The 49,423-nt window shown below is 41.8% G+C and carries 50 protein-coding genes and 3 pseudogenes (1 of these 53 running past the window's edge); 17 read left to right on the top strand and 36 right to left on the bottom strand.

The genetic code is table 11. The annotated features are described in order from the left end of the window. Positions 1–117: the 5' end (the start) of a hypothetical protein gene (locus V7K53_RS03395; protein ID WP_335196241.1), read on the bottom strand. The gene continues 1,923 nt to the left of window position 1, outside the view; only the first 117 of its 2,040 coding nucleotides appear in the window; the start codon lies at positions 115–117; the stop codon falls past the left edge of the window. A gap of 172 nt (positions 118–289) precedes the next feature. Between V7K53_RS03395 and V7K53_RS03400 the strand changes: the two genes are divergently transcribed. From V7K53_RS03400 to V7K53_RS03410, 3 genes are all read left to right on the top strand, one after another. Beyond that, complete coding sequence (locus V7K53_RS03400; protein ID WP_335196242.1) at positions 290–553, top strand: type II toxin-antitoxin system ParD family antitoxin; 264 nt, start codon at positions 290–292, stop codon at positions 551–553. A 5-nt stretch (positions 554–558) separates the two neighbouring features. Further along, positions 559–858: a type II toxin-antitoxin system RelE/ParE family toxin gene (locus V7K53_RS03405; protein ID WP_335196284.1), complete on the top strand. Its 300-nt coding sequence runs from the start codon at positions 559–561 to the stop codon at positions 856–858. A gap of 91 nt (positions 859–949) precedes the next feature. Further along, positions 950–1,309: a CopG family transcriptional regulator gene (locus tag V7K53_RS03410; RefSeq protein WP_335196243.1), complete on the top strand. Its 360-nt coding sequence runs from the start codon at positions 950–952 to the stop codon at positions 1,307–1,309. Here V7K53_RS03410 and aroH read toward each other — a convergent pair. From aroH to V7K53_RS03425, 3 genes are all read right to left on the bottom strand, one after another. Next, positions 1,293–1,706, bottom strand: a complete 414-nt coding sequence (gene aroH, locus V7K53_RS03415) for a chorismate mutase (protein WP_335196244.1) — start codon at positions 1,704–1,706, stop codon at positions 1,293–1,295. The two genes, V7K53_RS03410 and aroH, sit on opposite strands and share 17 nt — an antisense overlap. Before the next feature lie 103 nt (positions 1,707–1,809). Beyond that, positions 1,810–2,631, bottom strand: coding sequence for a signal peptide peptidase SppA (gene sppA, locus V7K53_RS03420; protein WP_335196245.1), 822 nt, complete (start codon positions 2,629–2,631; stop codon positions 1,810–1,812). A gap of 541 nt (positions 2,632–3,172) precedes the next feature. Then, positions 3,173–3,469 carry a hypothetical protein gene (locus V7K53_RS03425; protein WP_335196246.1) on the bottom strand — a complete coding sequence of 99 codons (297 nt, stop codon included), beginning with the start codon at positions 3,467–3,469 and terminating at the stop codon, positions 3,173–3,175. A gap of 453 nt (positions 3,470–3,922) precedes the next feature. Here V7K53_RS03425 and V7K53_RS03430 point away from each other — a divergent pair, with 453 nt between their 5' ends. The 4 genes from V7K53_RS03430 (at position 3,923) to plsY (ending at position 7,429) form a co-directional block, all read left to right on the top strand. Next, positions 3,923–4,717 carry an MlaE family lipid ABC transporter permease subunit gene (locus tag V7K53_RS03430; RefSeq protein ID WP_292779885.1) on the top strand — a complete coding sequence of 265 codons (795 nt, stop codon included), beginning with the start codon at positions 3,923–3,925 and terminating at the stop codon, positions 4,715–4,717. 126 nt (positions 4,718–4,843) lie between these two features. Further along, positions 4,844–5,230 carry a DUF3119 family protein gene (locus tag V7K53_RS03435; RefSeq protein WP_104906734.1) on the top strand — a complete coding sequence of 129 codons (387 nt, stop codon included), beginning with the start codon at positions 4,844–4,846 and terminating at the stop codon, positions 5,228–5,230. A gap of 136 nt (positions 5,231–5,366) precedes the next feature. Further along, positions 5,367–6,641 carry a DUF3086 domain-containing protein gene (locus tag V7K53_RS03440; RefSeq protein WP_335196285.1) on the top strand — a complete coding sequence of 425 codons (1,275 nt, stop codon included), beginning with the start codon at positions 5,367–5,369 and terminating at the stop codon, positions 6,639–6,641. 107 nt (positions 6,642–6,748) lie between these two features. Next, positions 6,749–7,429, top strand: a complete 681-nt coding sequence (gene plsY / locus V7K53_RS03445) for a glycerol-3-phosphate 1-O-acyltransferase PlsY (RefSeq protein ID WP_335196247.1) — start codon at positions 6,749–6,751, stop codon at positions 7,427–7,429. A gap of 75 nt (positions 7,430–7,504) precedes the next feature. Here the strand turns inward: plsY and V7K53_RS03450 are convergent, their stop codons facing one another. The 13 genes from V7K53_RS03450 to V7K53_RS03510 all read right to left on the bottom strand — a co-directional run bounded on the left by V7K53_RS03450 (position 7,505) and on the right by V7K53_RS03510 (position 21,078). Then, positions 7,505–7,762: a hypothetical protein gene (locus tag V7K53_RS03450; protein WP_335196248.1), complete on the bottom strand. Its 258-nt coding sequence runs from the start codon at positions 7,760–7,762 to the stop codon at positions 7,505–7,507. Positions 7,763–7,846: 84 nt separating this feature from the next. Further along, the gene (locus V7K53_RS03455) at positions 7,847–8,065 is read right to left on the bottom strand and encodes a hypothetical protein (protein WP_094350677.1); all 219 of its coding nucleotides are present in this window, start codon (positions 8,063–8,065) and stop codon (positions 7,847–7,849) included. Positions 8,066–8,402: 337 nt separating this feature from the next. After that, positions 8,403–8,975, bottom strand: coding sequence for a hypothetical protein (locus V7K53_RS03460; RefSeq protein ID WP_335196249.1), 573 nt, complete (start codon positions 8,973–8,975; stop codon positions 8,403–8,405). A 37-nt stretch (positions 8,976–9,012) separates the two neighbouring features. Then, positions 9,013–10,656 carry a hypothetical protein gene (locus V7K53_RS03465; RefSeq protein WP_335196250.1) on the bottom strand — a complete coding sequence of 548 codons (1,644 nt, stop codon included), beginning with the start codon at positions 10,654–10,656 and terminating at the stop codon, positions 9,013–9,015. Further along, the gene (locus tag V7K53_RS03470) at positions 10,653–11,357 is read right to left on the bottom strand and encodes a hypothetical protein (RefSeq protein WP_335196251.1); all 705 of its coding nucleotides are present in this window, start codon (positions 11,355–11,357) and stop codon (positions 10,653–10,655) included. Before V7K53_RS03470 ends, V7K53_RS03465 begins: the two co-directional genes overlap by 4 nt. A gap of 49 nt (positions 11,358–11,406) precedes the next feature. Beyond that, positions 11,407–12,228: a hypothetical protein gene (locus V7K53_RS03475; RefSeq protein ID WP_335196252.1), complete on the bottom strand. Its 822-nt coding sequence runs from the start codon at positions 12,226–12,228 to the stop codon at positions 11,407–11,409. A gap of 92 nt (positions 12,229–12,320) precedes the next feature. Next, positions 12,321–13,370 (bottom strand): hypothetical protein, encoded by a 1,050-nt coding sequence (locus V7K53_RS03480; protein ID WP_335196253.1) that lies wholly within the window; start codon positions 13,368–13,370, stop codon positions 12,321–12,323. A gap of 104 nt (positions 13,371–13,474) precedes the next feature. Further along, positions 13,475–14,302, bottom strand: a complete 828-nt coding sequence (locus tag V7K53_RS03485) for a hypothetical protein (RefSeq protein WP_335196254.1) — start codon at positions 14,300–14,302, stop codon at positions 13,475–13,477. 257 nt (positions 14,303–14,559) lie between these two features. Continuing rightward, positions 14,560–17,307, bottom strand: a complete 2,748-nt coding sequence (locus tag V7K53_RS03490) for a hypothetical protein (RefSeq protein WP_335196255.1) — start codon at positions 17,305–17,307, stop codon at positions 14,560–14,562. Continuing rightward, positions 17,261–17,632 (bottom strand): hypothetical protein, encoded by a 372-nt coding sequence (locus V7K53_RS03495; RefSeq protein ID WP_099101832.1) that lies wholly within the window; start codon positions 17,630–17,632, stop codon positions 17,261–17,263. The genes V7K53_RS03490 and V7K53_RS03495 overlap by 47 nt, the downstream gene beginning before the upstream one ends. A gap of 14 nt (positions 17,633–17,646) precedes the next feature. Next, positions 17,647–18,258, bottom strand: coding sequence for a hypothetical protein (locus V7K53_RS03500; RefSeq protein WP_335196256.1), 612 nt, complete (start codon positions 18,256–18,258; stop codon positions 17,647–17,649). 560 nt (positions 18,259–18,818) lie between these two features. Beyond that, complete coding sequence (locus V7K53_RS03505) at positions 18,819–20,009, bottom strand: choice-of-anchor tandem repeat GloVer-containing protein (protein ID WP_335196257.1); 1,191 nt, start codon at positions 20,007–20,009, stop codon at positions 18,819–18,821. 946 nt (positions 20,010–20,955) lie between these two features. After that, entirely contained in the window at positions 20,956–21,078 is a 123-nt protein-coding gene (locus tag V7K53_RS03510) for a hypothetical protein (RefSeq protein WP_335196258.1), read from the bottom strand. A gap of 269 nt (positions 21,079–21,347) precedes the next feature. Between V7K53_RS03510 and V7K53_RS03515 the strand changes: the two genes are divergently transcribed. Further along, positions 21,348–21,776 carry a hypothetical protein gene (locus V7K53_RS03515; RefSeq protein ID WP_335196259.1) on the top strand — a complete coding sequence of 143 codons (429 nt, stop codon included), beginning with the start codon at positions 21,348–21,350 and terminating at the stop codon, positions 21,774–21,776. Between the two features lie 205 nt (positions 21,777–21,981). After that, entirely contained in the window at positions 21,982–22,215 is a 234-nt protein-coding gene (locus tag V7K53_RS03520; protein ID WP_292745509.1) for a DUF3134 domain-containing protein, read from the top strand. Positions 22,216–22,359: 144 nt separating this feature from the next. Here the strand turns inward: V7K53_RS03520 and mltA are convergent, their stop codons facing one another. The 3 genes and pseudogenes from mltA to V7K53_RS33980 form a co-directional block, all read right to left on the bottom strand. Continuing rightward, entirely contained in the window at positions 22,360–23,628 is a 1,269-nt protein-coding gene (gene mltA, locus V7K53_RS03525; protein ID WP_335196260.1) for a murein transglycosylase A, read from the bottom strand. 393 nt (positions 23,629–24,021) lie between these two features. Then, positions 24,022–24,114: pseudogene (locus V7K53_RS33975) on the bottom strand (PEP-CTERM sorting domain-containing protein); the annotation flags it as partial. A 189-nt stretch (positions 24,115–24,303) separates the two neighbouring features. Then, positions 24,304–24,717 (bottom strand): annotated as a pseudogene (locus tag V7K53_RS33980) (DUF4082 domain-containing protein); the annotation flags it as partial. 230 nt (positions 24,718–24,947) lie between these two features. Between V7K53_RS33980 and V7K53_RS03535 the strand changes: the two are divergent. Together V7K53_RS03535 and V7K53_RS33985 are read left to right on the top strand one after the other, a co-directional pair. Continuing rightward, positions 24,948–25,139, top strand: a complete 192-nt coding sequence (locus V7K53_RS03535) for a hypothetical protein (RefSeq protein WP_335196262.1) — start codon at positions 24,948–24,950, stop codon at positions 25,137–25,139. Continuing rightward, a pseudogene (locus V7K53_RS33985) lies at positions 25,140–25,276 on the top strand (IS4 family transposase); the annotation flags it as partial. A gap of 139 nt (positions 25,277–25,415) precedes the next feature. Here the strand turns inward: V7K53_RS33985 and V7K53_RS03540 are convergent. Then, on the bottom strand, positions 25,416–26,774 hold the full coding sequence (locus V7K53_RS03540) for a proton extrusion protein PcxA (RefSeq protein WP_335196263.1): 1,359 nt from the start codon (positions 26,772–26,774) through the stop codon (positions 25,416–25,418). A gap of 78 nt (positions 26,775–26,852) precedes the next feature. Between V7K53_RS03540 and V7K53_RS03545 the strand changes: the two genes are divergently transcribed. Next, positions 26,853–29,033 (top strand): recombinase family protein, encoded by a 2,181-nt coding sequence (locus V7K53_RS03545; RefSeq protein ID WP_335196264.1) that lies wholly within the window; start codon positions 26,853–26,855, stop codon positions 29,031–29,033. Between the two features lie 367 nt (positions 29,034–29,400). On the opposite strand, the gene V7K53_RS03550 is transcribed toward V7K53_RS03545, so the two are convergent. The 6 genes from V7K53_RS03550 to V7K53_RS03575 are packed head-to-tail and all read right to left on the bottom strand — an operon-like array spanning position 29,401 to position 36,234. Continuing rightward, a complete protein-coding gene (locus tag V7K53_RS03550; protein WP_335196265.1) occupies positions 29,401–31,374 on the bottom strand; it encodes a hybrid sensor histidine kinase/response regulator in 1,974 nt (657 codons plus the stop codon). Next, positions 31,367–33,538, bottom strand: coding sequence for an ATP-binding protein (locus V7K53_RS03555; protein WP_335196266.1), 2,172 nt, complete (start codon positions 33,536–33,538; stop codon positions 31,367–31,369). Before V7K53_RS03555 ends, V7K53_RS03550 begins: the two co-directional genes overlap by 8 nt. Then, entirely contained in the window at positions 33,535–34,542 is a 1,008-nt protein-coding gene (locus tag V7K53_RS03560; RefSeq protein WP_335196267.1) for an ATP-binding SpoIIE family protein phosphatase, read from the bottom strand. Before V7K53_RS03560 ends, V7K53_RS03555 begins: the two co-directional genes overlap by 4 nt. A 1-nt stretch (position 34,543) precedes the next feature. After that, positions 34,544–34,990, bottom strand: coding sequence for an anti-sigma regulatory factor (locus V7K53_RS03565; protein ID WP_335196268.1), 447 nt, complete (start codon positions 34,988–34,990; stop codon positions 34,544–34,546). Next, positions 34,929–35,342: an STAS domain-containing protein gene (locus V7K53_RS03570; RefSeq protein WP_335196269.1), complete on the bottom strand. Its 414-nt coding sequence runs from the start codon at positions 35,340–35,342 to the stop codon at positions 34,929–34,931. Before V7K53_RS03570 ends, V7K53_RS03565 begins: the two co-directional genes overlap by 62 nt. A 13-nt stretch (positions 35,343–35,355) precedes the next feature. Then, positions 35,356–36,234 (bottom strand): STAS domain-containing protein, encoded by an 879-nt coding sequence (locus V7K53_RS03575; protein WP_335196270.1) that lies wholly within the window; start codon positions 36,232–36,234, stop codon positions 35,356–35,358. A gap of 13 nt (positions 36,235–36,247) precedes the next feature. On the opposite strand from V7K53_RS03575, the gene V7K53_RS03580 reads away from it, so the two are divergent. Beyond that, positions 36,248–36,382, top strand: a complete 135-nt coding sequence (locus V7K53_RS03580) for a hypothetical protein (RefSeq protein ID WP_335196271.1) — start codon at positions 36,248–36,250, stop codon at positions 36,380–36,382. A 48-nt stretch (positions 36,383–36,430) separates the two neighbouring features. Here the strand turns inward: V7K53_RS03580 and V7K53_RS03585 are convergent, their stop codons facing one another. Continuing rightward, complete coding sequence (locus tag V7K53_RS03585; protein ID WP_335196272.1) at positions 36,431–36,865, bottom strand: YidH family protein; 435 nt, start codon at positions 36,863–36,865, stop codon at positions 36,431–36,433. A gap of 121 nt (positions 36,866–36,986) precedes the next feature. Here V7K53_RS03585 and V7K53_RS03590 point away from each other — a divergent pair, with 121 nt between their 5' ends. Continuing rightward, a complete protein-coding gene (locus tag V7K53_RS03590; RefSeq protein WP_335196273.1) occupies positions 36,987–38,438 on the top strand; it encodes a hypothetical protein in 1,452 nt (483 codons plus the stop codon). Positions 38,439–38,558: 120 nt separating this feature from the next. Then, entirely contained in the window at positions 38,559–39,227 is a 669-nt protein-coding gene (msrA, locus tag V7K53_RS03595; protein WP_335196274.1) for a peptide-methionine (S)-S-oxide reductase MsrA, read from the top strand. Between the two features lie 130 nt (positions 39,228–39,357). On the opposite strand, the gene V7K53_RS03600 is transcribed toward msrA, so the two are convergent. The 5 genes from V7K53_RS03600 to V7K53_RS03620 all read right to left on the bottom strand — a co-directional run bounded on the left by V7K53_RS03600 (position 39,358) and on the right by V7K53_RS03620 (position 44,416). After that, positions 39,358–40,551: a serine/threonine protein kinase gene (locus V7K53_RS03600; protein ID WP_335196275.1), complete on the bottom strand. Its 1,194-nt coding sequence runs from the start codon at positions 40,549–40,551 to the stop codon at positions 39,358–39,360. Positions 40,552–40,751: 200 nt separating this feature from the next. Then, positions 40,752–41,813, bottom strand: coding sequence for a dTDP-glucose 4,6-dehydratase (gene rfbB / locus V7K53_RS03605; protein ID WP_335196276.1), 1,062 nt, complete (start codon positions 41,811–41,813; stop codon positions 40,752–40,754). Positions 41,814–41,865: 52 nt separating this feature from the next. After that, the gene (locus V7K53_RS03610; protein WP_335196277.1) at positions 41,866–42,861 is read right to left on the bottom strand and encodes a glycosyltransferase; all 996 of its coding nucleotides are present in this window, start codon (positions 42,859–42,861) and stop codon (positions 41,866–41,868) included. A gap of 87 nt (positions 42,862–42,948) precedes the next feature. Then, the gene (locus tag V7K53_RS03615; RefSeq protein ID WP_335196278.1) at positions 42,949–43,650 is read right to left on the bottom strand and encodes a DUF6391 domain-containing protein; all 702 of its coding nucleotides are present in this window, start codon (positions 43,648–43,650) and stop codon (positions 42,949–42,951) included. A gap of 502 nt (positions 43,651–44,152) precedes the next feature. After that, positions 44,153–44,416: a helix-turn-helix domain-containing protein gene (locus tag V7K53_RS03620; RefSeq protein WP_099103136.1), complete on the bottom strand. Its 264-nt coding sequence runs from the start codon at positions 44,414–44,416 to the stop codon at positions 44,153–44,155. 363 nt (positions 44,417–44,779) lie between these two features. Here V7K53_RS03620 and V7K53_RS03625 point away from each other — a divergent pair, with 363 nt between their 5' ends. Beyond that, the gene (locus V7K53_RS03625; RefSeq protein ID WP_335196279.1) at positions 44,780–45,757 is read left to right on the top strand and encodes a carbohydrate kinase family protein; all 978 of its coding nucleotides are present in this window, start codon (positions 44,780–44,782) and stop codon (positions 45,755–45,757) included. Here the strand turns inward: V7K53_RS03625 and V7K53_RS03630 are convergent. The 3 genes from V7K53_RS03630 to V7K53_RS03640 all read right to left on the bottom strand — a co-directional run bounded on the left by V7K53_RS03630 (position 45,754) and on the right by V7K53_RS03640 (position 48,172). Further along, the gene (locus V7K53_RS03630) at positions 45,754–46,518 is read right to left on the bottom strand and encodes an HIRAN domain-containing protein (protein WP_335196280.1); all 765 of its coding nucleotides are present in this window, start codon (positions 46,516–46,518) and stop codon (positions 45,754–45,756) included. The genes V7K53_RS03625 and V7K53_RS03630 overlap by 4 nt on opposite strands. Next, complete coding sequence (locus V7K53_RS03635; RefSeq protein ID WP_335196281.1) at positions 46,515–47,426, bottom strand: HipA-like protein; 912 nt, start codon at positions 47,424–47,426, stop codon at positions 46,515–46,517. The genes V7K53_RS03630 and V7K53_RS03635 overlap by 4 nt, the downstream gene beginning before the upstream one ends. A gap of 65 nt (positions 47,427–47,491) precedes the next feature. Further along, a complete protein-coding gene (locus V7K53_RS03640; protein ID WP_335196282.1) occupies positions 47,492–48,172 on the bottom strand; it encodes a polysaccharide deacetylase family protein in 681 nt (226 codons plus the stop codon). 382 nt (positions 48,173–48,554) lie between these two features. Here V7K53_RS03640 and V7K53_RS03645 point away from each other — a divergent pair. Continuing rightward, the coding region (locus V7K53_RS03645) for a calcium-binding protein (protein ID WP_335196283.1) at positions 48,555–49,423 on the top strand (869 nt) is incomplete at its 3' end.

A 49,423-nucleotide genomic window follows, 5' to 3' on the forward strand; every position in this document is an offset into this window, starting at 1 on the left:
ATTGATGCAAATATGCTTAATTACATTAATGTCCGAACCACCTGATATTTTGGTGATTTCACGTCTTAAGCTTTGCTGTAGCGATGCGATTTCTTCTTGCCACTGTATAGTCAACATACTGTTTATCCTCTTTTAATGCTATTTGCTGGATAATTACAATATGCCCATATAGCATAAAAATCTAACAAGAAGCGACTATCTACTCATCCTAAATAGAATTTTCTGTGCAATGGCATAAAATGGCAAAAACTGCCATGATGTAGAAAAACAGATTCAAAAATTAACACTTGTGAAAAGTATAAATATTTCCTTACCTGACACCATGCGAACTTATATAGAAGAACAGGTAGCTCAAGGTGGTTACAGCAGTGTCAGCGAATATTTTCGTGAATTAGTGCGACAAGACCAAAAACAGAGAGCTAAAGAACGTCTAGAAACAATGCTTCTGGAAGGATTAAACTCAGGTAATGCAACAGAAATGACTGTTCAAGATTGGGAAGATATCCGTCAAACAATCCGACAAAGACTGAACAAACATCAAGATGCAATTTAGCCGTGATGTTTGAAATAAAAAAAAGACCTCAAGTTATCCGGGACTTAATAGACTTAGCAACGTACATAGCACAAGATAACTTAAATGTTTCAGACCGCTTTTTAACAGCAGCCGAAGCAACATTTAAACAATTAGCAAAAACCCCAACTATTGGCAAACAATGTCAGTTTATCCATCCCAATCTAGCAGGAATTCGGCAAATATCTATCAAAGGATTTCAAAAATATCTCATCTTTTATCGCATCACTGAATCAGCAATTGATATTCGATATTCTACGAGTCATTCATGCTGCAAGAGACATTGAATTAATATTTGATGAAGACTTAGAACTATAGCCTATTCTGCAAATCATCAAATTTTTTCATGTACTTAAGATTTTACACAAGGATGGAACCATGACTAACACTCAAAAGATGGTTCGCTTAAACTTATATTTGTCACCTGAACTAAATCAGATATTAGACGAACTAGCAAATAAAATAGGCACAAATAAAAGTGATGTTCTGCGTCAGGCGATAACCTTGATGCAAATTATGGTTATAGCTAAAGAGGAAACCAAAAAATTAGGAGTCCCAGAAGCAAATCAACTGATAGCGAACGAAATTATTTTCTCATCTGACCAGCAGCCAAAATTGCATCCACTAGACACGTTTATGGAAAGGCTTGGCCCTTGGGAAGATGAACGTACTGCTGAGGAAATAGTCAAAGATATTTATGATAGCCGTACTATTTCTAACTTTACACTTTTGACTTAACTGCTTGCTGTGATGCTTGTAAAGTCTGAGGCAAACTCCAGTCGGGACGCAAGCTTGCGGCGTTGCGTAAATAGATATGATGAATTGAGGCGGAGGCTGGCAGATAAGCGTGGATTAAGAAGCGAATGCAGCGCTGTAAGCTGCCTTCGACGTGCATTTGCTGCACATCCAACATAGCCACATTATCCCAACCAGGACGCGCTCTTGCGATCGCAGCTGGAAAAACTGCATCCAAATCGCGTGTCACTGAGAAAGTCACACTAATGATATCCGTCGGCTGGAATTGATTCCGGTTTTCCAGTTCATCTAGTAGTTCTGTAACCACTTCTCGGATTGTCTCAACAGTATTTTCTGAAGCGGTTGTTGCTCCGCGAATAGCCCGCATTTGCCAGTCCACGCCAAAATCCTCCTTAATTAGTCATTAGTCACTAGTTATTGGTCATTGGTTATTTGACTCTGAACAAAGGACAAAGGACAAATGACCAATGACAAACAACCATTTATGGTCGATATAACCACAGAGGTAAACCACTAGTAGACATTTCAAATTCGAGCCAATCAATACCAGCCCCAATTCCTGATGAGAACTGACGACTCCCTGGTATAAAGCGACTCAATAAAGGTTTACGTTCTTCTAGGGTATAGCAGAGAGTTTTGTCTGGATCTAGACCAACCAGTTCTGCTGTCCAACGACGGGCATCTTCTTCTGTGCCCAGGCGGTCTACAACACCCAAGGCTAGGGCTTGCTGCCCAGTAAAAATTCGACCATCGGCGAAACTTTTCACAGCTTCCACCGTTAAAGAACGGCCATCAGCTACCGTTTGGACAAACTGCTGATAACTTGTATCAATCAACTCTTGCAGGATGTGTTCTTCTGGTTCGGTCAATTGCCGATCGAAAGCCAAAATGTCTTTGTAAGGGCCAGACTTAATTACCTGGAAGGAAACACCGATTTTTTCTAGCAAGCGTTCCAAGTTATTCCCACGCAGAATCACACCAATGCTACCCGTAATCGTACCTGGGTTGGCAACGATGTATTCGGCTCCCACACCGATGTAGACTCCTCCAGAAGCCGAAATATTGCCAAAGCTAGCGACGATTTTGATTTTTTCGCGCAAACGCTTCAGGGCACTGTAGATTTCTTGAGAATCTCCGACTGTACCGCCAGGGCTATCAATACGTAGCAATAATGCCGGAAACTTTTTTTCTTCTACAGTTTTCAGGGCTTCTAGGACGCGTTTGCGAGTAGCACTGGCGATCGCACCAGTAATTTCAATCCGCGCAATTTGTTTTCTAAACTTGGGCTTAAACGGCCAAACCATGAGCTGTAAACATACCTCGTAATAAATTCAATATAAGATCCCCAACGCTCAGACGACCTGCTTTCCCTGTTAAGAAACATGAGTAGGCATTGCGATCGTCAGAATTTTAAGGAAATTTTTATATTTTTCAGTGAGTTTTATTTGATATTCTCAATTAATACTAATCAAATCCTCAAAGATTACAGCTAGCATAAAATGCCAAACTCTAGTTTAGCGTTAACCTGATGATTTAGAAAGACTATTTTAGCTATTTTGAAAAATTAAAAGCTCTCAATGCCTTGTTATTCTGGCTTTTTGAATGTTTGAGGACTGGTTTTACTAAGGTCGCACACGTTTACTAGTTGTCAGTAATTAATCACTAATAACTAATGAATATATAAATATTTAATCAATTACTTCGACACTCAATTTAATTAATACAAATTCATTCAGAAACACTAATCTCTATTTAGGTTAAGACTAGTAGTACTTTCAATCTGGGAAATATCACTTTTTTCTGTCTTCTATAGCCAGTAATCTCCTGATGAAGCGATTCCCCTACTCAAGAATCTATACGTAAAATTTGATACCGATAATATACGAACATATCAAACAGTGCGCCAACGAAACTAAAGGTCAAGCTAATTACAAATAATCCGCGTAGGGGAGTTCCACTGCCGAAGGTGGCGAGAAAATGCATAATCTGAGTTGCGATCGCCTCGCTTAACTCTTGTAAGCCAGGGATGTTACCGATGAGGGATAGAAAAAGTAATCCGCCGCCAACGAGGAACATGGGAAGGACAAAACTAAAAATGATTGTGAGTAGTAGGGAGCGGAGAAAGTTAGTAAAAATAGTCATTTAAGACAAACTCCGTGAGTAGAGATGACAAAAGCAAGATAGCGGTTTGTCATTTTCTACAATACGAGCGATCGCCCCAGAGCAGCGAATCTGTCAAAAATCTTAAGTTTTCATTAAAATAAACGGCTAGTAGTTACAGCCCATGCTGGGGATACAAAAAGCGACTTAAATCTCCAAAAACCTTATAAAATGGAGGTTATAGCCAAGGTTACTACTTATTTATGGCTTTGCAGCACGTTTGATAATAGCTTAATTTTCTGAGAACATCTTTAATCTAAGTTAATATTCAGCCTTGTTGGGGGGCAGAGGATAATAAATAATCAATTCCCCATTCCCCATTCCCCATTCCCCATTCCCCATTCCCCATTCCCCATTCCCCATTCCCCATTCCCCATTCCCCATTCCCATGACTTCCGCTATTCTTAAGGCAGTTACCGAGTTAGCTACAGAACATTGAACCAGACTACATCCAAATCCAGTTTAGGGGAATGGAGTCAGCGGCTGCTGGCGGCGATTTTTCTGGGTGGGCAAGTACTAGTTCACCTATTGAGAGGCAAAATCCATCGGCGCAACACCTTAGAACAAATGGCAGCAGTTGGGCCAGATTCCTTGTTTATTGCCCTATTGACGGCTATTTTCGTTGGCGCAGTGTTTACCATTCAGGTGGCGCGAGAATTCATCAACTTTGGCGCCGGAAACATTATTGGCGGAGTCCTTTCTGTAGCGTTGACACGAGAACTCACTCCTGTGTTAACAGCAGTGATTTTGGCCGGACGAGTCGGTTCTGCTTTTGCCGCAGAAATCGGTACCATGCGAGTCTCAGAACAAATTGATGCCATGTTGATGTTGAGAACAGATCCAATTGATTACCTGGTTATCCCCCGCGTTCTTGCTTGCTGTTTCATGCTACCAATTTTAACCCTTCTGTCTTTGGTGACAGGGATGTTCGGAGGATTTATCATTGCGACCAATATCTACAACCTGTCTGATACGGTATTTCTAGACTCAGCCCGTAACTTTCTTGGTCTCTGGGATATTTTTAGCGCCATGATTAAAGCCTGTTGTTTTGGCATTTTAATCGCTGTAATTGGTTGCAGTTGGGGGTTGACGACAACAGGAGGTGCCAAAGGTGTAGGACAGTCAACTACAACAGCTGTTGTGACTGCCTTGCTGATTATATTTGTTAGCAACTTCTTTCTTTCTTGGTTAATGTTTCAGGGGACTGGCAGTGCATTCATAGGACTATAGAAGTTAGAAGTGAGGAGTTATGAGTGAGGAGTTTTAACTCATAACTCCTAACTCTTAACTTCTAACTCCTGACCCTGACTCCTAAAATAGGAGAGATGCCTACTAAACAAAGCAGGATTTAAGACTGTGACCAGTTCATTTGCTTCTAACTCCACATCAACTGTGGAACTCAAGCCTAGTTACAATATACCCATCGTTTTGGTGATTGCCGCGATTCCACTACTGTTGGTACAACCTTGGGTAGGCTCCGTTTTCACGCTGTTTGGTTTGTTTCTCATGTTTCAGGCGTTAACGCTGCGTTTGCAATTTACCGCTACCGACTTAGATATTTACAGAGGGGAAAAATTGATTCGACGCTTTCCCTACCAGGAATGGCAAAACTGGCGGATCTTTTGGAATAGAGTCCCCATTTTGTTTTACTTTAAAGAAATAAAAAGTATTCACTTTTTGCCGATTTTATTTGACCCCAACACCTTGAAAACTTGTTTAGAACAACGTTGTCCGCGTATTTAGTGCTGAATGCCATCTGTGCTGAGTCGTTTTGATATAGACTCAGAACTCAGCACTCATGCTCAGGACTTTTATGGCAGGTCAATTGTAATATTTCTGAAAGCTATTTATTCGCGTCATAGGAATTACACTATTGTTTATGAACCCAGAGGCATCTCAAACCCCAGAACCAATTGATGAGCAGTTGACAGAAAAACCAGAAGATAACAATGCAGTTGAACATCCAGTAAATCCATCAGTTGAGTCAGTGGTAGACACAAAAGCCATTAGCTCATCAGAGGACTACACAAATTTTGAGCCACTCATTTCCAATGCAGAAGTGGTAGATTCTACAGTAGAGCTAACAGAAAATTCAAATGGCGAGTTTGTAGCACAGTTAGAAGCGGAAAATGTCGCCCTGGGGTCTGAAATAGGATCGGGAAATCATTCATTATATGTAGAAGCAGAGCAGCGAGTGGCAGAGTTGCAGAGTGCTGAAGCAGCTCTCAAGGCAGAAATAGCCAAGCTGCAAGCTTCTTACGAAAACCTTCAGACACAGGTGAGTGAAACTCAAACCTCACTAGGGCGACTCGTGCAAGAGTCGCTGGTGCAGTTAGAACAACGCAAACAAACGCTGCAAATTTCTGTAGAACAATTAGAACGCCGTCAAGAACGTATCCGCAATGAGATGCGAACCACTTTTGCTGGTGCATCCCAAGACTTGGCAATTCGAGTGCAGGGTTTTAAAGACTATCTCACGGGTAGCTTACAGGATTTGGCCTCTGCCGCCGAGCAGTTGCAACTAACGCCAAGTGTGGTGGAACCAGAAAAACCACCTGTAAAAGAGGCTAAACCAGCTGAACCCCAATCTGGAATACCCCAATTTGCCCAACAGCAATTTCAAGATACGACAAAGCAAATTCGCCGCCTAATCGACCAGTACCGCAATAAACCAGATTATTACGGCCCACCGTGGCAACTACGCCGTACCTTTGAACCAATCCACGCTGAACGAATCTCAAACTGGTTTTTTACCCAAGGAGGACGGGGTGGTTTGCGGACAATGGGTAGCCGCTTACAAAATATTCTGATTGCTTCAGCTGCAATTTCGATATTACACAAGCTGTATGGCGATCGCGTCCGTACCTTAGTCTTAGCTAATACACCGGAGCGATTAGGTGAATGGCGGCGCGGATTGCAAGATTGTCTAGGAATCGGTCGCCCAGATTTCGGCCCAGACCGGGGTGTGGTATTGTTTGAGGCATCTGACGCTCTTGCTCAAAAAGCAGACCGATTGACGAAAGCCAATCAACTGCCTTTAATTATCATTGACGATTCAGAAGAACAAATCAGTTTGTCACTGCTGCAATTTCCCCTGTGGTTAGCCTTTGCTCCTGACCCCAAAATGATGAGAAACTATGATGATGACTTTTAAATGAGTCATTAGTCATTAGTCATTGGTCAAGAGGTATTACTCTTGACTTTTTTAAATTTTGTTAGCGTAGCGTCAGCGAGTCTTCGAGCGTCATTTTGAATTTTATTATGGCTATTTGGTTAACTCTGTGCGGAGCAATTGTGGTCATAGCTTACCTGCTGGGTTCTTTTCCCACTGGCTACATTGCTGTGAAGCAGTTAAAAGGTATTGATATTCGGGCAGTTGGTTCCGGTTCCACTGGTGCAACTAATGTACTAAGAACCTTGGGCAAAGGGCCAGGAGCATTGGTTTTAGTACTTGATTCCTTAAAGGGAGTATTAGCGATCGCTCTAGTTTATTGGTTGTTCAACTTTGAACCAATTAAAAATTATATCCCTCAAACGGTAGATGTACAAATGTGGCAACCGTGGGTGGTAACAATATCTGGGTTAGCTGCCATTCTGGGACATAGTAAATCAATTTTTTTGGGTTTTACTGGTGGTAAATCTGTTGCTATCAGCTTGGGGATTTTGTTGGCAATGAGTTGGCAGGTAGGTTTAGCAACAGCGGGTGTATTTGCTGTCGTTGTGGCGATATCGCGGATTGTCTCTTTAAGTTCAATTGCAGGTGCGATCGCAGTTTCCATTTTCATGGTATTTTTGCATCAACCCTTACCCTATATTCTGTTTGGGATTGCCGGTGGGTTGTATGTGATTTTGCGCCATCGCGCTAATATTGAGCGACTGTTTGCGGGAACGGAGCCGAAAATTGGGCAACCTGTAGCGACAGAACCCGAACAAACTGCATGAATAGGTAATCGGGAGCCAAACTCGAAACTCTTCTCTCAGAAGAGGAGAGCTTCTTCCAGTATTAATGTTTTAGGCTTACGAACGAACGTTGCCTTTAATTAAACGGTGGAAAAGGCGGCAAGGCCACAAAAAAGCTCCACAAATACTGACTGAGGCGATGGCGGCCACAACTCGCCAACTTGAACTAGACTCAGTTTCAGACTCGGAAGAATGAGCTTGTGTGTTTTTAGCTAGTTCTGGCATTGAATGAGATAGCTGACTGGCTGTACTCACCCCTTCAATCGCTGCTCCAATTAGATAAGCTACTAGGGCAATTACTAGCCAGTTATTCATAATATTCCACTGTTTCAACTCTGAGCGTATGCTTGGCAACGAGCAATCATTTGATTTTTCGGACTAATGATTGTCACCTTGCCCTCAAGATAATCGACCTTCAGCCGTATCCCGAATTAGGGGCAGTTTAGATTTTATATAAGTATTGAGAGTGCTATCTGACTGAGCATCAAGCCCCTGCTTCGCTTTTAACTGCTGAAGAAGCAATTGTACTAAAGCAGCATCGTCAAACTGAAGCAGGGTATTGACCTGAGTAGACTCGATTACAGCCCAAAGCTGTTGCATCATTTTCGCTGTCACCATGAGTCTGTAACCTCTTAAGCTTTTCTTTATATTTACACAATTTTGGAAATTGTGGTTAGTTTTTGTCTGAAGATTTATAAAGATGTAGGCTAAAAATGCCTGAGTCAGTTAAATCTGTTAAGTTATAGCGTTTTTCAATTGATTGCACTACATTACTAGCCCACACGTTATCTTAACCGTGCTATGTAAAGAAAAAAAACTGTCCAAAGACTTAAATCTTCCCTAACCCTTTTTTATAAGCAGGGCTTTTGATCGCCCACAATGCAGACATACGTAGGCATCAACGCTTTTTCTCGAAGGGAAACCTCTGTGGCTATCGGGTAATTTTACTAGAACTTTATTGTAAAACTCTCGCACAAGCTCCTTCCTGACCAGAAGGATCGGGAAAAATTGCTAAGGTGTGATATTCAGGATTATCTGTTTTATATATCACTCGAAAAGTATACAACTTGTTTTTACCTTGCGCTTCGGTAACAACTGTTAAAAGTGTATTGCTAGTGGGAGGAAGTCCAGGTATATCCAGTTTGTGAATTCGTCTGAGTTGAATTACATTTGCTGAGGAGTTTTTACAATCTCCTGAACTACTATTAGTTTCTTGACCAAACTGCATACATACTGGCCCATCAAAATCCATAGTTACCTGTGATGGGTCATTTAACCAAACTTTTTTAATTATTTCTCCAGCGGGAATAAAACTTAAGTTTGTTCCTTGTTGATACCAAACGTCGACCGTAGGTACTAGTCCCCCTAAACCTTGTGCTTGGCAGGAAAAGATGGAACGCAGAACGGCGTTATTAGCTACGGCGCGACCTACCAACAATAACATAGCAACCGAGAAAATTAAGGAAGCTATAGGTAGGAAATAAGAACGCTTTGGGTTATTTCCTGACAGTTTAATATTCGTTTTCATGGTTGCAAATATCTAAAATTGGTATAAATCCTACCCCTTAAAATTGAGTTGGTTGATTAACGTATATTTCAATATTTGTGCCTGCTGGCAAAAACCAAACACCACCTTGTTGAGACATTTGGGCGATCGCCTGTTGATTACGTTGGGCAATTTGGGGTACTACAGAGTTCATACCACCTTCCAGAACCGCAGCTGCAAGATTGCGTCTATTGTCAGTTTCACTAACAAGGCCACTGGAGGTGTTGGTGTTGGTATTGTTTGGGTCGTTTTCGGTAGGGTTGGAAGATGTTGATGTTATAGAATATGGCACGAGTTTGGTATCAGGGCGATTTACTAACTCTGCTGCTTTAGCAATACCTCCCAAAACGAATAGTCCTGCATCCATTGAGGCTATAGACGAACTTTGACCCGGATATTTATTTGCAATTAAAGGTTTACCTTGGGTACCGCGAAGAATAATTGCATTGTTGGGTAAGCTTCGTTCTGTAGGGTTGCCATTATTTTGCGAGATAACTTTGACTACGTTCATCTGCAAAAGACCTTGTTCGGAGAGCGAACCAATTTCAGCTAAGAATTCGGTGTTTGCGGGTAGAGCGATCGCACCATCGGTAGATTTTAGTGGTTCTTTCAATCGGATTACAAATACGTTTTTCGCTTCATCTGCATCACCACCACCACCTGACTTATTAGTAGTTTCTCCAAAGATTGCTGTCGCTAACACAGCTTTGGCACTACTCCCAACTGCTACAGATTTCTGTCCCTGCGGTTGGGCTTGACTGACCGCAGGATTGTCCTGTTGTGGGGTTTGTGAGGTTTGTTCGGGATTGGAGTCGGGATTGGAGTCGGGATTGGGGTTTCTTGCCTCTTGCTGCGGCTGCAGATTGTTTGCAGGTTCCAAAGTAGCTATGTTACTAGTAGGTTGATTGCTAGGATTGACTTGACCGTAGCTACCTAACTTTGCTAACCTTGCCCACTCTTCAAATGGGCTTGGTGGAGGTGGTGGAGTTACATTAACTACTGGTTGAGTGGGGTTCAAAATTGGTGGCTGGGGTGATAGCGAAGGTTGAGAAGCAGGTACTCTAATGACTCGCTCAACTGTCACTGTCCGAGGAACATAAGCTGTTGGTGGGGGTGTTGGGATCACTTTCTGTCTAACTGATGGTTGTTGTAAGGCTGCTGTCGGCGTTGATTTGGCAATTCTCAGCTGTTGTTGGGCAGCTTTCACCATCTGTGCTTGTTCAGTCAGAGCTAATTTCGTTTTGAGAGTATCTATTTGGCCTTCCATCTGTTGAGATATGGATTCATCAGTAGGCTGCTCTTGCACTGGTGGAGAAACAATATTTTTTGGCTTTTGATTGCTGCTACTCATCAATTGAGACAAAAACACACCACCCACCAAAACGATTGCTAAGGTAGCAGCCCCTACCAAGCCTAACTTGGCGAAGGGATTAGATGAGAGTGCTTGCTTAGTCTGAACTTCTTGTGGTTGAGAAAGTGGCTCTGGCGGCGTTGCAGAGTCTTCCGATCCTTCGGTGTCACTAGAAGAATCTTCTTCAAAGCCGACTAACCTTGACATCCGCGATTCCCAATCTACAGATTCTACTTCTGGTTGGCGATCGTCGGTAGTTAGAGTAAATCCATTTTGAGGAGGCGTTTGGGCAGGAATTGAGTATCGAGTCATGGTAGAGCCTTGTTTGGATTTCCAGAACAATTATTATCTTTAATTTCACATATATTATAAATTTCTAATCTGGCTTCTCCAAGGCGGTAAGCTGCAAACTGCGACGGTAATGCTGCATTTGGTAGTGAAGTTACAGGTCGATCTATTGCTCGAACTAAAATTTGTTTATTAAAAGAAACTGATTTCCCTAATTTATCATAACTGTTAAAAATTAATTGATTGGCAAGTATTTCTACTTTCCACTTTCCATTACTTATTTCTTTAGGTTGAGAAACTTTTTGGATTACTAAGACATTCTCCGCTCCTCTATTAACATTTTCAAATTGGCTATCTGGATTTAAATTAGTAATTTCTGACTTAAGTTTTTCTTTAAAATCATCAGCTACTAGTTGGGAGGTAATTTCCCAGACTTGTGTTGGCGGCTGTTGTTGTGACCAGGTAAGCATTAAACTCATAGTTTCACCTACAAAGCGCCGAATCGTCTCTGGTTGCCGCTCTAAATTGGGTTGGGGGTCTACCGTTATAGAATGACCATCAACAAGTTGCACTAAACTTTGAGGTGTGAGTTGTCGACCTAACTGTTGTAACATAGACCCGTGAAATATTAGTAACAGCAAGGTAAATAGATGTAAACCAAACGTTCCTACTGCCAACAACGGTAAGGGGCTATTTTTCTTATTTTCTGGTTTTAGTAATTGCATTAATAATTGATCGTATAAAAAATTGAACTATCTTCACATAAAAAATCGATTATCTGATAAAACTATCAGATGTTTGTCCAGTTCCGCATTGTTTTGATTTATCTGCGTTCAGGTTGTAGTCATCTAGCAAACATAAGTTACGAATTTCATAAATTTCTAGTCTATCAGTGCGGACACTATAAATTGCTTTTTGCAGGTCGGTGCTATTGTCGGCTTGGGGATTAGCGAAATAATCTGCGGCACGTACAAGGAAATCTTTATTAAAAGGAGTTATAAGTTTTGCACCACCAACTCGATTTTTTTGAACTAAGTCGGCTACCATACCCACTTGCCACTTACCTGGTGCAATTTGTTTTGGCGGATAAACTCTCTTAATTACTAGTTGTGAAGTCATCCCTTGGCTGGGATTTTCCGAAAAAATTTCTGGCGGTGTCATTTCTGCAACTGTGCTTAAGAAACCTTTACGAAAGTCTTCTGATAAGGCAAAACTAGCTACCCAACTGCTGGTACTAATTTTTTGGCTACCACCTTGAGGTGTGTTAATGAGTATTCCTAAATCTGGTTTGGGGTTTGCGACTTCTTCAATATTTTGTGGTGGTAAGGTTCCAGACCAGCTAAACATTGATATCATCGTTTTGCTGATAAATTGGCGAATTGCTTCTGGTTCTCTTGCTAAATCATCAATATTAGCTACTGGTTTGCCGTTGATTAATTGCACAAAGTTAGGAGGTTTTCTCAAACTGAGTTGGCGAATATTTAGCCCTTGTAATAAGAATAAAAATAAAACTAATACATGTAAACTGAAGGTTGCGATCGCAAAAAATGTCAAAACACTTCCTGTTCTTTGTCTTTTTTCTAGTAAACGCACCATTTCTTCACCTCCTCCTGCAAAAACTTCAGCTATTATATATGATGTTTTGCATATACTTACTAGTTACAACACTTGGAAAAGTTTTATATTTTCTATATCCTCTCTTTTACTAAAGAAGCCGTACTGTTGATGGCGCTGAAGACTGCAAAACCACCAGCAGCAGCCACAATTAAAGATAAAATTGGTGCTAAAATTCCTAGAAAAATTATGAACCACATTAAATCTGGATCGACATTAGCATTTTGACCTGGGCCATTGACAATCACTGCGGCAGTCAGCACAGCGATAATATTGAATGAAATTTTGGCGATTCCAATAGATAAAAATCCAGTCAGCCATGCAAAGATCGGTTTACCAGCTACAGGTAGCAAAGATCCACCTACTGCTATTGGCCCTAAAGCTGCTATTAACAACATAGTAGCCTCTATCAAATTCTGGAAAGCATATTGTAAGGAAACTAAAAAGTTTTTGATGCTAGTCTGGACTGTAGAACCTAACAGAGAATTAAAAGAGGTTTCTGATACAATGCCAGTGCCATATCTGATATTATCTACCTTAGTTTGTAGTCTATTTATCCAGCTTTTATTTCCATAAGTATTTCTATATTTTTGCCAGAGAACATTAACTTTTTCAGCAGCTTTCACAAAACATTGACTTTGTTGTTCGCCAGTTAGTGATTGACAAGGACGTAGTAAAGAACCAGCTACTTCTTCAGCAACACTCATATTCAGTGCTTGCTGATATATTTTATCCGCATCTGCTGATACCACTACTTGCTGATTCACAGTGTTTAAAAAATTCCGCACTCCCAGCGTCAGATTAGACAGTATACTTCCATTGCCTGAATTACTTAAGAGTACTACCACAATAAAAGGCCAAATTAAAGCTGATATGGGACGGGTATATTCGTAGGATATTAAGTCTTTGAGGAATTGTATCATAAAAAATAACAGGGTTCCTACAGCAAAAAAAATACCCAGATTTGTCAGCGCTCCATACAAGTTATCACTGGTGTTATTTTGTAATAAATCCAGCCATTGTTTGTCCCAACCTTCGGCAATACTTTGGGAAGTTGCGGCACCAGTATCGAGAATCTGATCGATGCCTGCTTGGGCAAAAACTAGTTGAATAGCAAGTTGCATTTTGAGTTTATGGGCGGTTTTTTGATATTTCCTGTTGGTTTGTTTATCAGAAGTTAAAGGATTTTAAAAGTTGTCTAGAAATTGAGAGTTGTTTTCTTAAAATCCTACTTATTAACTTTTCTGCCAAACAAATCTAGTTGAGAAGTCGCTCTTAAAAGTCGCGCTGCTTCTGTAGATGTTTCTACTCTCCGAGCGCGATTTGCCTCTTCTGATTGCTGAGAAATGTTTGCTAAATTTAAGTTGGTATATTGCAAAGCCTGATTTGTTTGTAATGTCTGACCAAATGTTTCAGCGACAATTTTTATTTGTTCCTGTTGAATTTTCATCATTTGCACTTGACTGATACCTAGCAATTCTGCTAAACCAGAAATAGCATTTGCTGCTGGATCGGGTGTCTTAGCTGCTTGAATACCGCGTTGAATTTGATCGAGAAATGTTCTATTATTACCCTCTGTTTCCTGAGCAAATCCTTCAATATCTTCCAGACTTTTCTCGGTATTTTCTAGCTTCGTTTTTGTCCGAATTTGTCCATTTTTACCGAGAACACCTACCGCTACTCCACGGGTAATGATACGATTAAGTTCGCTGCTAACTAAATTTCCCCGTACTGCTGCATTATTCTCAAAGCGACTTGATTTAGCATCTGAATTATAAGAGTAGTTAATTGAATCATCACGAATTTTTTTTCCCGCAGCAACGGGGTTAGGTATCTTCAAATCTCCGTTAGCATTATCAATAGCAATTCGACCCTGACCTTGTTCTAAAGGGGTTAAGGTATCCTTCAAATTATATTGAAAGTAATCTTGCATATCTTTGGAATATGATTGAAAATCAGACCAAACCTGACCTAATCCACCCGTTTGAATTTGTGCTACTGCTGGTAGTATTGCCAGGGATAGCAAAGTAAAAGTAAAAATGGTAGTTTTTCGCATATATCTGTGCCTAAAAAAGGTAGAGTACATTATATAGTGAGGTAAAAATTTAGCTTTGGAACCGTGCTGATTTTGGATAATAGAATTAGTTTTTCGGTTCAATCTCCGACGCTATTCTAAAATCTAAAATTCCTAAGTTGCAACCCAAGAATGGATGCAGTAAATCTAAAAGACGTTGGTAACTAGTTAACGTTACCCTACGGTAAATCTAAAATTAAAACTTGTTTGATTCAGTATTAACTACTTACATAAGCCAATTAACTACTACGCAGAGTCGCCACTAACTGACGTGCAAAGGCAGAAATTGCTTCATATTTATCACTGTGAAGTTGCATCATTTGGCTACGTGCAGTTTGTTCATAAGGGTTATTAGCAACTGCTGCCAATTGTTCGTAACCTGGATAGTAACGGCAGAATGTATAAATACCGTTATCATCTAATAACCATTGGCTATAAACGCCTTCTTTCCGGGGAAAAAAGCTTTCTGAGGCATTACGAGAAATAACTTGGCGGGGATATTTCAAGATGTCTGCAAAACTATCTACTGCAACTGGCTGAATGCGTCCAATCAAACGTGTTGTCAGGTTTTGCAATATTTTCGATGCAGCTTTAGATTTAGCAATGGTGTCAGGATCTTGTCCTGATAAGATGACTCTGATCCCAGCTTTAGCGCCGTTGGCACAAATTCTACCAACTAAATCAGAAATTTGCTCGAACTCAAATAAAATTGGTGCTTCGTCGATAAAGAATATGGAAGCTGGACTACCTAATGCGCGTCGGAGTGCGGCTGAATAGGCACTCAATGAGAGTACGGCTGCATCTTCACTATCTGATAGGTTTCTCAGAGCAAAAACTAAAAGTTGTGCATCGGTAGGAAAGCTGGATGGTGCAGAAATGGCTTGTCCCACGCGGCTAGAAAGCCAAAAGCGTAAGCGCAACTGAATTTGACTGAGGGCGTCTTCGACTCTGCCAGTTAAAGAACTTAGCTGCAAGTGTTCTGGCGAGCAGAAAAACAGAAAATCTTTTAAAGTGGGGGTTTTCTGCCAGGCAAGAGTGCCAAATCCTCCCTCCATCGCCTGTCGATATCGCTCTTTGATGCCCTCATCTCTAAAGAAGGCTTCTAGAGCCAAGTTGAGCAGCGATCGCACGGTTTGCGATAAAATTTGACTTTCAGTGGACGATCCTAAAACCATTGTCATTAACGCTGATTCGAGGAAGGCGGTATAATCGTTAAAGCGATCGCGCTGTTGTTCTGCTTCTAGCGATCGTAAATCTGGCTGTTCAAATAAGTTATTCGATTGTTTGGAAATATCAAAATAGGCTCCATTTCCCTCCATAAACTCTGTGTAGTCAGTGAAAGTAGATGTCCCATCAGGTTTAGGGAAATCTAACGCCACAACCGGAATCCCATGCGCTAAAGCCTGAGTTAAAATCCCTGATACCAACACCGATTTACCAGCACGAGTTGTCGCAAACAAAGCTAAATTTTTGTGCTGATTAAATAAATCTAAATGTATGGGTGTTCCGCCTTCTTCAGCAATCAATTCAAAGCCTTGTTTGTCACCTTTTTTGGTTAAAACTAGAGGCATTAATCCCGGAACTTCACTGGTTAAATATAGCTGGCGACGGTTGAAGGGTGTTGCTAATAAACCCTCCCAAACTATTGGTAGAGTTTGCAGCCAAATTTTCCAGGCATATTCAGTTTCCCTAATTACTCTGGCTGGACGTTGAAAACAGTTTTCAATATATCTTGTCGCCTCATCTAATTTTTCTAAAGTTGGACGATGTACTAAAATAGCGACACTCGTATAAATCGGGACTGCACCTTCAAATAACTGTTCTTGCGCTGCTACCGACTTCTTCAACTTTAATTGAGCGTTGACATCAATAGTTTTACTTTTTTCTTGAGCCATGATAGTTGTCATGTTTGACTGCTTCAGCACTCGTTGCAGAGTAGTTTTTACCAATGCTGGATTGGCAGCAGTCAACTCGCAAAAAATTTCTGTATCTACTACTGTTTCTCTGGCCAACAATTCCCATAAATAGCGCAGTTGAGCCGATTTATTAACCCAACCACCGGGTTTTTCCAGAAATGATAGTGCGCCAATATAACGATTATTAACATTAACCCAGCGACGATCGGCACAAGGTACACTAGATTCCATCAGCAAAGTTGTGCCGTGGATATTGTCTAGAAGTAATTTAGTACTCGCTAAATCTGAATTGACTTGTTCGTGTAATCCTTCTTCATCTAAAGTCATTAACTGGGGAATAGCTATTGGCTGCGTATCATTAAACCTTTTCCAGATTTCCCCCCAGAGTTCTTCAGCAGTCAAAGGTTTAACATCCAATCCCATTTTGTTAGATAAGATTTGTTCCCAGCGGAGAAAACCCTGGTTGTAAGCATTTGTAATCAGGGTTTCAATACGTTGGTTTTCTACTTCTAAAAGATCGCCTTTAAATTTCAACCACCAGGATTCAGCTTTGACTAAAAGCTTTTCTATCCAATCATCTGCGTGTTGCGAGTTAGATTCAATGGTGTAGGTTACATAAATCCGCAAAAATTTAGGTTTACGAATCCCAGAAATAGTCAGTTCTTTAATTCTGGCTCTCTCTGCCATCAACAAATATTTGATGTCTCGCGATGATGCATTTCTGATTAATGTTGCTAACTCTTTTTGGCGCTCTTTGTCTGAACTAAAAGAACCCAAGTGTAGCGTCATCCTTTCACCGCTAGGAATGTCTTTTAATCCAGCTTCAATGTTATTAAAAAGTGTATCAATTTGTTCAGGTCTTAAGGTGGTATGAATTCCCTTACAATCAAAACCAAAAACAAAGCAGAACCGATCTTTTTGAGTACCTTTCGTCAACAGGTAAGCGCCAATATCACGTCCATTCATTGCAACGCGCAGCATTGTCGCCAAGTGTAAGGCATCTTCAAATGGCGTTAATCTATTTTCATTTCCGGCGATGCCGACGCTTTGTTTTCCGATTTTTTGCTTCATGGTTTACTTCCAGTAAGCTTTGATAACGAGCAAAGCCTCTTGTCCAAGCGGGAACGCCAATAAATTTGCTTAAAAAACTCCAACTCCTACCACCAGTTAAAATCCACCAAGTTCCTATTCCCCAACCAGTCATTAGTACTGTCCACAACCATTTTTGAAACTCTTCTTCAAAAAGACCTCCAAAAATTCCATTGATAATAAAATAGGAGGCTAAGGCTATTACCGTCCAAGGAAGAATTTGATCGGCAGGAATTGGCCCTAATGAAGGTTGACTTCCCAAAACCTGATTGACTGGACGAAATTCTTGTTCCCGCTCTTGAGACATTTGAAATAACTAAATTATTTACTACTATCGCCGATTACAAAGCGTGTGAGTACATCAGCAATGGTAACAGCAACAACCACTAATAGGGGAGTTCTGGCGATGCTTTGCCAATCTTCATCTTTACGCACTGCATTAATCACACCAACTAGGGAGATTGCAATATAAAGTAAGTAAATTGCCCGTAACACATTAAATATCAGGCTTACTGGGGTTTCGCCAGCCCCACCGTTGTTTGCTGTTAAGGTTTTTTTGAAAAACTTTTCAGCTTCCCCAAAAAACTGTGCTTGTGCGGGGGCTGCAAACCAGTCTAACCAATATAAACTCAGAACAATCGCTGCTGCTAAAATTTGTAATAATATTAGCGATCGCCTTGGTAAATTTACTTGCTGTCCAATTTGCTGGATGATGACTGCAATTAAACTACCAACAAGTAAACAAAAGACCAGAATAGGACTTTTGAGGCTGATAACGCTAACTAATACAGCACAAGCAATCAAAAAAGGTACAGATTCAAGCAGAATAGTCAGACAGGATTGAAATGCCCGTCTTAACTTGTGAGATTCTTTCGCCGCACTACCAGTTAAAGCTTTGAAAAAGTTTCTCTCGTGAGAACTTTGTCTAAACATTTGCTAATTTCCTATGTGTACTATAACTAATCCTTGTATCGAATTTTACAACTAATCTAATTCAACATGCTTTAACATCATTCATTATTAATTAAATTATAAACCTGTAGTAAAGTTCTATATTCTACATCAGTATTCTAAAGTTAAGTTAACATCATATTAAGATTTATCTAAAACCAAATTTCTCTGATTTAAGAAGCTGGATTGCAAATATCGAGATTGAACTGGTAGAGTCCTCTCGACTTTGAGAATTGTCTCAATCTTCTCATACAGATAGCCTCGATCGACCAACTTCAAAGCCTTGACTTTTTCTACCTCACAGGTATCTGAGCGAACTGCTATAAATATTTCAGACTTGTATGTAGACGGTAGGCTTGCTCTTAGGACAGACCAAGCGTAATTTTGGCTCTTTAGGGTTCTTCAGAGCGAACATGATATGAAACAGTATTGAGTCATCGAAATTCAAATATCTGTCTTGAAAAGTTTAGATCGATTGTAGAAAAATGGTAGACGTTCAAATGTACGTTTTACCATTTTCTACACGCCGATTAGATTTGGAACTAGATTACAAACTTAAACACAGTTCCTAGATTAGAACTACCGCCAAAAGAGGCAGTACCGTAAAAGGCACCATTTGAGAGTTGAATTAGCGTGGATTCTGGCGTTGCCCCATTAGTACCATTGAAACTAATTAAGCCACTGATGGTTGCTCCAGTCAGCTGATAGATAACTCCTTTGTTACTTGCCCCACCAGCAGAAGCTGTGCCATAGAAGTTACCATTGCTTGCTTTTATGAGTGCAGCCGTTGGGTTGGCCCCATTGGTGCCATTAAAACTGGCAACTAAAACGGGTGTACCGCCACCGACTGGAACCTTGAATACAGCTCCTTTATTGTTGACTCCACCCAGTTTAGCGGTGCCGTAGAGGAATCCACTAGATTCAATTAATCCAGACTGTGGATTTGCCCCATTGGTGCCATTAAAGCTATATGAAGTCAGTATTCCTGCGGGAGTTAACTTGAATACAACTCCTTTAGCACCTGCTCCACCAGCAGAGGCGCTGCCATAGTAGTTTCCATCGGTAGCCAGTTGTAATCTTGCTAATGGAGTTGCTCCATCAGTACCGTTGAAGCTTCTGATGGTGGTGAGTGCCCCGGTAGTGGGCGAAACCTTGAATATAGTTCCTTTATTATTAGCCCCACCTGTAGAGCTTGTCCCCCACAAATTGCCATCAGTACCTGTAATCAGTCGGCCTGCTGGGTTAGCCCCATTAGCGCCTGTGAAATTTGCAAGAGTTGTCAGGGTTGTAAAAGCTGTTTTCGCCAACTTAAATACACTGCCGAGGTCACTTGTACCACCTGTAAAGGTTGCCCCATATAAATTGCCATCGGCTGCTTGGAATAATCTAGCAACTGGATTAGTCCCTTTGTTGATTCCAGAGGTTCCGGTGAAGTTTATCAGTGTAGTCAGAGTAGTGAAAGCAGTAGGAGTTAACTTGAATGCAGTTCCTTTGCCAGAAGTGCCACCAGCAGAAGTAGTTCCATAAAGATTGCCATCAGTACCGTTGCCTTTAAGTACACCAGCTCTTGGTGTAGCTCCGTTGGTGCCGTTGAAATTTACAACAGTGGTCAATGTTGCAGCAAAGGCTTGCTGGAAGGGTAGTACTAATGAAGAAGCCAAAACAGTCAAAGAAGTAAAAATCAATACCCTATTTTTGGTCTGGTGTTGTTTGTACAGATTAATCTTGTTCATTGAATACCTCAAAAAAGGTTCGTTTAGTGGAGACGGAATGGTAGCTAGTTATAACGGATTTTGTGATGGCTGCTACTCATGACTAATACCAATTTGAAAAATGATTGCTACACATATAGGTTTGAAAACCACAGATTTAGAAAGGTTTTTCGGCTTTTCTGCATTTAAGCAAGCTACGCCCAACGTCTCCTTTCACTCAAAGGGAGAATCAAGTGACGTTTGAAGGACGAAATTCAAAACCCCAATATCTTGTATGTGTGTTTTTTTACTCTTTTGCCTAAGAGATATTGCTACGCATTAACCTATATGTTGAGCGCATTTTTATCTGAAATTGGTATAATTTGTTAGCTGAAACACTAGTGCGAAAATGCCTGAAATATTGGTATAACCCTATTTGAAAAGGACTTTTACCTACACCACAAAAACCGTACTAGCAGTGAGTCAATAACGTGAATCGCACAGTTAATGATTTCGTTAGGTAGCATAAAACACTATTTACTTTTTTGATGTCGTGACAAACACAAAAAACGGTGAAAAATCCACAATTTTGACAGAAATATTCACCAACTCTAGATTCAAAATGGATTTTAATAGCGTGCGGTTTGTCAAGTAATTAGTAAAGTCTATTAAATACTGATTAAACCTCTTAAAAAATCTTAATAAGAAAAACTACATATTAAGTGAAAACTTCTAATTTTCTCTGAACAAAGGAATAAAATCGCCATAAAAACGATTCTTTAAACACCTCTAAATTGCCAAAATGTATTTAAGCTTCACCATAATTACGTTAATATCGTCTTTGGTATTAACCACTGTTGACTCTTTTCGATTTATAAAACAGATTTCAATTTTTTCTGCCCTTAATAATTAGGAAATATCTGACATTTGCAACAGCACATAGCTAATTGTTTTAGCAGTCGAGCTAATTCAACTAGAGATTGTAAATTCAGTACCATTGAAGTTTATAAGTAGATGAGTATAAATAAATATTTAGATAGTTTGCGATCGCGATCGCTTTTAGGCATTCACCAATGCTGTCAGGTGGAGCGATCGCAGAATTTGGCGTCAACTATGTTATGATTTTATTATGTTGAGAAATATTTTCGGTTATATAACTGACTATATAGACCCCTCTCCGAATCTAAATCTCTACACCCTTTGATTCTGAAGGTGTTTGATGTCATAAGTATTTCAATTTTTGAAATTTTAGTTAGTCGAAATGTATTGCAATGTCTCGCTTGACACTGATACATCTAACTGTCAAAAAAATGTGCTAAGAAGAACGGACAAGTCTAGTGTGTCACACACGCAGACAACATACGGATACTACTGGAACTTATGCCCACGGATATAATTACTCGTCCTGAGTCCCTCACAGAAGATTGCTTTTTTACTTACGCCCTTGGGACTGATTTGCACGATACTAATTCGACAGCCAAATATTTACGCCGAATCCGAAAAGAAGATAAACCATATATCGACATAGCTGTTTCTCCCAGACCTGGCTATCGATTTGAGGTTTGTCTTATCCCTGTTGAAGGGTTCGCTCAAGAAAGAATATTAACAAAAGACGGGTTCGCCAAAGCTTTAGCGATTATTTGTGCTGTATCTAATAAAGCTAGGAAACGATTCCCTTCAGGAAATGGACAAGAAATAGTCCGGTGTCAATTTAGTAACTTAGCTGATGCAGTCGCTGTAGCGAATAGACTGTCTACATTACCCTCTGATATGTATGAAACTCTCGTCAAGGTACCAAATGCTTTGTAATATATATTGAATCTGCTGAAATATTTATTATTAAAACTGACATCTGGACATTTTAATGGTAAGTAGCTAAATGGACTTGAGACAAAACTTCAATGGGTCATATTTTGTCTGTTGAAAAAAGACTTGTCATACAAGACTTTTAACCTTAATGTACAATTTTGACGCTTTTGTACGCTAACCTGTAAATTCAAAGTGAGTTTTTTTTATGCCTATAAGTCCTCTGCGTGAAGAACCTCGTAACCAGCGAGCGCCTGTAATTCGTACAAGTAATGAGTTTATTCTCTTGGAATGGCTGAAGTCAACTGGTCGCTTAATCGAACGCGAACATCAAGAATCTGAGTATCTAACTGAAGTAGAAGAAATTTCCGAAATGATAGACCTTGACGATATCCCTTACGATCATGACGATGATGATGGTGAAATGGATTTGGAAGCCTAGTAGCGTAATTCGTAATTTGTAATTCGTAATTACTATATCGCAAGCATTCCATTGATTAGAATGGGTGTTTCATTTACGCCGAAAGGCTAAAATTCCTGACTTATCTAAAAAGTCGGGAATTTTAGTATTAAAATGCGAGTGTGTTTAATTTTTGGACTTGAGTAAGAGATAAAATAATTGTCCATTGCTAACTGTAACACCAGCGCGATCGCCTGCGATTTTCCCAGTACCTAAAAAATAATCCACTCTACCAGCACCTTTAATTGCACCTCCGGTATCTTGGTCAAGAACATAGCGGCTAATAATGCGCTCCTGCATTTTTCCGGTAGGGTTAACGAAAGGAATAGAAGCGCGAATCAACGCTAAAGCACCAGGAGGCATGAGAGATTTATCTGTAGCAATAGAACGCTCTGCTGTTAGTGGTACATCGATCGAACCTTGAGCTGGCTTACCGTGATTTTCTTGAAAAAAAACAAAGCTGCGATCGCGCGGAATATAAATATTTAATTCTTGGGGATGTTTTTGGAAATAATCGAGAATAATCGGCAGAGTTATACCTTCTAGCGGTAATTTGCCATCATTGACTAATTCTCGCCCAATACTTCTGTAATTATAAGCGGTATGACCGGCATAGCCGATTGTTGTCTGACTCCCATCGGGAAGTTGAAGCCTCGCCGAACCTTCAATTTGAGCTAGATATGGCTCAAGGCGATCGCGAAACCAAAACAACTCTAATCCTCGCAATTTTCCTTTTGCGCTTTGCAAACCATCTGCTCCTTCTAACTCCTCGCGTGTCGGATGAGGCTTAGTCCAAGAGTTCAAATCAGGGGGTAAGCGATAAACAGGATAGCGATATTCTGCTGTCGGGACGCGATTAGCTGCGTAAAGTGGCTCATAATAGGCGGTGAATAAAACGGAACCTTGGTTATCTTTACCGACTGACTGGTAAAGAACAAATTCGCGCTCAATGGCTTGATGTAATTCTGTTGCAGAATTGGTTTTTAGGAGGAGTTCGCGGAATCTTTGCAAGCTTTTGATGACGCGATCGCGCGTAATTCCAGCCACCGGATAGTTTTGATAAGCAGCCGCAGCATTAGCTGTTTGCAGATATTGGAGACTGCGAGCGATCGCACTTATCAGTGCCTTTTTCTCTGGTATTTTGCCATAAATTACTTCATCTAAACAAGAGCGATCGTTCTGACAACAAGTAACTGGTAGTCTCTCGATTAATGGTGCTTTTTGCTTTTGTGTAAAGGATACTGGTATATCCCACTTTTTGACGCGACATTCTGGCGGACTGAGTTCCCAATGCGCCAAAGATTCCATACGCACTAAGAAAATCGACAGAAGCAGCGGTAGGCTGATGGCGATAAATTTGTTTAGCTTTCCTAACCCAGCAAGTGTCTTTTTCATCAAAATTTAAAATTTTTGAGATTATCCCACTTTACTCAAATTCAAAAATCAAAAACCAAAAATACAATAGACCTAATATGTTTTTATATACTTTATAAAAAAAGACTAAAAAAACCCATCACTTTTTTCAAGTGTGAGTACATTTGAACTAAATTGTCTCAATTTGGTAGTAAGCCCTGACTCCATCAAACTACCTACACCCAAGAGTTCTAAGCGCCTCCCCCAGCGCACGCGCAAGGGAGAGGCAAAGAAGCACTTAACAATTCAAAATTCAAGCATTTTAGACATTTTCAGACGGGGATTTAAACCCCGACTGAAACTGGCGCTACCTGTAGAGGTAGGGGTCTTAAACCCTTTGATATTACGATAAAGTCCTATTTACTGTCCGTTCGTTTATTCTGTAACTAGTTGCTTACGTTTGCGAAGAGAGGTGATGCCAAAAGCACCTAAGCCTAAGATACCGATGAGAGAAGTCGGTTCGGGAACAGCTTGGGTAACTACGTCAAATTTGAAATTTGGGCCAATCCTACCGTTACCGGGTGTTAGAGTTGAAGGAAAACTAAACCCTTGGGATGAACCATTTCTGGCGCTACCGGTGAGAGTAATTTCTGGAGCCGTATTTACAGATCCGGGAATATTATAAATATCACTAAATGGACTAGTTATTGCTGCACCAATAACGTATGACATTCCAGCAAGAAGATTGACTGATGTAATATCCTGGTAACGAAAGCTTCCAGTTAGTGGACTGGTGGTTTGGACAGTTGTTGAAGCTAGCAAATTCCCATCTGATGTCCACAAACCAACTAAGTGGGATTGTGATAGAGGATTCGCAGGAGTTTGATCGTAAAAACCTAATGCAGTAACTGAGAGGTTGTCATTAGCAGTAAATGACCAACCGATTGTTTGATTTGTACCATTAAAAGCTGGGAAGTTAGATCCACCTGTCAAACTCTGTATCGCTTCAGATGCGTATACAGATGGTGCAGAAACTAAAGCTGTTGTCAGGATGAAAGGAGAAGCTATTGATAACTTTTTTAGTACATTTACGATTGTCACGATCTTATTTCTCCGATAAACATTTAACATTCGAGACTATCCACAGCAATATACTTTTTTATACTGGCAACGTCAATCTATATTCAGCAAATTCACGTAAAATTTAAAGAAGGGCTAGTTTATTTAGCGCAATACCTTCGTCAAAAAAAGAAGATATCTGACTTTTCACGGCATATGGAAAAGCTCATTTTAAAGATTTCCTAAGCCCTGATTTTTCTGTTAGCTATTTTCATTAACTCAAAGCTATTGAGAATTAGCCTGTGGAAAAAGCCACGCTTTTTCGAGGTTTGAGAGCTTACCGTGAAAAGCTAGGTCATCTCCTCTCAGATTTTCGTCTCCTTAAGGGATTTCCAGAAATTAAATTATTCAATTTTGGGAGCGAAGATGATCTGCAACGCCAGCTCGCCAACAAAGGTATTTTCTTTGTCGGAAATCACCTTAAGACTAACTAGCGCGGTTTTCGATATGTCCGTGAAATCTTAAAAATGCTTTCTGAAATGCCTGAGCCTATTTTATTAACCCAGATTTTGCCAAGCTTACTGCTTTAGGTCGTATTCATCCTGTTTCTACGAGTGTTGAACCTTCGTAATTTGGCAGATTTATTTTGTAATGCGAGCATCTTGCTCGTTGCCATTTATATATGCAAGTGTCTCGCTCACACTACATATTCCAAAATAGGACGCTCCCGTAAGTTAATTGTTTTACTAAAATTTTTCCCACCCAATCCTCTATTCATTCATATTACGGTAAGTCGCAACAGCAGAAGGCGATATCCGGTTCAAATATCGAAAGATCCAATACTTAAAGATAGTATCTAAAATCACCGGAAATGTAGCGATAAATAAGAAGATAAAATCTCTATTTGCCGGTAATCCCCAATGGCGTGATACTCCTTCTAGCAGTACTTCCCAGCCATGAGGAGAGTGGAATCCTACAAAGATATCAGTAAACAAAATAATGATAAATGCCTTCGCACTATCGCTAAGTCCATAGACAATATTATCAAAGAAATCTTTGAGTACAGAAATAGAAGACTTACTAACTAGCAAAAGCCAGATAAAAGCAACCACCGAGAACATATCTGCAAAAACATTTTTGATAGCACCAGAGCTTTCGTGACGAAATTCTTCAGCAAGCTCTTTCGCCTTGTTTTTCATTTCAGTTTCCATCTGCTCAGGTAACAGTGGAGGGGCTTTGATAATAAGATTTTCAAACTTGAGTTTTTCTTCAAATCTTTGTAATTCTACAAGGGCTTCCTCTTCCATTTCAGAATTGAGAAATATCTGCATTTCCTGAGTGCTTCTAAATTTTTCAATAATTGGCCCAACTACAAAAGCTTTTGCTATTTGATGTGTTAAAAGTGGTACAATAATTAATAGTAAAATAAACCTGATAGAGATTATTGTTCTTTTTTGAGTTTGACGAAAACTCTGAATTACTTCTTGTTCTGAATTAGGGTCTAATTCAACTTGCAGACGACTGATAGTACTTAAAATAGAGCGAGGTAAAACACCCATTGTATCGGTTTTACTCTTGGCTTTTGGTTTATGATTTAAGTCTTGATTTGGTATTTTGGGTGGTAATGTTGGAGTTTTGACGAGCAGCGATTTGTCGTCAGCAGATGTGACAGAGTTAACTGGTAGATTTGGAGGTTGTACTACTAAAGCTTTGGAAGTTGTTTGATCGGAACTTGTTGTGTATTTAGATATAACTTGGTCGATATAGTTTAGCTTTTCTAAAACTAAAGAAGGACTTAGATACTCTATACCTGCTTTCTCGGCAGCTTTTTGATTCTCTTCATTTAGAAACCAACGGCTTCCTCTAAACTCCGTCAACCGCATCCTGGCAATTTTTAATAGCTTGTTGAGGTCTGACTCAAAATAATCCATCACACTGTTACTGTACATGGTCGAGTCAATGTCTATTTTATTACCATTGAAATGCTTATCTTCTATTTCCTGAATTTTTAATGCTGCATTGTAAGCTTCATCTAAAGAACGTTCAGGAGTCTGTAAGTACCATCGATAAGCAGCAAGTAAGAAAGAATAGATTTTTTGACTAAAAACAGAGTTTTTCATTGCAGACAATCATTCAGCATTGTTTGATGACTATTAACCTTAAGTTAACGCACGAGGTATACTAACAAATCTACAAGGAGAAAGTTTGTGGTTTCTCATTCGGTTTGGATTGTTGGCACTAGCCGCAGTGGTAAGACAGCTCGCTTGGTAGAGCAATTTTGTAATTGGGTAGTATCAGAAAAACAATATACTGAATCATTTTATACGAAAAAAACAGGACGTAAAAAAACTGGTCATGTACCCGAATTTTTATATCTTAAACAAACAGAGCCGGGAGTTTTAGTTTTAGCTGCCAATGATGATAATCGTCGAGAGTTAGGAGATATAATTGTTACCTCTACTTTGGGTAAATATCCGGTTCGTGCCAAGACGCCACTAGGTTTTTTTCAGGATGAAGTCATTTTATTTTGGCCGTTGCTAATTAACTTGTTGAACCTGAAAGCACAGTTTCCGGTAAGATTGCGACCAGAAACTGAACAAGAGTTAGCAACCAAACTTTGGCGTCCCCAATTAGACGAAGAAATTTTACGTCTGGCGGGAGTGAATGAATCTCGCTTGGTGCGTCGCATCTTGGACTTATTACAATTAGCAGCTTACAGTGGTATACCTTGCGAAGATATTGCCCAGATTTTAGCCAAGGGTCTAGGGGAAAATACCACAACTTTAGAGCCGGAATTTTTAGCATCTTTGCTGCTAGATTGGCGTAATTGGTGTTTAGAGAGGGGTTTACTGACTTATGGGATTATTACCGAACTTTATAGTCAGCACTTATTAAGCGATCGCAACTACCAACAGCACCTAACTAAACGCTATCAGGCAGTACTGGCAGATGATGTCGATGACTATCCTAGCGTAGCGCGTCTTTTATTTGAGTTGCTATTAGATCGAGGTGCAGTTGGCGCGTTTAGCTATAATCCTGACGGTGCGGTGCGATTGGGATTGGGAGCAGATCCCAACTACCTAGAAGGGTTAGCAGAGCGTTGTCGGGTAGAAATTTTAAATGGGCCGCCTCCAGAGTCTCTGAGCGAGCAACTGACTAAACAGATGGTGGAATTAGTTACAGAACCGATGGTAATGTTGAGTTTACCAAAAACAGTGTATTCAATTCAAACCACCTCCCGCGCCCAATTATTGCGGCAAACAGCAGAGGAAATTGCTAATGCCATTCAATCGCAGCAAGTGCAACCAGAAGAAGTGGCGATTATTGCACCAGGTTTAGATGCGATCGCTCGTTATACTCTAGTAGAAATCCTCGTTAAACAAAATATCCCAGTAGAATCGCTCAATGACCAACGTCCCCTAATTAGTTCGCCCGTCATTCGCGCCTTACTCACCATGCTGGCACTAGTTTATCCCGGCTTGGGACGCCTCGTAGATCGGGATGCCGTCGCAGAAATGCTGGTTGTATTGAGCAGGAAACAACAACCACCAGAAAACTCTACAGACGCGATGAATCGTGTCTCTACCAATATTGACCCGGTACGTGCTGGTTTGATTGCAGATTACTGCTTTGTACCCCATCCCGATCGCCCCAACTTGCTACCAGTGTCAGCCTTCGAGCGCTGGGATCGAATCGGCTATGCAGCGACTACAGCCTATAATCAGATATTAGAGTGGTTAGAACAACAGCGATCGCAACAAGAATTGCGGTTAATTCCCAGTCCCATTTCTCTGTTAGACAGAGCAATTCAACGTTTTTTGTGGAATGGGAGCAATCTCCCCTACGAACAACTAGCAGCATTGCGGGAATTATTAGAAACCGCCCAACACTACTGGGAAATTGACACCAGGTTACGACAAATTGCCCCAGTTGAGACAACGCCTCACACAACTATTATTGAATTCATTCAACTACTGCGACGTGGTACGATTACCGCTAACCCTTACCCTGTGCGCCCCATTGGTGGAGCGAGAAAGGCTGTCACCTTAGCAACCATATTTCAATACCGATCTAGTAGGCGATCGCACCAGTGGCATTTTTGGCTTGATGCTGGTTCACCTCTATGGGCGAAAGGTGGTGCAGCGACTTTGTTTGGTGCGCCGTTTTTTCTACGAGATAGATTAGGCGAACCTTGGACAGCAGAAGATGAAAAATTGGCAGAAGAACAACGACTGCAAAGGATTTTGACAGATTTACTCTCTCGTGTATCCGAGAGAGTTTATTTGTGTCACAGCGATTTAGCAGTGAATGGACAAGAGCAATTAGGGCCGCTGTTACCCTTAGTAAATGCCTGTGTGACGGTTATTTCTGAGGCTAATGTTAATTGAGTATTTTTATACACGCCTTATGTACCTGATATAGGAATCCGGTTTGATTACTGAAATCACTTGCGTAGGTAGGCAAAAGGCAATAGGCAAGAGAATTTCAGAAGATTAAAGTGTACCGAATTTTTTTCAAAAATCAAATATGAGTCCTATAGCAATCAAAAAACTCCACTCACTTAGGGATGGAGTGTGGGCATATTTCTTTTTGTTGCTAATACTAAAATGCTGATTATTAGAATCAATGGTAACTTGATAAGTACTTGATAGTTTAATAGTTAATAACAATAAGCAACAAAAAAATGGGATATTGAGATAGGGCTTAACAGGAGTGATTACATCCTTTTAAAGGATAACGGCAAAATTCAGGTTGCTAAACCGTTACTATAGTCAAAATAGCCTGTATTAATACTTCTAGCTCAATTGGTTTAGAAATATGGTGTTGAAATCCGGCAGCTAGTGCTTGTTGTCGATCGATTTCTCCCGCATAAGCAGTCAGGGCGATCGCTGGAATTTCTCCGCCCCGATCGGGTGGCTGCTTTCTAATTTGACGAATTAGGGTGTAGCCATCCATATCGGGCATACCAATATCACTAATTAACAAATCAAATTTTGTTTGCATCAAATTGTTCAGAGCCTCATGTGCTGAGTCTGCTTCAGTTACTTGTGCGCCGTACTGTTGTAGCACGAAGGCAATGAACTCCCGCGAATCTGTGTCATCGTCTACAAGCAGCGTTTGCAATCCATTAAGATTTAAATCTGAGCGATCGCGATCGGCTGTATTAACTTGATTCAATTTTGAAGCAGCGATCGGTGGCAGTTTGACTGTAAATACTGCTCCTTGCCCTTCTCCAGGACTGGCTGCTTGAACGGTTCCGCCGTGCAATTCAACCAAATGACGCACGATCGCTAACCCTAACCCCAACCCGCCAAATTTTCGCGTCGTTGTCCCATCGGCTTGGCGAAAGTAGTCAAAGACGTAGGGCAGAAAGTCACCAGAGATGCCCCTACCAGTGTCACTGACAGTGATTTGAGTGTATTCCGCAGCACGAGTATCTACTTCATCCTCGATTGTTTCTAACCGCACCTCTACTCGACCACCCGGTGAGGTAAATTTAATCGCGTTAGAAAGTAGATTCCAAACAACTTGTTGCAAGCGACCAGAATCACCCAACACTTGTCCAACATTCGGTTCAAATATTGTTTGAATCTGAATAGATTTAGCTTCAGCAGCCAGCCGCACGGTTTCAAGGGCAGCTTTGATAGTAAAAGTGAGACCGACTGGAACTGTGTTTAAAGCCAACTTACCTTGGAGAATACGTGACACATCGAGCAAATCTTCGATTAATTGTGCTTGCAGTTTAGCGTTGCGCTCGATCGTTTCCAGGGCGTACTGAGTTTTGGCTGCGTCCTGGTGACTCTTTTGTAGAATTCTTGCCCAACCCAGAATTGGATTCAAGGGCGATCGCAATTCATGAGACAGCACTGCCAAAAACTCATCTTTGATGCGGTTGGCTTGCTGCGCTTGTTCGGTCTGTTGCTGCAAAGAAATCATCAGTTGATTGAGGCGATCGTTTTGCTCTTGCAGCAATGCTTCTGCTCGTTTACGTTCGGTGATATCGGACAAGATGAAAACGGCACCTGTGAGAGTCCCATCCCCATCAAGTACCGGATCGATGGTTTTGGCAAACCAGCGTTCTTGAGACTGAAATTCGAGAATTTGCCGTTGGTGAGTTGCTTTCGCACGGCGAAAACAAATGCCATCGCCGATTCCCAATTTTTCGCCCATCAATTCATGGTGGGCATAACCTAAAATTTCGTGGGAGGGCTTGGAAAAAAGCTGCATCATCGCTCGATTACAGCGCATAATTCTACCTTCCCGATCTACCAGAGATACGCCGTCGTTCATCGAGTCAAAGGTGGTTTGCCACTCCCGCGCTGAGGACAAAGCAGCTTCCTCCGCTCGGCGAATTCGCAGCAGCGATCGCAAAGTGGCAAGCAGTTCAATCGGTTCAACGGGTTGCACCAGATAAGCATCAGCACCACTGTCTAAGCCTTCTGCTTTATCCTGGCTTTGGACAAAACTTGCAGAAAGGTGTAGCACAGGGATAAAAGCCGTTTCCGGGTTTGCCTTAATTTGGCGACAGACTTCAAAACCACTGATATCTGGTAATTGGACATCTAAAATTACTAAGTCAGGCTGAAAGTTAGCCACAGCTTCTAATCCTGCCGCTCCGGTTGCCGCTTCCACGACACTAAAACCTGCATTTTGCAAAATACGGATAACAATGTAACGATTAGCTTCGTTATCGTCAACATGCAGGATCGTAACCCGTGGCTCAGACATGACTTTTCCCTTCTAGAACCAGTCCGGCTTTAACGAGCGCATCTTGAAGTTGGGCGTAGACGCCTAGCGGCTTGTCGCCAGACATCGCTGTGGTTTGAGAACCTATTTCTTTGGAAACAATGGCTATGCTTTGCGTCGCTAATTGGCTCTGCGCTTCTGCATTCAGTTGAGCAGATGAGTGGATGATCACAGGAATCGACTGAGTGACGGAATTGTTCTTAAGCTGCTTGAGTACATCAAACCCACCGATATCTGGCATCTCCAAGTCCAGCACGATTGCGTTTGGCTGCTCCTGTTGTGCCATATTTAATCCTTCTTGTCCGTTAGCGGCTTCTAAAATACTCAACGGTGTATTTATTAACAACTGTTTCACCAGATACCGATAGGCGGGGTCATCATCAATCAACAAGATTTTTTGAGGCTTGTTCTCAGTAATTAGCCTATTAAGTTTATTCAACAGCGGCAATCTGTCTACCGGCTTAATTAGAAAACCGTCTGCTCCTAGCGCCAGAGCTTGTTTTTCGTTATCAATGATGGTAATAACGAGTACAGGGATATTACGGGTTGTTTCATCCCCTTTGATTTCTCGTAAGAACGTCCAACCGTTTTGCCCCTCCAGCAAAATATCTAGCATAATCGCCGCCGGTCGAAGTTTTTGTAAGGCAAGCCTTGCCTGAGCTAAGGTGCGGGTAGCAATCAATTGATAGATTGATTGCTGAAGATGCTTTTCGTAAATAAATAGGGTTTCTGGATGATCTTCAACCACCAGAATCGGCAAGCGAGTTGGCTCAACTGATGTGATTGGTTGCAGTACGGTAGTCAATTCGGTGGCATCTGGGTAAACGATGGGAATCAATGCTGTAAAGGTAGAGCCTTCACCCAGCTGACTTTTCACCGAAATGCTGCCGCCAATTAACTCCGCTAGCTTGCGCGATAACGGCAATCCTAAACCGGTTCCCTTCACCTGCTTTTGCAGAGGGGACTCAATTTGCATAAAATCCTCAAAAATCCGTTCTCGATCGGCGGGAGCAATGCCGATGCCCGTATCAGATACAGAGAAGGTGACGGTATGACCTGTTTGTACAGCGCTGACGCGCACCTCTCCCTGCTCGGTAAATTTCAGTGCATTTGAGACAAAGTTTCTCAGAATTTGAGCGACTTTCCCCTCATCGTTATAGAGCGGCGGAATGTCTTGAGGTTCCTCGACAATTAGCGCCACAGAGGAGCCTTGAACTAATAATGGGCGCAGCATCCCCCGCAGCGTGCCAAACAATTCACTAACTTCAAAGGAACTGGGATGCACTTCAATTTTCCCAGCTTCCACCTTTGCCAAATCCAGCAAGTCGTTGACCAGTTCTGATAATCCGCTTGCCGCTTTTTGGATGAATGTTACCTGCTTTTCTTGCTCGATGGTCAAATCGCCATCCATCCGGGCTAGCAGCATCCGAGAGAGGGAGAGAATCGAGTTGAGCGGCGTGCGAAACTCGTGGCTCATATTTGAGAGAAAGCGGGTTTTTAGCTCGTTTACCTGTTGCAGGGAGCTGGCTTTCTCATCCAGTTCTGCATAGAGGGCAACCACACCGCGATTGGTATCTTCCAATTCCTGATTGAGTTGGCTCAGTTCTTCCTCGCGCTTGCGTAGCTCTGCCATTGCCCGGAGTAATTCCTGGTTTTGCTGCTGGATTTCTTGATAGGGATTTTCAGGCGATCGCCCAATTACGGTTTCGCGAATCTGCTGCAATTGCGAATCGCTGAAAGTGGGTGTGCGCTTCGACAATTTTTTGCCGATTGTTACTGTTGTTCCTTGCTCCGGGAGCGATTCAATCTCAAAGAAATCCATCAATCTCCGAGTACCCACGATGCCTAGCCCCGCTCCCGTATCAGAGGTGTAGCGTCCGGTCAAAACATCTGCTAAGTCAGGAATGCCCCCTCCCCGATCCTGAATCCGAATCAGAAACGCTTGCGGCTCTCCCGTCACAGAAAATTCAACTGTTCCGCCTTGGGCATATTGAAAGGCGTTGCGGGCAATTTCGGAAACTGCCGTTGCCAATCGCGCCCGATCTTGAGCATCAAAGCCCAACTGCTCGGCGATCTCACGAGTTCGTTGTCGAGCTTGCACAACATCCTGTTCGTACTGGATGGCGATCGTGAAAACGCTTGTCATCTGCCCATTCCTTTCGCGACTAACACTGTCACATCGTCCCGCTCTCGGTTAAAGTCTCGGTATAGCACACCTGCAATCAGGCTGGGATGTTTTTGCATTAAGCCGGGATAGCGATCGATCTGCCACTTAGAGCTTAATCCATCAGAATGCATAATTAAAATTCCGTTGGCATACCAGGGATAGGTAAACTCTTGAATTTTGCGGATTTCATGTCCGACCGTGCCATTGTGAGATAGCAGATGGCGATGCTCAGTAAAGGAGAAAATGCTGGCAGCAATGTTGCCAATGCCAGCAAAGCGGACAGACTGTTGTTCAAAGTCAATTTCGGCAATGGCGAGTGCTGCGCCTCGCGTACTTCGCAAGGCGGCGTGGGCAGCTTCGACGATCGCCCCAGGAGAACGATGAAGATTTTCTTGAAACATTCTCACAGCAGCAGAAGCAGCAGAAGCAGCCGCAGGCCCATGCCCTAAACCATCAGCTACTAGCAACAGGCTACGGCAACAATCGACTTCCGATGCCCAGGTATCTCCTGAAACTTCTTCTCCACGTTTAGGCAAACAGATCGCTGCAATTTCTAAAATCTTCTCAGGTAGATGGGGTGCTGAGTCTGGCCAAAGGTGAGCCAAGAGCGCTGTTCCTTGGTTGGGAACGGAGTAAATTTCCAATAAACCAGAAAGGCGACGAATTGCACCCATGCCATTGCCCAAGGTTCCGGCTGTGGAAAAGCCATCTTGCAAACACTCATCCACATCGACCATTCCCCGTCCTTTATCTAGCGATAAGATTTCAATGCCAATTCTGGAATCTTCCTTGAGCGATCGCAGCAACATGACTCCGCCGTGGGCATGCTGCACCAGATTGTTCGCAATTTCTGTCACCACAATCCCAACCTTGCCCCGTTCTGTTTCCTGAAAACCGAGCCGAGTTGCTAAACCCATCGCTACCCGTCTGGCTTCCCCAGTTTGGCTAGATTCAGTAATTGTGACAGCGACAGATTCTCTCATTTTATTTCCATCGTACAATTATTATCCGTGTTCCTTCTCCCACCACAGACTGAATCTCAAACTCGTTGGCAAGTCGTTTGGCACCACCCAGCCCCATACCTAAGCCGCTGCCCGTAGTGAATCCATCCTTGAGCGCCAGTTCGATATCAGAAATTCCCGGTCCCCGATCTTCAAAAGTTAGCCGGAGTCCTCGTCGTCGCCCTTCCTGAAGGGTTTCTAGCTTGACTGTGCCGCCCCCTCCGTAGTCTAGGGTATTGCGGGCTAACTCACTGGCGGCGGTGATAATTTTAGTTTGGTCTACTAAGCCAAAGCCAATTTCCACGGCTAGCTGGCGCACAGACTGCCGAACTAAAACTACATCTGTAGAAGATTGAATGTCGATAGTTTCAGTCTTCTGCATCGTCATCTGCACGCCATTTAGTGGCAGTGATTTGATTTGTGGTTTCATTGAGTGACGATCGCAACAATGCCATACCCTTTTCGACGTTTAGGGCAGTGCGAATCCCCGTCAGCGACAGCCCCAATTCCACTAGGGTGATTGCCACAGCAGGCTGCATCCCGACAACAACTGTTTCAGCATCTAGCACCCGTGACATTCTGGCAATGTTGGCTAAAATTCTCCCAATAAAGGAATCAACAATCTCTAATCCCGAAATATCGATCAGGACACCCTGAGCCTGGGTTTGAGTGATGCAGTTGGTCAGGTCTTCCTGTAGCGTGATGGCGAGGCGATCGTGCATATCTACTTGGATTGTCACAAGTAGAAAATTGCCCATTTTAAGTATAGGAATGCGTTCCATTGCTTTCTTCCAGCTATTTGGATTGAGAGCGGGTAATGGTCGTTCCCAACCGTTTTAGCGCCGTCAGAAAGGCATCGGCTAACGTTGCTTTCGTGACTACATTTGTCAAATCAATGCCGAGATAGACGATTGTTTGGGCAATTTGCGGACGAATGCCACTGATCATACAATCAGCTCCCATGAGACGGGCGGCGGTAACGGTCTTGAGCAGATGTTGAGCAGTCAGGGTATCGACAGTGGGAACTCCGGTAATGTCAATGATGGCAACTTCAGAACTGGTTTCGACAATCTTCTGCAATAACGATTCCATCATCATTTGAGTCCGGGCACTATCCAGGGTACCGATAATCGGCAATGCCAAAATTCCGTCCCAGAGTTTAACAACGGGGGTAGACAGCTCCATTAACTCTTCCTGCTGACGCAAAATCACCTCTTCCCGCGCCTTTTGATAGACTTCAATTGTCAGCAATCCTAGCTGATCTAGTAAGTTTGTGGCTAACCAGATATTTTCACCCAACTCAATCGGGTCTTTCAATTGCTGACGCATTCGCTTGAAGAGGGGTTGCTTGAACGAAAAGACGAATGTAGCCGTTTCTGAGGGTGTGAAACCATTTTGCGATCGCGATCGAGAAATGCTGTTGAGCATCTCCCGCATCTCTTGCCACTCCGCTGTCTGAATATTGGTAAAGTTGCCCCGCCCAACGGCAATCCGAAACAAACTAAGGAATTCTCGGCACTCCTCTTTTAGCTGTGCTTCTTTAATCAAGCCTCTCCGAATATTCACAGTGGCTAGTTCTTGAGTCCACTCCGACAGCAAGTCTGCCTCGAAGGTTTCTAATATCTCTGATATCTTACTTTCGCTCATCGTTTCTTTGAGGGCAACCGCTTTCATTAGTTAAAAATCAGTGTATGACGATTCAGCCCAAGGTGAAAGCGACGATCGCAAAAAGCCTAAAAGCTTGCTAGATATGAAGTGCAATAAATTGGGCAGACATAGAGTGATACCTGGGTTGGGCTACGCCTACGCTAAGATTGATTGAGGATCGGCAAAAAAGTTACAAAAAAATGCGATCGTCTAAAAAGTGTATTTAATGCAAATTTCGGGACTGTGGTTGAATGGGAACCCGAGAACGAGAAGGTATATCGCGCCTTAAGAGCAAAGGAATACTGAAAAATCCCAAAATAATTACTACTCCAGTCATTATCCAAACCATTAACCTATTTGGTCTATAATCTGCTCGTTCAATTTGCCAGAAAACTTGATTGTATCGCCATGCAGCTAAGGCAATAGTTGAAATTCCAAAAATTACCAAAGCAATACCCAAATTTTCCGAGTTAGATAATGGATTTACCGGAGGTTCTTGTTGAGTAATCGCAATATTCAACTGGCGCAGAAATATACCAAATCGGGCAATAGCAAAACCAAAGCCAATCAATCCAATAGAAGTGCGAAGCCAAGCCAGAAATGTGCGTTCGTTGGCTTGATGCTCCCTTTGGCGGTCAATTTTCGGTATTTTATCCATGAGTAGCTTCTAACACCAAATTCTTCTTTAAAAGTATTCGTAATATTGATGAAGTTTCGTAAAAGTCTAATTTAAAAATGTCCTTAGATTTTGGGAAAACTCATTCTATATCTAAAAATTCTTGATTATACTTGATGACAAAGATTTTGCCTTAGCCTCGGCTGTTGACACCTCGGTTGTGGTGCTTGAGGAGCTATCTTTACATCCTCAGCCAGAAATTCGTGAGGCTGTGGCTAAAAATCCGAATACGCCCACGAAAGTGTTGCTGAAATTAGGTAAGGAGTTTCCAGACGCAATTACGGCGAACCCGATTTTCAATCTTTTGCTGCTGGAAAATCCTGAGAGTCATTTCGTTAGACTCTCTTTAGCGCGTAGCACAACAACTAGTGAAAGTGCGATCGCTCAGTTATCTAAAATCGAGGATGAGGAAATTCTTTGTGCTGTAGCTGGAAATCCAAAAACACCTCTTCACATTCTGGAACAACTTGTAGAAAACCCGCCTCGTTTCTGCGATGACGAAAATGCTGATGAATCTGATTTCGATGAACTCTTTACCGCGATCGTTCAAAATCCGAACACTTCTGAATCGTTATTGCTTAAACTATCCGGTGGAAGCAGCAATGTGCAAATGGCGATCGCTCAGAATCCAAAAGCACCGGTATCCCTGCTAAATACGTTTGCAGATTGGAGAAATTTTTCGATGCATAAAGCAATTGCTCGAAATCCTCAAGTACCAAGCGCAATATTAGAAAAACTAGCGGGAGAAAATGAGAAAGAAATTCGCGATCTGGTCAAGAACCATCCAAATGTTTCCGAAACTGCGATCGCTATCATCAATTTTATCGAGGGAAAACCTGGAACATCCATAGAGTTGCTAGAGCGGTTAGCTAGCGATCGACGAGCCTCTGTCAGGCGATTGGTTGCCGCCCATCCCTCAACCCCTGCAAAGGTTTTAGAAAAGCTCGCGCAAGATACAGACCCAAATGTGCCCCCTCAAGCCGCAAATAATCCTAATGCAACCTCTACCGTTCTAGAGTTTTTTGCAGAGTTCTTGGTTAAACAACATCAGCGAGTCTCACCATCCAATCAAGCCATGTATGAAAGAAGTGCAGTTCAGTTGCTGAGACATTCTAAGATCGCGCCAAAAGTGTTAGAAAATCTATTGCAGATGAATAAATATGATGTAGTAAGCGCGATCGCATCATCTTTGAGAACACCACCCACTATGTTGCTTGCACTTACAGACTATCAAGAGCGATCTAGCTCATACATTCATTTTCTCAGAAATCTCGCTAAAAACCCCAATACGCCTTCAGATGCGCTGGAGAAGCTTTATCTAAAAATCAACCAAACGCAGCATCCAAATACGATTGATGGTCTACATGATATTGCTTCTCATCCCAATACTCCTGTCCATTTGCTAGAACAATTCGCAGTTCATTCACGCACCGATCTTCGTGCAAAAGTTGCCAAAAATGTCAATATACCAATTTCAATTTTGGAGCGGTTAAGCAATGATTCGGAAGACAGGGTTAGTAGGATTGCAAAACAGGCGCTCAAGGAAAGAGCTTGATTTCAGAACTGTTTTTGTAAATATCAACACAGTCTAAGGATGGCTCTGAGAAAATCCCAAGCGATGCCAGAATCTTTACAATGGTAAATAAGGTAAAGATATATATCAGAGTCAAAATCAATGGCACTATTTGGATTTGGCAAAAAGTCAGTTATGCCCACACCTGAAGAAGCTTTGTCAGGAAGGGCACAATCTATCTCAGTACCCGCCGCTCATTATGTCAACAAGAATCCCTTACAACCTCCTTTTCCCGATGGATTAGAGAAGGCTATCTTTGGCTTGGGCTGTTTTTGGGGTGCAGAACGCAAATTCTGGCAACTTAAAGGAGTTTACACCACCGCAGTCGGTTACGCTGCTGGGTTCACACCCAACCCCACTTATGAAGAGGTATGTAGTGGGCGAACCGGTCACAATGAAGTGGTGTTGGTTGTGTTCGATCCCAAAGTGATTAGTTATGCCGAACTGCTGAAAGTCTTTTGGGAAAGTCATAATCCCACCCAAGGGATGCGTCAAGGTAATGATACTGGCACTCAATACCGTTCGGGAATTTATGTATATTCCGAAAATCAAAAGCAGCTAGCAGAAGCATCGCGGGAAGCTTATCAGCAAGCCCTCAACAGCGCAGGTTATGGCAAGATTACTACAGAAATCTTGGATGCGCCGGAATTCTACTACGCTGAAGCTTACCATCAGCAATACCTGGCTAAAAATCCTAACGGATATTGTGGTTTAGGGGGGACAAATGTTTCTTGTCCCGTGGGTGTAGTTGAATCGCAAGTTAGTAGTTAGAAGAAAGCAGGGGAGCAGAGGGGCAGGGAAGCAGGGGAGCAGGGGAGACAAGTGGGGAATTATTGAATAAGTCTCTTCTTTTTCTACCTTGTCTCTTCTCCATGCCCAATGCCCAATACCCAATGCCCCACTAAAATACAGCTTTGAGTAAAGCGATCGCTCGCACCCATAACATAATACTAATGGGCGCTCCAAGTAGAATACCAGCGATTGCCCAGCCTCTTTGATGGGCTTTGAATTGTTCAATACTGCGCCACTGCCTACTTTTCCAAGCCCATTCGTTGCCTTTTGCACCAAGTGCGATCGCCATTATCCACCAAGCATTAGGTACAAAACAGAATAGCCCATACCATACCTGATTCGGCCACATCCACAACCAAGGCATCAGAAAAGCGCCCCAATTCCAACCAAGAATTTCCTCTGGAACTGTTTCATTCTGATTACTTATGCCGCATCCAGAATTGTTGATTATTTCTTTTAGTGGCAAAAGCTGATTCTTATTTGCAGATTTCACACTCAGTCCCGATTTGAGAGCATTCAGCGCTTGGCTGGCACTAGTAAATCTTTGTTCGGGAGCGGGTTCTATCAACTTTTGTAGCCAACTGACAAAACTGGGACTCAAGTTAACTCGGTCTGTAAATTGCAGTCGCAAATCCTGCTGGGGTAAATCAGAGGGGGAAATTCCAGTGAGCAAATGAATCAAAGTCGCTCCCAGTGCATATAAGTCTGAAGCCGCAACTGCTCGACCACCAAATTGTTCCATTGGGGCATAACCATAAGTACCGACAACGGTAAAAGTAACGCCTTCTCTTGCCGCTTTATCTTGAACTGCGCCAAAATCAACTAAATAAATCCGATTATCGTCGCCCCAGATTAAATTACTTGGTTTAATATCTCTATGCAACACTCCAGGATTCAACTCATGTAGATAGGTGAGAATATTTAAAACCTCAACAGCAATTTTTCTCGCCCGCTTTTCACTAAACCTTTTGCCAACAGCAAGTTTTTCCTTAAGCGACTCACCAGGAATATATTCTTGGATTAAGCCAAACCAAAGTGTGCGATCGTCGATACAAAAATAATCTATATATTGAGGGATGCGGGGATGATTTAGCTGTTTAAGGATTTGTGCTTCCCTCTGAAAAAGTTTCAGGTCATCCCACTGTACAGTACCGCCAAAGGCCAAAAGTTTGACCACAACGATAGAATTTTCGCCATCAGAGGCTTGTAAATCCAATGCTTGCCAAGTTTGGCGAATTCCATTGTTGCCGAGTTGGCGCTGGATTTGATAACGATCTTGTAATATTTGTTCTGGTTGCAGCATCTTAACACCTGCTGGCAATTTACGTTGATCCGATTCCCTTATATTCAAGGATAGTCATTATCTACAGAAACTGTGGCAGCCTGATAATTTATTGAAAAAGGTGGGCTATTGTCTCACGCCACAAAAAATCATGCCTCCATCGGCAGGGTGAATCATAACAGTAATTATCGATGGTGACACTATTGGGTGCAGAATGTGGGTTAAAGATAATTTTTGCGATAGTAAGCTTGATATTCAGCAGACAGCAGAGGTTCCCACCAATCACGATGATTGAGATACCATTCAACTGTTAAACGTAAACCCTCGGCAATTGTTACTGAAGGTGTCCAACCAAGCTGAGTTTTAATTTTGTTTGCATTAATTGCATATCTCCGATCGTGTCCTTGTCTATCCTTAACAAAAGTAATCAACTGCTTGGCTGGATATACTGGTAAATCAGGTGCTAATTCATCCATCATTTGACACAAAAGTTGGACGAGGTTAATATTTTCCACCTCATTATTGCCACCAATATTGTATGTTTCTCCTGGTTGACCATGATTGATTACTACATCTAAAGCACGGCAATGATCGCCCACATAAAGCCAATCCCGCACATTTTTTCCATCACCATAAACAGGTAATTGTTTCCCGATCAAAGTGTTGATACACATCAGGGGAATGAGTTTTTCGGGAAACTGATAAGGCCCGTAATTATTAGAGCAATTTGTGATAATCGTTGGAAGTTGATAAGTATGATAATAAGCACGGACTAAATGATCGCTACCCGCTTTGGAAGCTGAATAGGGGCTATTGGGAGCGTAGGGTGTGGTTTCAGAAAAAGCTGGGTCATCTGCCCCCAGGCTACCGTAAACTTCATCAGTAGAAACGTGTAGGAAACGATAATCAGATGGTTGTGCTTTCGCTTCCCAATGTTGCCGAAAAGCTTCTAGTAGGGTGAAAGTTCCGACTATATTAGTTTGCACAAAAGCAGCTGGACCAAGAATCGAACGATCGACATGAGATTCAGCGGCAAAATGGGCGATGGTATCAATATTTTCCGTTGCTAATAGGTTGTCTATAGTGGTGCGATCGCAAATATCCCCCTGCACAAACCGAAAATTCTCTCTTCCCTCAACCAGCGCCAAATTCAGGCGATTCCCTGCGTATGTCAGAGCATCCAACACCACCACGCGATCGTCTGGATAAACCTGACACCAATGATGCACAAAATTCGCCCCAATAAACCCCGCACCCCCAGTAACTAATAACCGCCGATTCATTCAATTCCCTCTCTTCTCTCTGCGATCTGTGCGCCTCTGCGGTTTGTTTCCATTACTTAAAATATTTCTTCCTTAACTTCCCATATATCTTCTGAGCCAGTAATTTCGCCATCCGTGTTTTCGTCAAATTTTTAATATTAGATGGCTGCTGAATCTTATGATCAAAAAACTCATTTAACTCATCCAGAATAACTTGGAAACGCTTAATAATATTTTCAGTCCGATGCTCAACTAAAAAATCTTCAGATAAGCTAAAAACTACTGAAGATTCAATCACCTTCATAATACGTTGCACATCATATTCTTGAGAATATCCAGCAATTTTATAGCAATTAAATCCAGGGTCTAAGTAATCGGCTAGTCCACCGTTGACACTAGAAAATACTTGACAACCACAAGCAAGAGCTTCCATTGGTTGTAGACCAAATCCTTCACTAACGCGCTGTTGTGCCCAGTACTCAGCAGAATCATAGAGGTAAACTTTAGCTCGGTTGAAGAGTCCAGGTAAATCCTCTACATAAGAGTCCACAACCAATACTTTACAACGTTTTTGCAACGCCGGAATCAATTCTTTAATTAAATATTCAGAAGACTTCCGAGCTTGAACTAAAACATCAATATCCCGTTCCAACCCTAAATTTTGAAACTCATCAGAAATTTGATTGGGCAAGTAATAAATCAGTGAATTGGGTGATTTTTCTCCCCAATATCCCATTGTATAGCGGCTAACAGTCATGATTGGAATACTTGCAGGTAGTTTAAACGGATAACCTGCGCTATGTGCATGGTAAACAACATTATATTGCTTAAGTTTAGCCACGAGTTGAGCTATATCAAATCCCCAACTGATCGCAAAAATTACATCATTTAAATTTTGCTCTTTTAGCAAATCATCAATAAAAAGCTTATCTTTTTCCCTTTGACGGTAAGTTACAACTTCAGCGCTACAGAAATTCTGAGCCAGATTAAGTGCTTTTAACTCAGCCCAAAGGCCACCACAGGCAAATTTGCTATCTGTACCGGGAAGTAAGAAGTAAAGTTTTCTCATAATTTTTTTATGGGAGTAGGAAGTAGGGAGTGTGGAGAGATGGGGGAGAAAATTTTATTTTGTCCTCCTCATATCTTCTTGCTCTCTTTATTCTTGCCAGCCCACTTTAACAAAATGTGCCTCACGCCCCCAAACATCTCGTGTACGGGTAATATTTTCAATTGCTAGGTTAAAAGGAATGGCAGTTGTTAGGTAACGCTGTGCCATAGAACCTAAATCAGGTGCCAGTTCCGCGGCCGTCGTTGCTGCTAACCCCAAACCTATAAGTTGCTCGATGGGTCGAAATGGTAGCAATAGATGCACACCGACAGCTAGTCCAGCCGTTAAGAGCATTGCTACTGATAAATTTGTACCACAACGGGGATGTACGGCCAAATCCCATTCTCCACTGGTAATGCGATGTCGAGCAAGTGTGACTGCACGCCGCAAATCACTAATATTTACCTCACCATAGAGGTAAAATCCCTGCTCAGTAGATAAACCGCCTAATAGTTCATTATCTAGTTGAACATTAGTGGATTCTGTTGGAGCAGAATAGGCGCTTTTTGATTCGCTAAGAACCCAAACAGTAGCATGTTCTAAAGCGTGAACCTGCCGCAGCATCAAAATTTCTTTCAATCCTGGAATAAACGATAACTGTCTGAGTAAGTCGGCATCTTGTGTGGGTTGCGGAAAGTCTGAAGATTGATCTTCTAGACTTGGAACCTTCTCAGATACAGGTATCGTAAAATCAAAGTTAAAAAATTCAAAGGGAGACGAGCTACCCTGAAAAGAAGCGGAAGTATTCATTGGAACACTACTCCCAAAGCCGATGGGGCAACATAGATTTCTTTCAAATGTAACGCTTGCACCACTGAATTGTTGCTAATTTTTGTAGATGATTGTTTAGTTAGGACATACGGCATAAGAGGCAGAGGTGCGGAGGGGAAGAGGGGAAAGACTTACTACAACTTCTCCTCTGCTCCCCTGCTCCCCCGGTTACTGAGCGCAGTCGTAAAGCCTGCGGCATAGCTACGCTTAAGGCGCAGCCTCTCGTAGAGAAGTATGCTCCCCTGCTTCTCCAGTCCCCAATCCCCAGTCAATTTTGAAAGGAATTCTGATCTTTTTAGTTTCCGAGTCCGAGGGTCAGCTGGCTCCACTTACATAAACTCCGGCTGAGTGATGGACTCGGAACTTTTGGTAGAGTGTTCACACTGAAAACTTAGGCGTAAAGAGGGGAACAATCAGTAAAACTCAAAATTGGCTTGTAATTTACTAGACCAAAGCAATTACGCTTCTACTAGTAAATTGTTTATTCAATCTGGTTAGGTAGAGTACAGCAATTGACATCATTCAAACAGACTTTGCCCCACTGTAAAGCCCAGCGGACAAGGGCTACTCGATTATCTGTCTCAGTCTTCGTGAGAATATTACTGATATGGTTATCAACTGTACGCTTGCTAATCTCCAGTTTTCCTGCAATCTCTTGGTTAGTTAAGCCAGCGGCCACTAGGTCGATAATTTGCAGTTCTCTGTCTGACAGACTAACGGGGGTCTCAGACTTGCCACCAGCCATGACTATTTCTATCCTCCCTTGGTATATGTACTTAATCGCTCTTTCTAATTCTAGAAGATTCTTTTCTTGGTAGGGGTTTCAAGTGTTAGCAGTAATATGATTGTCAATATTCTCTTTGGATTTCAAGTTGCTAAAAATATAAACCACGCGAAACTTTATGTAATAAATATAGCTTATTTTGATAAATATATTGCCTAAGCACTTAGTTAAAATAAGCGAGTATGAGAAGCATATATATGCTATTAAAGTAGTAAAAATTGCTATTTAATTCTATGAAGGACTGGCGACAGATTAGCAAAAACTATTGTAGATTTTATACTGTAAATTCCTAATCCTAAATCAAAATCTAAAATTGAAAATGAGATGAGCAATCCCCGTGTTTTGTGCCTTGGTGAAATTTTATTTGATTGTTTAGCCGATCAATTAGGGCTAAAGCTGGAAGAAGTGAAATCTTGGACTCCCTACCCAGGAGGGGCACCAGCTAATGTAGCCTGTGCTTTAGTCAAGCTGGGAATGTCAGCAGGATTTATCGGAGCTGTTGGCGAAGATGAGCCAGGAAATGCATTGGTCAAACTATTACAAGATGTAGGTGTAGAGACTACGGGAGTACAACGCCATCCCACAGCACCAACGCGGCAAGTTTATGTTACACGGGATCTGGCTGGCGATCGCACCTTTGCCGGATTTGGTCAGTACGATACTGCAGAATTTGCCGATACTCGCTTGCAAGCTAAACAATTGTCAGATTCGCTGTTTCAAGAAGCAGATTTTCTGGTTTTGGGTACTTTGGAATTAGCCTATCCTGAAAGTGAAGAGGCAATTCACCGCGCTTTAGAGTTAGCAGAACATTTTGACTTAAAAATTGTGCTGGATGTCAACTGGCGTCCTGTATTTTGGGATGAACCAAACATCGCCCATCAAAAAATTCCAGAATTATTTAAGCGAGTTGATTTTCTCAAACTCTCTAAAGAAGAAGCTGAATGGCTATTTGAAACCGCAGATCCCGGAGCCATTACTTACCGTCTAGCTTCAATTGAGGGAGTACTGGTGACAGATGGAGAAAACGGCTGCACTTATTGTCTGGGTGAGAACGAAGGCAAATTACCCTCGTTTTCCATCCCTGTAGTTGATACAACTGGTGCAGGAGATAGCTTTTTGGCAGGATTCATCTACCAACTGAGTCAGTATGGTATCCAAAGCTTGCGGGATGCAGAAACAGCAAAACGCATTGTTACTTATGCCAGTGCTGTTGGGGCACTGACTACTATTAAAGCAGGTGCGATCGCTTCCCAACCTACTGCTGCTGAAGTCGAAGCTTTTCTCGCCGCACATCAACTCTAAGAATTAGCATAAGCCACTGGGATGTCAGCCACTACAGGCTGATACTCCTGGCTAGAAAATGGGCGAAAATCTTCATACCATTCTGCGGTCATATTGCACAATAAACGCAGTTGCAGAGGGGTCGGTACTGGGTTAACGCGCTCAACATGTACTTTTACAAGTTCGGGATTTTTGTTCTTGAGTTTAAAAACATCATCCACAATATACCGAGGGCAATAACCTACAATGTAATGATCCTCAGTGCATAAGAGCAATGCACGCGGGTCATGGGGATTTTGAAATTCGTTAGCTAAATATAAGAGTTCACCCGTTTGTAATTGATTAATCCGTTCAGTTGCACAAGCAGGAAGGTGTCGTAGTCCATGTGCAAAAAAATGGATGTGGTATAAACCATTTTCATCTGGTTCTGGGCATGGGAAAACTTCAAAATAATCTGTTACCTTGCGTCCACCACTCCGAGAAAGAATGCTAACTGGATCGTCTTCACCTTCGGGAATATTTAGCGATTCAATATAATTTTTGTAGTCAGGGCGAGAGCGTCGCATTAATCGATTAGAAAACAAGGGGAACAGTTCAACTGATGTGTATTCTTTGTTTAAGTCTGGAAAGGAATACAATAGCTGAAAATTATGTTCAGTTTGAGCTTTTACAGCACCTTGCGTATATACAAATTGATATTTTTTTCCGTCAAATGTTAAGCGACCAATGGGAAGCCAAACACGACTATTAGGATCTTGCCAAGCTAAAAAAAGTGTTTTCATAGTAGGGTGTTCAGCAGCTTACTTTGATTTAATTCCAGTATCTTCTGTGCAAATTCAATTGCTGTTTGCGATATGCGATTAGATGGAATACGTTCAAAAAGCTTTAACGTATCATTGCTTGACACCCTTGCTAAATTATTTAACCATACTCTCGCTGCATCTGGATACCATTTTTGCGCTTCACAAAATGCATTAAAAGTCTTGAGAGTTTTTTGATCGCCAACTTTAGCATACAACGCAGAATTACATTTTTCTACATACGCTTGGACAGAAAAGCCAGCGTCTTTTGTGGTTAGTCTGTTTTTTCTTTTAGAATCAGGCTCGTTCCTACCGAGACAGGAGGCATGGTCATAGGTTGGTGCTAGATAAATCTTTTCTTGTAAAATGATGAATGCCCAATTTTCATGGTGTCGATCGCTATTCCCGATCCAAGCATCTAAAAGTAAATACCCAACAAAAGTTTCTGTCGCATAACTAATTCTCTCTGGTGGTATCCAGTCGATAGGTAAATTAACTGAAGCATCTCCGATCGCATTGAATACATTATCAATTGTGTGTTGAGACAGGTCTTTAGAATCTTGTGGATAATTAGATACTAGCCGAGCCAGAATTTCATTACCAAGGGTGAGAATTGCACCTTCTTGAGGCGGCAAAAATGAAGGTGAAACAACACCTTTTTCCCCATTGAATATTGCCAGTTCATAATTAGCATGGGGTAAACCTAGTAACTCGCACAACTCGGCTGCAATCTTTTCTGCCCAATCTTCTCCTGTGTTTGGTCTAGCTTTCTTGAATAGACAACGACCTAAATACTGATGGCGAAACCAGAACTTTTCTTTGGTTCCCAAATCTTCATCAGCCTCTGGGGCATCTAGAGGAACGTCAATAATCGGAAACAGCTCTGGCATAATTTATACGAAAGCCTGATTTCAAACAAATTATGAACTTCACCTATTTTTGAAATGTGTAACAATCAATGGATTGTCTTAGCTTGCTGCCATAGAGTATCAACAGTTACAAACTCATAACCTTGTTGTAGCAGTTGTGGAATGAGAATTTGAATTGTGGCAGCAACATCTTGTCCACCGCAAACACCATCATGCAAAACAATTATTGAACCATTTTTGACCTGCTGCATAATTCGCTGTACCACAGTGTTGACACCTGGCCGCACCCAGTCTTCTGGTACAACGCTCCACATCACTGGACGGTAATTACACTGAGAGAACAATTTTAAAGTCGCAGGTGTAAATAAACCATTGGGGGGGCGAACATCTCGCACTTGTTGAGGTCGCAGGTTGCAGGCATTGTAAATGGCAGCTTGGGTTTTTTCTAAACTGTCCTTTAGGTCATTTGGGGAAAGCATGGGAAAAGAGCGATGATCGTAGCCATGCAATCCGATCCAGTGTCCGCGATCGCTAACGGCTTTTGCAATGGCTGGTGAACGGTTGACGCAAACACCTAACCAAAAAAAACTCGCTTTAATCTTGTAACGGTCTAACATTGCCAAGACTTCGGGTGTGTATTGCGGATGGGGCCCATCATCGAATGTGAGCGCGATCGCTTTAGCATGAGAATTTCCAGTCCAAAGGCAGTTGGGAAAACTTGGTTGGAGAATGCGGTAGAAAATTGGGAAGAAGGGGGCTAGCTGCATAAAGTTTTTTCTTTTTCCGTAATCTTGCGTAACTACATTGATTACTTAATAGAGGGTGTCAAGCATGATTCACACGCTTAACAGTCTTAATATTTAGAACTTACACGCTGTACAAATGCACAGTTATATGAATTAGTACTCCTTGTAATTTTAGGTAAGTTTTACCTTGTTTATATTTTAAAGTTGGAAATATAGTTCCCACTCACGATCTATTCCTGCCTAGCTGACTCAACTTATTTTTTTAGTTATCAGATCAACAGGAAATATCGCAGTCATAAAAGTAGGTGGAAAAGAAAATTACAGATTTATTCACATGATTGTCTTTTCGTCAAATTGTAAGTCCTAATATTAACAATTACTCTTTAATTAAGGATAAACTCTCATGGCAATTAATTTTTCCGGAACTAATGGTAATGATGTTATCTTCGGCAGTAGTGACAACGATACCCTCAGAGGCTTGGATGGTGATGACAAACTGTTTGGTGGTAATGGCGATGACTTCCTAGATGGTGGCTTTGGATTTGACACCATTGATGGCGGTGCTGGAACTGATACCACATCCTATGCTTTCTTTTCCGGTCCTATTGATGCCAATCTCTCTACTGGTGTAGTCAAGTTTCCAGGAAATTCTACTCTCACAGATAAATTAGTCAGCATTGAGAATTTAACCGGTACAGCTGGCAACGATACGATTGTTGGTAATGATGCCAACAATGTTCTCAACGGTGGAGCGGGTAATGACTTCATCGATGGTGGTTTTGGATTTGACACCATTAATGGCGGTGCTGGAACTGACACCACATCCTATGCTTTCTTTTCTGGTCCTATTGATGCCAATCTCTCTACTGGTGTAGTCAAGTTTCCAGGAAATTCTACTCTCACAGATAAATTAGTCAGCATTGAGAATTTAATCGGTACAGCTGGCAACGATACGATTGTTGGTAATGATGCCAACAATGTTCTCAACGGTGGAGCGGGTAATGACTTCATCGATGGTGGTTTTGGATTTGACACCATTAATGGCGGTGCTGGAACTGACACCACATCCTATGCTTTCTTTTCTGGTCCTATTGATGCCAATCTCTCTACTGGTGTAGTCAAGTTTCCAGGAAATTCTACTCTCACAGATAAATTAGTCAGCATTGAGAATTTAATTGGTACAGCTGGCAACGATACGATTGTTGGTAATGATGCCAACAATGTTCTCAACGGTGGAGCGGGTAATGACTTCATCGATGGTGGTTTTGGATT

Source organism: Nostoc sp. (assembly GCF_036917355.1).
In the GTDB taxonomy this organism is placed as follows: domain Bacteria; phylum Cyanobacteriota; class Cyanobacteriia; order Cyanobacteriales; family Nostocaceae; genus Nostoc.

Coding starts and splice junctions, on each gene's coding strand:
- V7K53_RS03565 (WP_335196268.1), bottom strand. CDS start 34,990: ATGAAACCACAAATCAAATCACTGCCACTAAATGGCGTGCAGATGACG.
- V7K53_RS03635 (WP_335196281.1), bottom strand. CDS start 47,426: ATGCCAGAGCTGTTTCCGATTATTGACGTTCCTCTAGATGCCCCAGAG.
- V7K53_RS03555 (WP_335196266.1), bottom strand. CDS start 33,538: ATGACAAGCGTTTTCACGATCGCCATCCAGTACGAACAGGATGTTGTG.
- V7K53_RS03620 (WP_099103136.1), bottom strand. CDS start 44,416: ATGGCTGGTGGCAAGTCTGAGACCCCCGTTAGTCTGTCAGACAGAGAA.
- V7K53_RS03505 (WP_335196257.1), bottom strand. CDS start 20,009: ATGAACAAGATTAATCTGTACAAACAACACCAGACCAAAAATAGGGTA.
- V7K53_RS03625 (WP_335196279.1), top strand. CDS start 44,780: ATGAGCAATCCCCGTGTTTTGTGCCTTGGTGAAATTTTATTTGATTGT.
- V7K53_RS03600 (WP_335196275.1), bottom strand. CDS start 40,551: ATGCTGCAACCAGAACAAATATTACAAGATCGTTATCAAATCCAGCGC.
- V7K53_RS03425 (WP_335196246.1), bottom strand. CDS start 3,469: ATGACTATTTTTACTAACTTTCTCCGCTCCCTACTACTCACAATCATT.
- V7K53_RS03575 (WP_335196270.1), bottom strand. CDS start 36,234: ATGAAAGCGGTTGCCCTCAAAGAAACGATGAGCGAAAGTAAGATATCA.
- plsY (WP_335196247.1), top strand. CDS start 6,749: ATGGCTATTTGGTTAACTCTGTGCGGAGCAATTGTGGTCATAGCTTAC.
- V7K53_RS03615 (WP_335196278.1), bottom strand. CDS start 43,650: ATGAATACTTCCGCTTCTTTTCAGGGTAGCTCGTCTCCCTTTGAATTT.
- V7K53_RS03475 (WP_335196252.1), bottom strand. CDS start 12,228: ATGGTGCGTTTACTAGAAAAAAGACAAAGAACAGGAAGTGTTTTGACA.
- V7K53_RS03480 (WP_335196253.1), bottom strand. CDS start 13,370: ATGCAACTTGCTATTCAACTAGTTTTTGCCCAAGCAGGCATCGATCAG.
- V7K53_RS03640 (WP_335196282.1), bottom strand. CDS start 48,172: ATGCAGCTAGCCCCCTTCTTCCCAATTTTCTACCGCATTCTCCAACCA.
- mltA (WP_335196260.1), bottom strand. CDS start 23,628: ATGAAAAAGACACTTGCTGGGTTAGGAAAGCTAAACAAATTTATCGCC.
- V7K53_RS03610 (WP_335196277.1), bottom strand. CDS start 42,861: ATGAGAAAACTTTACTTCTTACTTCCCGGTACAGATAGCAAATTTGCC.
- V7K53_RS03465 (WP_335196250.1), bottom strand. CDS start 10,656: ATGACTCGATACTCAATTCCTGCCCAAACGCCTCCTCAAAATGGATTT.
- V7K53_RS03455 (WP_094350677.1), bottom strand. CDS start 8,065: ATGGTGACAGCGAAAATGATGCAACAGCTTTGGGCTGTAATCGAGTCT.
- V7K53_RS03520 (WP_292745509.1), top strand. CDS start 21,982: ATGCCTATAAGTCCTCTGCGTGAAGAACCTCGTAACCAGCGAGCGCCT.
- V7K53_RS03585 (WP_335196272.1), bottom strand. CDS start 36,865: ATGGATAAAATACCGAAAATTGACCGCCAAAGGGAGCATCAAGCCAAC.
- V7K53_RS03405 (WP_335196284.1), top strand. CDS start 559: ATGTTTGAAATAAAAAAAAGACCTCAAGTTATCCGGGACTTAATAGAC.
- V7K53_RS03570 (WP_335196269.1), bottom strand. CDS start 35,342: ATGGAACGCATTCCTATACTTAAAATGGGCAATTTTCTACTTGTGACA.
- V7K53_RS03500 (WP_335196256.1), bottom strand. CDS start 18,258: ATGTTTAGACAAAGTTCTCACGAGAGAAACTTTTTCAAAGCTTTAACT.
- V7K53_RS03460 (WP_335196249.1), bottom strand. CDS start 8,975: ATGAAAACGAATATTAAACTGTCAGGAAATAACCCAAAGCGTTCTTAT.
- V7K53_RS03450 (WP_335196248.1), bottom strand. CDS start 7,762: ATGAATAACTGGCTAGTAATTGCCCTAGTAGCTTATCTAATTGGAGCA.
- V7K53_RS03470 (WP_335196251.1), bottom strand. CDS start 11,357: ATGCAATTACTAAAACCAGAAAATAAGAAAAATAGCCCCTTACCGTTG.
- sppA (WP_335196245.1), bottom strand. CDS start 2,631: ATGGTTTGGCCGTTTAAGCCCAAGTTTAGAAAACAAATTGCGCGGATT.
- V7K53_RS03495 (WP_099101832.1), bottom strand. CDS start 17,632: ATGTCTCAAGAGCGGGAACAAGAATTTCGTCCAGTCAATCAGGTTTTG.
- V7K53_RS03485 (WP_335196254.1), bottom strand. CDS start 14,302: ATGCGAAAAACTACCATTTTTACTTTTACTTTGCTATCCCTGGCAATA.
- V7K53_RS03630 (WP_335196280.1), bottom strand. CDS start 46,518: ATGAAAACACTTTTTTTAGCTTGGCAAGATCCTAATAGTCGTGTTTGG.
- V7K53_RS03550 (WP_335196265.1), bottom strand. CDS start 31,374: ATGTCTGAGCCACGGGTTACGATCCTGCATGTTGACGATAACGAAGCT.
- V7K53_RS03560 (WP_335196267.1), bottom strand. CDS start 34,542: ATGAGAGAATCTGTCGCTGTCACAATTACTGAATCTAGCCAAACTGGG.
- V7K53_RS03440 (WP_335196285.1), top strand. CDS start 5,367: ATGAACCCAGAGGCATCTCAAACCCCAGAACCAATTGATGAGCAGTTG.
- rfbB (WP_335196276.1), bottom strand. CDS start 41,813: ATGAATCGGCGGTTATTAGTTACTGGGGGTGCGGGGTTTATTGGGGCG.
- V7K53_RS03410 (WP_335196243.1), top strand. CDS start 950: ATGACTAACACTCAAAAGATGGTTCGCTTAAACTTATATTTGTCACCT.
- V7K53_RS03515 (WP_335196259.1), top strand. CDS start 21,348: ATGCCCACGGATATAATTACTCGTCCTGAGTCCCTCACAGAAGATTGC.
- V7K53_RS03490 (WP_335196255.1), bottom strand. CDS start 17,307: ATGAAGCAAAAAATCGGAAAACAAAGCGTCGGCATCGCCGGAAATGAA.
- msrA (WP_335196274.1), top strand. CDS start 38,559: ATGGCACTATTTGGATTTGGCAAAAAGTCAGTTATGCCCACACCTGAA.